At 48.0% G+C, this 57,671-nt stretch carries 44 protein-coding genes (2 of these 44 only partly in view); 16 read left to right on the forward strand and 28 right to left on the reverse strand.

Annotated features, from left to right (window positions below; genetic code table 11):
• From BQ9893_RS17445 to porW, 3 genes are all read left to right on the forward strand, one after another.
• Positions 1-240: the 3' portion of a phospholipase gene (locus BQ9893_RS17445; protein ID WP_075967098.1), read on the forward strand. It extends 183 nt beyond the left edge of the window; the window shows 240 of its 423 coding nt (coding positions 184-423); its start codon lies off the left edge, out of view; the stop codon is at positions 238-240.
• Between the two features lie 68 nt (positions 241-308).
• Positions 309-1,112: a metal ABC transporter permease gene (locus BQ9893_RS17450; RefSeq protein WP_075967099.1), complete on the forward strand. Its 804-nt coding sequence runs from the start codon at positions 309-311 to the stop codon at positions 1,110-1,112.
• A 71-nt stretch (positions 1,113-1,183) separates the two neighbouring features.
• Positions 1,184-4,783 carry a type IX secretion system periplasmic lipoprotein PorW/SprE gene (gene porW / locus BQ9893_RS17455; protein WP_075967100.1) on the forward strand — a complete coding sequence of 1,200 codons (3,600 nt, stop codon included), beginning with the start codon at positions 1,184-1,186 and terminating at the stop codon, positions 4,781-4,783.
• Positions 4,784-4,867: 84 nt separating this feature from the next.
• On the opposite strand, the gene uxaC is transcribed toward porW, so the two are convergent.
• The 9 genes from uxaC to BQ9893_RS17500 form a co-directional block, all read right to left on the reverse strand.
• Positions 4,868-6,271, reverse strand: a complete 1,404-nt coding sequence (uxaC, locus tag BQ9893_RS17460; RefSeq protein WP_075967101.1) for a glucuronate isomerase — start codon at positions 6,269-6,271, stop codon at positions 4,868-4,870.
• 89 nt (positions 6,272-6,360) lie between these two features.
• A complete protein-coding gene (locus BQ9893_RS17465; protein ID WP_075967102.1) occupies positions 6,361-7,029 on the reverse strand; it encodes a bifunctional 4-hydroxy-2-oxoglutarate aldolase/2-dehydro-3-deoxy-phosphogluconate aldolase in 669 nt (222 codons plus the stop codon).
• A gap of 47 nt (positions 7,030-7,076) precedes the next feature.
• Positions 7,077-8,120 (reverse strand): sugar kinase, encoded by a 1,044-nt coding sequence (locus tag BQ9893_RS17470; protein WP_075967103.1) that lies wholly within the window; start codon positions 8,118-8,120, stop codon positions 7,077-7,079.
• 80 nt (positions 8,121-8,200) lie between these two features.
• Positions 8,201-9,643, reverse strand: a complete 1,443-nt coding sequence (locus BQ9893_RS17475) for a sulfatase family protein (protein ID WP_075967104.1) — start codon at positions 9,641-9,643, stop codon at positions 8,201-8,203.
• Between the two features lie 10 nt (positions 9,644-9,653).
• Positions 9,654-12,188 (reverse strand): glycoside hydrolase family 95 protein, encoded by a 2,535-nt coding sequence (locus BQ9893_RS17480; protein ID WP_087880705.1) that lies wholly within the window; start codon positions 12,186-12,188, stop codon positions 9,654-9,656.
• Between the two features lie 88 nt (positions 12,189-12,276).
• Positions 12,277-13,980: a RagB/SusD family nutrient uptake outer membrane protein gene (locus BQ9893_RS17485; protein WP_075967448.1), complete on the reverse strand. Its 1,704-nt coding sequence runs from the start codon at positions 13,978-13,980 to the stop codon at positions 12,277-12,279.
• A 12-nt stretch (positions 13,981-13,992) separates the two neighbouring features.
• Positions 13,993-17,301, reverse strand: a complete 3,309-nt coding sequence (locus BQ9893_RS17490; protein ID WP_075967106.1) for a TonB-dependent receptor — start codon at positions 17,299-17,301, stop codon at positions 13,993-13,995.
• 156 nt (positions 17,302-17,457) lie between these two features.
• Positions 17,458-18,450: a FecR family protein gene (locus BQ9893_RS17495; RefSeq protein WP_075967107.1), complete on the reverse strand. Its 993-nt coding sequence runs from the start codon at positions 18,448-18,450 to the stop codon at positions 17,458-17,460.
• A gap of 66 nt (positions 18,451-18,516) precedes the next feature.
• On the reverse strand, positions 18,517-19,071 hold the full coding sequence (locus tag BQ9893_RS17500) for an RNA polymerase sigma-70 factor (protein ID WP_075967108.1): 555 nt from the start codon (positions 19,069-19,071) through the stop codon (positions 18,517-18,519).
• Between the two features lie 511 nt (positions 19,072-19,582).
• Between BQ9893_RS17500 and BQ9893_RS17510 the strand changes: the two genes are divergently transcribed.
• Together BQ9893_RS17510 and BQ9893_RS17515 are read left to right on the forward strand one after the other, a co-directional pair.
• Positions 19,583-20,917, forward strand: coding sequence for a sigma-54-dependent transcriptional regulator (locus BQ9893_RS17510; protein WP_075967110.1), 1,335 nt, complete (start codon positions 19,583-19,585; stop codon positions 20,915-20,917).
• 12 nt (positions 20,918-20,929) lie between these two features.
• A complete protein-coding gene (locus tag BQ9893_RS17515; RefSeq protein WP_075967111.1) occupies positions 20,930-21,982 on the forward strand; it encodes a sensor histidine kinase in 1,053 nt (350 codons plus the stop codon).
• A gap of 2 nt (positions 21,983-21,984) precedes the next feature.
• Here BQ9893_RS17515 and BQ9893_RS17520 read toward each other — a convergent pair whose 3' ends face one another.
• The 3 genes from BQ9893_RS17520 to BQ9893_RS17530 all read right to left on the reverse strand — a co-directional run bounded on the left by BQ9893_RS17520 (position 21,985) and on the right by BQ9893_RS17530 (position 26,106).
• Positions 21,985-22,872 carry a DUF3108 domain-containing protein gene (locus BQ9893_RS17520; protein WP_075967112.1) on the reverse strand — a complete coding sequence of 296 codons (888 nt, stop codon included), beginning with the start codon at positions 22,870-22,872 and terminating at the stop codon, positions 21,985-21,987.
• A complete protein-coding gene (locus tag BQ9893_RS17525) occupies positions 22,811-24,724 on the reverse strand; it encodes an Ig-like domain-containing protein (RefSeq protein WP_075967113.1) in 1,914 nt (637 codons plus the stop codon). Before BQ9893_RS17525 ends, BQ9893_RS17520 begins: the two co-directional genes overlap by 62 nt.
• 98 nt (positions 24,725-24,822) lie before the next feature.
• On the reverse strand, positions 24,823-26,106 hold the full coding sequence (locus tag BQ9893_RS17530; protein ID WP_075967114.1) for a DUF2851 family protein: 1,284 nt from the start codon (positions 26,104-26,106) through the stop codon (positions 24,823-24,825).
• A gap of 111 nt (positions 26,107-26,217) precedes the next feature.
• On the opposite strand from BQ9893_RS17530, the gene dapB reads away from it, so the two are divergent.
• From dapB to BQ9893_RS17550, 4 genes are read left to right on the forward strand one after another with little or no spacing between them, the layout of a single operon-like run.
• Entirely contained in the window at positions 26,218-26,934 is a 717-nt protein-coding gene (dapB, locus tag BQ9893_RS17535) for a 4-hydroxy-tetrahydrodipicolinate reductase (RefSeq protein WP_075967115.1), read from the forward strand.
• Between the two features lie 16 nt (positions 26,935-26,950).
• On the forward strand, positions 26,951-28,348 hold the full coding sequence (locus BQ9893_RS17540) for a S26 family signal peptidase (RefSeq protein ID WP_075967116.1): 1,398 nt from the start codon (positions 26,951-26,953) through the stop codon (positions 28,346-28,348).
• A 10-nt stretch (positions 28,349-28,358) separates the two neighbouring features.
• On the forward strand, positions 28,359-29,249 hold the full coding sequence (gene lepB / locus BQ9893_RS17545) for a signal peptidase I (RefSeq protein WP_075967117.1): 891 nt from the start codon (positions 28,359-28,361) through the stop codon (positions 29,247-29,249).
• A complete protein-coding gene (locus BQ9893_RS17550) occupies positions 29,249-29,884 on the forward strand; it encodes a WbqC family protein (RefSeq protein WP_075967118.1) in 636 nt (211 codons plus the stop codon). Before lepB ends, BQ9893_RS17550 begins: the two co-directional genes overlap by 1 nt.
• 11 nt (positions 29,885-29,895) lie before the next feature.
• Here BQ9893_RS17550 and BQ9893_RS17555 read toward each other — a convergent pair whose 3' ends face one another.
• Positions 29,896-31,413, reverse strand: coding sequence for a potassium/proton antiporter (locus tag BQ9893_RS17555; protein WP_075967119.1), 1,518 nt, complete (start codon positions 31,411-31,413; stop codon positions 29,896-29,898).
• A 145-nt stretch (positions 31,414-31,558) separates the two neighbouring features.
• Between BQ9893_RS17555 and BQ9893_RS17560 the strand changes: the two genes are divergently transcribed.
• Positions 31,559-34,216 carry a transglutaminase family protein gene (locus tag BQ9893_RS17560; protein WP_075967120.1) on the forward strand — a complete coding sequence of 886 codons (2,658 nt, stop codon included), beginning with the start codon at positions 31,559-31,561 and terminating at the stop codon, positions 34,214-34,216.
• A 103-nt stretch (positions 34,217-34,319) separates the two neighbouring features.
• Here BQ9893_RS17560 and porN read toward each other — a convergent pair whose 3' ends face one another.
• From porN to BQ9893_RS17600, 8 genes are all read right to left on the reverse strand, one after another.
• Positions 34,320-35,408, reverse strand: coding sequence for a type IX secretion system ring subunit PorN/GldN (gene porN / locus BQ9893_RS17565; RefSeq protein WP_075967121.1), 1,089 nt, complete (start codon positions 35,406-35,408; stop codon positions 34,320-34,322).
• A gap of 50 nt (positions 35,409-35,458) precedes the next feature.
• A complete protein-coding gene (porM, locus tag BQ9893_RS17570; protein WP_075967122.1) occupies positions 35,459-37,027 on the reverse strand; it encodes a type IX secretion system motor protein PorM/GldM in 1,569 nt (522 codons plus the stop codon).
• 6 nt (positions 37,028-37,033) lie between these two features.
• A complete protein-coding gene (gene porL / locus BQ9893_RS17575) occupies positions 37,034-38,098 on the reverse strand; it encodes a type IX secretion system motor protein PorL/GldL (protein WP_244155183.1) in 1,065 nt (354 codons plus the stop codon).
• Positions 38,099-38,115: 17 nt separating this feature from the next.
• On the reverse strand, positions 38,116-39,543 hold the full coding sequence (gene porK / locus BQ9893_RS17580; protein ID WP_075967124.1) for a T9SS ring complex lipoprotein PorK/GldK: 1,428 nt from the start codon (positions 39,541-39,543) through the stop codon (positions 38,116-38,118).
• A gap of 3 nt (positions 39,544-39,546) precedes the next feature.
• Positions 39,547-40,497 (reverse strand): PorP/SprF family type IX secretion system membrane protein, encoded by a 951-nt coding sequence (locus BQ9893_RS17585; RefSeq protein WP_075967125.1) that lies wholly within the window; start codon positions 40,495-40,497, stop codon positions 39,547-39,549.
• Positions 40,498-40,612: 115 nt separating this feature from the next.
• Complete coding sequence (locus BQ9893_RS17590; protein WP_075967126.1) at positions 40,613-40,816, reverse strand: hypothetical protein; 204 nt, start codon at positions 40,814-40,816, stop codon at positions 40,613-40,615.
• A 191-nt stretch (positions 40,817-41,007) separates the two neighbouring features.
• Positions 41,008-41,229 carry a DUF2795 domain-containing protein gene (locus BQ9893_RS17595; protein WP_005633363.1) on the reverse strand — a complete coding sequence of 74 codons (222 nt, stop codon included), beginning with the start codon at positions 41,227-41,229 and terminating at the stop codon, positions 41,008-41,010.
• A gap of 73 nt (positions 41,230-41,302) precedes the next feature.
• Positions 41,303-41,866 carry a cob(I)yrinic acid a,c-diamide adenosyltransferase gene (locus tag BQ9893_RS17600; protein ID WP_075967449.1) on the reverse strand — a complete coding sequence of 188 codons (564 nt, stop codon included), beginning with the start codon at positions 41,864-41,866 and terminating at the stop codon, positions 41,303-41,305.
• A gap of 537 nt (positions 41,867-42,403) precedes the next feature.
• Here BQ9893_RS17600 and BQ9893_RS21770 point away from each other — a divergent pair.
• Together BQ9893_RS21770 and BQ9893_RS17605 are read left to right on the forward strand one after the other, a co-directional pair.
• On the forward strand, positions 42,404-42,556 hold the full coding sequence (locus BQ9893_RS21770) for a hypothetical protein (protein ID WP_167369883.1): 153 nt from the start codon (positions 42,404-42,406) through the stop codon (positions 42,554-42,556).
• Complete coding sequence (locus tag BQ9893_RS17605) at positions 42,553-43,038, forward strand: outer membrane beta-barrel protein (RefSeq protein WP_075967127.1); 486 nt, start codon at positions 42,553-42,555, stop codon at positions 43,036-43,038. Before BQ9893_RS21770 ends, BQ9893_RS17605 begins: the two co-directional genes overlap by 4 nt.
• A 109-nt stretch (positions 43,039-43,147) precedes the next feature.
• Here the strand turns inward: BQ9893_RS17605 and BQ9893_RS17610 are convergent, their stop codons facing one another.
• The 6 genes from BQ9893_RS17610 to BQ9893_RS17635 form a co-directional block, all read right to left on the reverse strand.
• Entirely contained in the window at positions 43,148-43,936 is a 789-nt protein-coding gene (locus BQ9893_RS17610; protein ID WP_394333248.1) for an O-methyltransferase, read from the reverse strand.
• Between the two features lie 38 nt (positions 43,937-43,974).
• Positions 43,975-45,300: a TolC family protein gene (locus tag BQ9893_RS17615; RefSeq protein WP_075967129.1), complete on the reverse strand. Its 1,326-nt coding sequence runs from the start codon at positions 45,298-45,300 to the stop codon at positions 43,975-43,977.
• A gap of 25 nt (positions 45,301-45,325) precedes the next feature.
• On the reverse strand, positions 45,326-48,361 hold the full coding sequence (locus BQ9893_RS17620) for an efflux RND transporter permease subunit (RefSeq protein ID WP_075967130.1): 3,036 nt from the start codon (positions 48,359-48,361) through the stop codon (positions 45,326-45,328).
• Between the two features lie 8 nt (positions 48,362-48,369).
• A complete protein-coding gene (locus BQ9893_RS17625; protein WP_075967131.1) occupies positions 48,370-49,467 on the reverse strand; it encodes an efflux RND transporter periplasmic adaptor subunit in 1,098 nt (365 codons plus the stop codon).
• Between the two features lie 141 nt (positions 49,468-49,608).
• On the reverse strand, positions 49,609-50,565 hold the full coding sequence (locus BQ9893_RS17630) for an Rpn family recombination-promoting nuclease/putative transposase (RefSeq protein WP_075967132.1): 957 nt from the start codon (positions 50,563-50,565) through the stop codon (positions 49,609-49,611).
• 305 nt (positions 50,566-50,870) lie between these two features.
• Positions 50,871-51,827 (reverse strand): DUF6807 domain-containing protein, encoded by a 957-nt coding sequence (locus BQ9893_RS17635; RefSeq protein WP_075967133.1) that lies wholly within the window; start codon positions 51,825-51,827, stop codon positions 50,871-50,873.
• 268 nt (positions 51,828-52,095) lie between these two features.
• Between BQ9893_RS17635 and BQ9893_RS17640 the strand changes: the two genes are divergently transcribed.
• From BQ9893_RS17640 to BQ9893_RS17650, 3 genes are read left to right on the forward strand one after another with little or no spacing between them, the layout of a single operon-like run.
• Positions 52,096-52,770, forward strand: a complete 675-nt coding sequence (locus BQ9893_RS17640; RefSeq protein WP_075967134.1) for a succinate dehydrogenase/fumarate reductase cytochrome b subunit — start codon at positions 52,096-52,098, stop codon at positions 52,768-52,770.
• 35 nt (positions 52,771-52,805) lie between these two features.
• On the forward strand, positions 52,806-54,749 hold the full coding sequence (locus BQ9893_RS17645) for a fumarate reductase/succinate dehydrogenase flavoprotein subunit (protein ID WP_075967135.1): 1,944 nt from the start codon (positions 52,806-52,808) through the stop codon (positions 54,747-54,749).
• Between the two features lie 30 nt (positions 54,750-54,779).
• On the forward strand, positions 54,780-55,535 hold the full coding sequence (locus BQ9893_RS17650) for a succinate dehydrogenase/fumarate reductase iron-sulfur subunit (RefSeq protein ID WP_075967136.1): 756 nt from the start codon (positions 54,780-54,782) through the stop codon (positions 55,533-55,535).
• 321 nt (positions 55,536-55,856) lie between these two features.
• Here BQ9893_RS17650 and dusB read toward each other — a convergent pair whose 3' ends face one another.
• Complete coding sequence (gene dusB, locus BQ9893_RS17655; RefSeq protein ID WP_075967137.1) at positions 55,857-56,888, reverse strand: tRNA dihydrouridine synthase DusB; 1,032 nt, start codon at positions 56,886-56,888, stop codon at positions 55,857-55,859.
• A 213-nt stretch (positions 56,889-57,101) separates the two neighbouring features.
• Between dusB and BQ9893_RS17660 the strand changes: the two genes are divergently transcribed.
• Positions 57,102-57,671: the start of a peptidase U32 family protein gene (locus BQ9893_RS17660; protein ID WP_075967451.1), read on the forward strand. 690 nt of this gene lie beyond the right edge of the window; 570 of the gene's 1,260 nt are visible here — the first part of the coding sequence; the start codon lies at positions 57,102-57,104; the stop codon falls past the right edge of the window.

Below are 57,671 nucleotides of genomic sequence, written 5' to 3' on the forward strand. Positions count from 1 at the left end.
CTGGCGGCAGTCAGCAAACAGATCGAGTATTATGACGATGAAGAACTGGATCGTTTCCGGGGGATCGAATCTGATGCATATGATGAAGATGCTGTGAATGAGTTTAGTGATGTGCTTTATACGTTGCAAGAGATAGAGGTGGCCGGTTGGTTGCGCAGCCTGCAACTCCGTGGAATTAATTTGCCGGATGCGCTGAAGGACGAGGCGTTCCTGATTGTCGGCGAACGGCGTATACATTGAGTTCCCCCAATAATGAAACAAAAGTTTTCCACCGGGAAAACAGAAAAAAGAATATAAGAGGATAGAAAATGGATTTACTTCAATATGGCTTTTTCCAGCATGCCCTTTTGGGCAGCCTGCTGACTGCGATCGCTTGTGGTATCGTCGGGACGTATATCGTGTCGCGGCGGCTTGTTTTTATCAGCGGGGGTATCACGCATGCTTCTTTCGGTGGATTGGGATTGGGTTTTTATCTTGGGATGAATCCGATCCTGATGGCTATGCTGTTTTCCGTACTCTCCGCATTTGGGGTGGAGTGGGCAAGCAAGACACAGAATGTGCGTGAAGACTCTGCTATTGCCGGGATATGGTCGTTAGGGATGGCACTGGGTGTCATTTTCATTTTCCTCACACCCGGATATGCACCGAATCTTTCTGCTTACCTCTTTGGAAATATTCTGACCGTTTCGACGGGAGATATTATCTGGATTGCCGTTTTGTCGTTGTTGCTGATCGCCCTTTTTGGACTTTTCCTGCGGGAGATCGTTTATGTGGCGTTCGACAGGGATTTTGCCGTGACGCAAGGATTGCCGGTCAAGTGGATTGAATATGTGATGATGTTCTTTATTGCCGTGACGATTGTCCTTTCGATCCGTCTGGTCGGGATCATGCTTCTAATGAGTTTGCTGACATTGCCTCAGATCACTGTAAATCTTTTTACGTCAGACTTCAAAAAGATCATTTTCGGAAGTATTGCCATCGGTTTCTTGGGATGTGTGGCCGGGCTCGTTCTTTCTTATTTCCTGAATGTACCTTCCGGAGCGTTTATCATTCTTGTCCTTGTCCTTTTCTTTTTAGTAGTCAAGGCAATAAAAGCCCTTGGTAAACGTTAGAAATAATGTGTTGGTATGCCCATTAACACATTGGCGTATTGGCTCATTAACACATTGGCATATTATTCTCAATGAAGAAAGGTTTCTACTATATAATTGCATTATTGATTGTCTCTTTGTTTTGGTCATGTAGTACGAAAAAGAACACCAAGGCAAGCCGCTTCTATCACGCTTTTAATTCCCGCTATAATATCTATTTCAACGGAAAGACATCGTTTGACGAAGCGTTGCTTTCCATGCAGAACGGCTATAAGGAAAGTTATTCCGACATGATCCTGATGTATCCGGTCAGTGCGCAACCCAAAGACAAGGCTGAAACAGGAGGCCCTTTCGACCGGGCGATCGAGAAAAGCAATAAAGCGATCAAACTTCACTCCATCAAGGCAAAGCCGCCTAAGAAACCGGGATGGCGCAACGACCCCAAGCAACGCGCCTGGCAGGAACAGGAAGAATACAATCCGTTCCTCAAAAAGTGCTGGTTGATGATGGGGCAGGCGCAGTTCTATAACGCCGATTTCTTGCAGGCATCAGCCACCTTCTCCTACATAGCCCGTCATTATGCCCATGATGAAGAAGTGGCTTGCGAAGCCCGTCTCTGGCAGGCTCGTTGCTATTCTGAAATGGGATGGTTTTATGAAGCGGAAGATATCTTGGGGAAACTGAATACGAACGGTATTCCCCGTAAGAACCTGAACCAGTACGCAACGGTATATGCCGACTATTTGGTGAAGAATAAGCAATATGAAGAAGCGGTCTCTTACTTCAAGACGGCAATCAAGGCAGAGAAGAACCGGCGCCAGCGTACCCGGATGAAGTACCTGTTGGGACAGATTTATGCCGAACAGGATCAGAACGGGCTTGCCTACCAGATGTTCGGGCAGGTGATCAAGGCCAATCCTCCATACGAACTGGAGTTTGCCGCCCGTATCCGGCAGACCGAAGTATTTACCGGCGGCAATTACCAGAAAGTGATCAAGATGTTGCACCGGATGGCGAAAAACGAAAAGAACAAAGATTTGCTCGACCAGGTCTATTATGCGTTGGGCAACGTCTATATGAGCCGTGAAGATACAGTCAATGCCATCAAAAACTATGAGCTGGGCGTGGAGAAAAGCACCCAGAACGGCTTGGACAAGGCAATCTGCCAGATCAAGCTGGGCGATCTTTATTTCCAGAAGCGCGACTATGTCAAGGCTCAACCGAACTTCAGCGGTGCTTTGTCCGGTATCCAGAAAGAATATAAAGACTATGAACGTGTCTCCAAACTGTCCGCTATCCTGGATGAGTTGGTCGTGCATGTGGAGGCGGTTCATTTGCAGGATAGTTTGCAAACCCTTGCCAAAATGCCGGAAGCGGAACGGCTGGCCGTGATCGATAAGATTATCGAGAAGGTGAAGAAAGAAGAAAAGGAGGCCAAGGAACTTGCCGAGAAAGAGGCCTATCTGGCGGAACAGGAGGCTAAAGGAACCGGTATCGACCGTCCGGGAACAGAGACGGGCGGCATCACATTGCCGACGACATCCGGCGGAGCTGGTTTCTATTTTTATAACCCGCAAGCCGTATCGCAGGGAAAGGCCGCTTTCCAGCGTAAGTGGGGACGGCGAACGTTGGAAGATAACTGGCGTCGCCGCAAGAAAGAAATGTCTACTTTCAATGAGAATATGGCGGACGAGAATGAAAGTGTAACCGAAGGCGAAGTCGGCGAACCGAACGGTATGGCTGCAGATTCGCTCGAAGCCGGTCTGGAACCTGTCGCTTCCGACGATCCGAAAACACGCGAGTATTACATTCAGCAACTTCCGTTGACACCCGAAGATATTGAAGCTTCCAATATTATCATAGAGGATGGACTTTATAACATGGCTATGATCTATAAGGACAAGCTCGAAGACATCCCGTTGGCGACCGAAGCCTTTGAGGAATTGGAACGCCGTTTCCCGAAGCACAATCACCTTTTGGAAAGCTATTATCAGGTCTACCTGATGGCTCTTCGTTCAGGGAATCAGACGCTTGCTGCTGTTTATAAGAATAAGTTGACCACGACTTTCCCGGAATCGGATTATGCAATTGCGATAGCCGATCCGAATTATGAATATAATATCCGGATGATGGACAAGGTGCAGGATTCGATCTATCAGGCTACCTACGCAAGTTATTTGGCGGAAGATACGATCACCGTCCGTCGTAATTACCGTGATGTCAGTGCCAAATATCCGTTGGCGGACCTGCTGCCTAAGTTTATGTTTCTTGAAGCGCTGACATATGTGCAGGCCGGAGATGCCGAAGGTTTCAAGAATGCTTTGAAAGCATTGGTTGAGAAATATCCGACGGCTGATGTGACGGAACTGGCGGGTGAAATGCTGAAAGGTGTCCTGCGCGGGCGTATGATGGTTCAGGGTGGCATCAGGGGAATGAGCTGGAATCTGCGTTTCGGTGTCGGTGACGACGGTACGCTTTCGGCAGCCGATTCGGCACGTGTCTTTACGGCTGAACCCAACACGTCTTACCGGATGCTGTTGATGTTCCCCGCCGGGACATTGGACCGCAACCAGTTGCTTTTTGCCGTTGCCGCCTATAACTTTGCCAACTTTATGGTGAAAGAGTTCGACTTGAGCTTCGAAGAGGCTGGTCCGATGAGCATATTGACGATCCACGGTTTCTTCAATCTGGATGAAATCCTACATTATTATAAGATGATCTACGGAGCGGACGGTTATGCAACCGCACTGGATAAGAACGTGGCCATTCTTCCGATCTCCGACGACAACTATGAAACGTTGATGCGAGGAAAAACTCTTGAAGAATATGTCGAATTTTTCCAGGAAAACTTCGGTGAGGCTGCTCCGGAACTGGCAACCCGTTGGAAAGCACGTATGACTGCCGAACAGATCAAAGAAGAAGAGGCAAAAGCCGAAGAGGCCGAAGCGCAGGATTCTGAAAACATTCCGGAAGAAAAGCCGGAGCCTGTCAAGAAGACCGTCCGTCCGGAAGAACAACACCAGCAGCAGGCTGTAGAAGAAGTTATTGTATCGCCTACCGTAAAAGATACGGTTCAGGTTGAACTTCCGTCGGTCGACACGACGACTGTCAGCAAAACAGAAACGCTCCTTCCGGTAGATGCAGATACCGTTTCCGTACAGCCGGCTGCAAAAGATACAGTAGCTTCGGCATCGTCCGACACTGTTTCCACCGTTGTCGCTCCTGTCGAACAACCGAAGGAACTCACGTTGAAAGAGATCGAAGAACTTCGCAAACGCGAAGCCGCCGAAGAGGAAGCCCGTAAGGAAGAAGCCCGTAAAGCTTTTGAAGCTCAACAGAAAGCCGAGAAGGAATTGCAGGAAAAGAAGGCAAAAGAAAACGAGGAACTTCTGAAGAAGCAAAAAGCTGAAGAAGAAGCCTTGCTGAAAGCGAAAGCCGAACGCGAAAAACAGCTTGAACGCGACCGTAAAGCCAAACTGCAACAAGTTGAAACCGACCGTAAGGCCAAACTAAAAGCCCGTGAAGAATTGCGCAAGCAGAAAGAACGCGAGTACAAGGAACGCTTGAAACAAAAGGAAAAAGAACGTAAGCAGAAGGAACGCGAATACAAAGAAAAGCTGAAAGCCAAAGAAAAAGCCCGTCGCGAAGCTCAAAAGGCCAAAGAGGCAGTAGCCAAGGCAAAAAGAAAGTAGGTTGAAATAGTTGTATTATAAATAAAGAAACGGACTGTGTCAATAGGAAATTGACACAGTCCGTTTTTCTCAAGAAAGGATTTCTTAGAATCCGAAATATCCTTTTGCGTTATTGTAGCTGATGTCTTCGACCATCTTGCCGATGAACGGCAGTTCGGATGCCGGAAGTAGACCGTCTTCCACTTCACGACCCAGGATGTTACACAGGATACGACGGAAGTACTCGTGACGCGGGTAGGACAGGAAACTGCGGGAGTCTGTCAGCATTCCAACGAAACGGCTCAGCAACCCTAAGTCGGACAATGCGTTCATCTGTTTTTCCATCCCGTGAATCTGATCCAGGAACCACCAACCGGAACCATACTGCATCTTGCCCGGAACCGTACCGTCGTTGAAGCTGTAGATCGTTGTCATCAGCAGTTCGTTGTCGCGCGGGTTCAAGTTGTAGAAGATGGATTTAGCCAGTACGCCTTCTTCGTCCAAACGGCTCAGGAAGCGGGCCAATGGAGTAGCGACTTCAGCATCTCCAATTGCATCGTAGCCGGTGTCAGGACCTAACTTCTTGAACATACGGGCGTTGTTGTTGCGGGTTGCACCATAGTGGAACTGTTGTACCCAGTTGCTCTTGGCATCCATGACTGCAAATTCGTACAACATGGCAGAACGGAATTTGTCGATCTCCTCGGCTGTCAGTTCTTTCTTCATACGTGCCTTCAGGAAGATTGCTTCGATTTCCGCATCTGTGTAAGGTTCTGCATAGAAAGTGGTCAGACCGTGGTCGGACAGGCTGCAACCTTGTGATGCGAAGAAGTCATGGCGTTTCTGCAAAGCGTCGATCAAGTTCTTGAAGTTGAGGATCGACATGTCGGCAGCAGCTTCCAACTTGGTCAGATATTCATTATATGTATCGACATTCTCGATGGCCATAGCCTTGTCCGGACGCCAGGCAGGAAGGACTTTGGTCTTCAGGGCGCTTTGGCGGATCTGGGTGTGATACTTCAAATCATCGATCGGATCGTCGGTCGTACATACGACTTCCACATTCATGCGCTCCATGATTGCTTGGGCGCGGAATTCGGGGGTTTGCAATTTGGCAGTACATTCGTCGTATATTTCGCGGGCGGTAGATGGATTTAACACCTTGTCTATGCCGAAGATACGGCTCAGTTCAAGATGGGTCCAATGATATAGCGGGTTGCGCATGGCATACTGCATGGTTTCGGCCCATTTTTCAAATTTCTCGTACGCCGGTTTGTCTCCCGTGATATATTCTTCGGGCACGCCGTTGGCACGCATTGCACGCCATTTATAATGGTCGCCACCCAACCATATTTCCGTCAGGTCGGCAAACTGGTAGTTGTCGGCTATCTGTTGCGGGATCAGGTGACAGTGGTAATCGATGATTGGCATTTTGGCTGCATGTTCGTGATACAGCTTTTGAGCTGTCTCGGACTGGAGCAGGAAATTGGAATCGAGAAAGGATTTCATGATTTATGATTTTAGATTTATGATTTATAGATTTATGAATTATGAATTATGATTTATCATCGGTGCATAAATCATAATTCATAAATCATTTAACGATATTTTTTGATGACAGCCAGTGCATCACGACAAAGTGTGGAGATTGCCTCCCAATTGCCGGCTGCAATCATTTCTTTCGGGAACAGTTTGGAGCCCATGCCTACGCAAGTCACACCTGCCTTGAACCAAGCAGCCAGGTTCTCTTCCGTCGGCTCTACGGCACCTGTAGCCATGATCATGGACCAAGGCATCGGAGCTTTGATGTTCTTCACGAATGAAGGTCCGCCAACGTTTCCGGCAGGGAAAATCTTGCACAGGTCGCAACCTACTTCCTGGGCGAAACCGATTTCCGAAACGGAACCGCAACCTGGTGTATACGGAACTAAGCGACGGTTGCAAACCTTCGCAATCTCCGGGTTGAACAACGGGCCGACGATGAAGTTCGCACCCAATTGCAAATACAGGGAAGCTGTTCCGGCATCTACGATAGAGCCGACGCCTAATACCAGTTCGGGACATTCTTTTGTGGCGAACTTGATCAGTTCGGCAAATACTTCGTGGGCAAAGTCACCGCGATTGGTGAATTCGAATGCACGGACACCGCCTTCGTAGCAGGCTTTGACTACCTGTTTGGCGATTTCTACATCTTTATTGTAGTATACAGGTACCATTCCTGTGCTGACGATCGCGTCGAGTACCTGCATTTTATTGAATCTTGCCATGATAAGATTTATGAATTATGATTTATGAATTATGCTTGAATGGTCAATTATCTCGACACTCGTCCGGATGCGTCGCCACTCATCAGTTTTTCAACTTCTTCGACTGTCACCTGGTTGAAGTCACCGTAGATCGTGTGTTTCAGGCAAGAAGCTGCAACAGCGAAATCGAGCGCTTTCTGGTCGTCTGTCGTATAAGTCAGCAGGCCGTAGATCAAACCTCCCATGAAAGAGTCGCCGCCGCCAACACGGTCAACGATATGCGTAATATCGTAACGACGAGACTGGTACAGTTTACCGTCGGCATAAAGAACGCCGCCCCACGTATTGTGGTTGGCATTGATGGCACCACGCAATGTGATGATCACTTTCTTTGCACGCGGGAATTTTGCCATCAGCTGTGTACATACGGATTCGAATTCGGCAGCATTCACTTCGCCGTTCGTAGCTGTCACGTCGAAACCTTCCGGTTTGATACCGAATACCTTTTCCGCATCTTCTTCGTTACCTAAGATTACATCGCAACCGGCAACCAGTTCCGGCATCACTTCTGAGGCTGTTTTACCATATTTCCACAGATTCTTACGGTAATTAAGGTCGCATGAAACAGGGATACCCATACGGTTTGCCACTTGGATGGCTTCGAGGCAAGCATCTGCCGCACCTTGTGAAATAGCCGGTGTAATGCCTGTCCAGTGGAACCAAGAAGCATCTTTGAATACTTCTTCCCAGTTGACCATTCCCGGCTGGATTTCTGAGATAGCCGAATGAGCGCGGTCGTAGACAACTTTACTGGCACGGGCTACAGCACCTGTTTCCAGAAAATAGATACCCAAGCGATCGCCACCGTAAACAATGTGAGAAGTCCCTACACCATATTTACGCAAGTCCATTACGCAAGCACGCGCAATGTCGTTTTTAGGCAAACGGGTTACAAACTCGGTAGCAATACCATAGTTAGCCAGTGATACCGCAACGTTTGCTTCACCGCCACCAAAGGTGGCATTCAATTTATCACTCTGACAAAAACGGAGATAGTCTGGAGTGGCCAGTCTAAGCATGATTTCTCCAAAGGTTATTACTTTCTTATCCATATCTATGGTTTATAATGTGTTCAGACCACAAAAGTAGAAGTTTATTTTTAAATAAGCATGGAGTGTGCGCGAAAACATAATTAATAACTGAAATTATTCCAGAAAACAGATGTGTCATTTGTCCTCTTCTGCTTTTCGGTCATCTTTTCGCGAAGATGCAGGATTGTTTTTCTGTATTTCTTTTGTCCGCTGAGATCGTTCATTTCCCAAGGATCGTTTTTCAGATTGAATAACTGGGTCGTGCGTTTCCCATTCACATGATATTCGATCAGTTTCCAGGTTCCATCGGAAATGCTGCGTTGATTATCCATATAGCTGTAATAGAGGTAGTCACGGACAGGTCCTTTCCCGTCTAAGGAGGGGAGTAGACTGACGCCGTCTACCGATTGGGGAACAGGCAGTTGGAGCATGTCGCAAAGGGTTGGGAATACGTCTATCAAGTAGCATAGGTCTGCAGTCTTTTTACCGGTATGCTGTGCTGCAGCTTTGATCATCAAAGGGACTCCGACACTATGTTCGTATACGTTCTGTTTCCCCATCAGACCGTGTTGTCCGACTGCCAACCCGTTATCTCCTGCAAATATGATGATTGTGTTTTCGTATAACCCGTTATCTTTCAGAGTTTGTATAATGTCGCCTACGCGTTTGTCCACATGGGAGACCATGGCATAGTATTCCCTGATATGCTTTTTAATCTCATCCGGACGGCGGGGAATGGCAGCCAATACCTCGTCACGTATTTCCAATTCTCCGTTATCGAACGGGTGCTTTTCCATAAAATTGGGCGGAAGTTGTATTAGGCTTTGGTCGTAAAGTTGCATATATTCATCCGGCATGCTCCGAGGGTCATGAGGAGACATATAGGCTACCGACAGGAAGAACGGCTGGTTTTTATCTTTTTGTTGTTGAATATATTCGACGGCTTCATGGGTGAAAATATCTACGGAATGCTTTCCCGAATATATATACTCTCCTTTCTCATATTCGACCTTGTTCGATTTTGCCTGATTACGGATGACCGGGCGGCGTTTTCCGTAATTCATATCTGCGTGATAATCGTACAAAGGGACATTCCAATGATCCCACATGCCTCCGAAAAAGATCGCTTTCCCGTCTTTGAAGCAACGGTTCAAGGCTTCATGGCTACTGTGCCATTTACCGGTATGGAAAGTATTGTAGCCGGCTTCCTGGAGGGTTTCACCTATCATTGTGTGCGAATTCGGGATTGTTGCTCCCTGTTTTTCGAGGTTATAAAGATATTTCCCGGTCATTAGCATGGCTCGGCTTGGCATACTGACGGCTCCGGATGTGCCACCCATGATGTGGGCGTTGGTGAAGACTGTACTTTCTTCTGCCAACTTATCCAGGTAGGGCGTTTGGACTTGTTCTTTTTCTAAAAAGTTCATTCCTGAAGCCCGCATGTCGTCGGCAAGAATCAGGATGATATTGGGCTTTTTATCTGCTGCCAGTGAACTGACAACAGATAAAAAGGAAACTCCGATCAAAGATAGTGCTTGTTTCATTTCTCCGTGTTTATTGTGTGATTAGATAAGTTCCATCTTTTTGCGTGTCGAATGTCGCTTGGAAATATTCTTTACCGTTTGACCGGACCGGAATGGATGTAGCTATGGCTTTACCGTCCGATTTAACTGTGAAAGCTTGCCCGGCACGAAGCGTGCAGCTTTTTCCTGACAGCGAACGGATATTGGCCTCCGTCAATTTTCCTTCTTTCCAATTCATGGCGATTTCGAAGTTTCCCCGGGCTTTCAAGCCGGAAACAGCACCCTCTACCCATACGTCGGGCAAAGCAGGCAACAGATGAATGTATCCGGCATGGCTTTGCAATAACATTTCAACGACACCTGCCGTATAGCCGAAATTGCCGTCGATCTGGAAAGGTGGGTGTGCACACAGTAAGTTCCGGAAGAGCCCTCCTCCTTTATGAGCACTGTTTCCGAATCCGACAGGATTGAACAAGTTGGCGATGATCTTGTAAGCATGATTACCGTCCAACAGACGCGCCCAACAGTTGATTTTCCAGCCCATCGACCATCCGGAAGCCAGGTCGCCCCGCAGTTCGAGCGTTTTGCGGACTGCATTGAACAACTCCGGCGTTTTGTCCGGTGTGATCTGATCGCTCGGATGGAAACCGTACAGGTGGGAGAAATGGCGATGTTGAGGTTCCCGTTCCTTGAAGTCATACATCCATTCCTGCAACTGCCCGCGTTCTCCGATTTGATAGGGTAGCAAACGTGCTAATTTATCTTTCAATTCATTGCGTAATGGTTCGTCCAGATTGAACATTTCCGAAGCTTCGATCGTGCGGGTAAAAGTTTCACGGATGATTGCCATGTCCATCGTCGGTCCCATGCTCATAGCGGCCGTTTGCCCGTCGTCTGTAACGAAACTATTTTCCGGAGAGACACCGACAGGAGTCACCAAATGCCCGTTTCCGTCTTCTATCAGCCAGTCGGCAAAGAACTCGGCGGCTCCTTTCATCAGGGGATAGGCTTCATTTTTGAGGAATGCTTCGTCTTGTGTGAATTGGTAGTGCTCCCATAAATGGCTGCATAGCCAGCCCTGCACCATCGGCCAGAAAGAGGCTGTCGGCACATTGTCGTTCGGCAGGGATTCCCGCCAGATAGAAGTGTTATGATGGGCCACCCAACCCCGGCGGTTGTACATGTTACGGGCTGTTTCAGCTCCGGATACTGCCAGTTCCCCGATCATCCGGAACAGAGGTTGCTGGCATTCCGACAGGTTTGTCAGCTCGGCAGGCCAGTAGTTCATCTCCGTGTTGATGTTGATCGTGTAACCGCAATTCCAGGCCGGGATCGTATCTTTGTTCCACATCCCTTGCAGGTTCAGTGGTTGTCCGCCGGGGCGCGACCCGCTGATCATCAGGTAGCGGCCGAATTGGAACAGGAGGGCTGCCAGGTCAGGATCGGCTGTCTGGGCGAATTGTTCGAGCCGTTTGTCGGTCGGCATCGCTTTTTGTTCGGGGGAGGAAAACAGTTTGAAATCGACGCGGTCAAACAGGGAATGGTAGTCCTCTGTATGGCGTTGTTTCAGTGTCTGATAGTCATAAGACAGAGCTTTATCCAAGATACCGGCGGCTTTGGCCGAAGGATCGATACCTTCCCGGCTCGGACTCTTGTCGAAACCATTGAAGCTGGTTGCCATACTGAGTACGAAATAGACTTCATCCGTGTCGTATACATGGATACCGGAGTCAGTGATCTCACATTTTCCGTCTTTAGGAAGAACCGGTTTCAACTGGGCTTCGAAGAACATTCCTTTCCCGTCGATCTCGTCGCCGTAAAGTATCCGCTTGTCAAACTTGCGTTTGCCGTTTGCATCGTAGAGTTCGGGATGTTTGTACTGGTCGCCCCATTGTTCGATTTGCTTGAATGTACGCCGTTCCACATAACCGGGAGCCTGTCCGTGAAGGATCAGACGGTCTTCTGTCCCTTTTTGCAAGGCTGTGGGGTGTGGAGAAGTGAAATCGAGTGAGATGTCGATACCGTCCGGAGTGTTGCTTTTCAGCCGTACGACGATCACGTCATCCGGATGGGAGGCAAACACTTCCCGCTCGTAATACGTTCCGTCCTGTTGGTAGATGGTTGTGGCGATGGCATCCGAGATATTCAGTGTACGTTTATATTGCTCGGCCTCTCCTTGTTTGTTGTTTTGGATATGCAAGTCCCCGAATGGCTGGTAATACTGGTGCAGGCGTCCGAGCCAGTTCTTACAGACCAGGTCGGAAACTTCCGTATATTTTCCGGCTTTCATCAGCCCGACTGCTTTGTCGAACATTTCCGGCGTGATTTTTACGTCTTTGAAAACGACCGACGGTTCCCCGCTGTATAATGTGTTTTCGTTCAGTTGGAGTTGCTCTTTGGCGATTCCTCCGAAAACCATCGCTCCACTTCGCCCGTTACCGACGGGTAGGGCCTCGTCCCAGTTCCGGGCCGGTTCGTCGTACCATAAGGCAAGCGGTTCTTTTTGCGATGTTTTCGCACACGCAACCAGCAACAATAGTGAAATCAGATAAGTGATAATGCGCATATACATGGTATTTTTAGGATTATACAAAAAAAGTGTCCGGATGCAAAGATATGCAATTCATCCGGACACTTAACCGATTTAGAATGAATTAATATCCCGGATTCTGTTCGAGCGTAGCATATACATTTCGTTCGATCTCAGAGTAGGGAATAGGCCATAGATTATGATAATCCTCGATTGTCAAGCCTGTTTTAGGGTTATACTTGCGGTTTCTCTCTGCCAGTTTACCCATACGGCACAGTGTAAGCATTCGCAATTCTTCACCGTATAGTTCGCGCATACGTTCATCAAGCAGGAAGTCTATGTCCACATCGGACGGTTGAATCGGATTGGCATTCGCCCTTGCCCGGATCGTATTGATATCTGCCGCAGCATTAGCCAAATCCCCTTTTCTTATATAGGCTTCAGCTCGGAGAAGGTAGGTTTCTGCCAAACGGAACATATATTCGTCTTTGTAGTTGCTGTTGGCACTATTGATCAGAAGATGTTCCCCAAATGGAGTCATCAAAGGATTACCGGTTGCATCTACCTGATATAATTCTTCAGGAAAATTTCCGACCCGGGAGAATTTGGTTATTAACGGGAACCATTGCCGTATAGAATCGACTTGTTTATAGTAGCCGTCTTTTACCATCCATTGCCCAAAAGCGGGAGATGCCGGATTATCGATTTGTAGATCTCTTATTATATTGAACTTCGAGTTTCGAATGTCCTGATCCGAACCTTTGGACCACAAAGTATTGAAGAAATAGCTCGTCGGTTGTATCCAGCCAACTCCACGTCCGCCTTTCGCATCTGTTACTCCCATAAAAGCTGTTGTTTTCACATCGGCTCCGGCCTCGTTTTTAGCCGTAATCTGTATGTTCTGGTAGTAAGGAATGATAGCCCAAGGCATGTTATAGGCTGTTTTTGAGCCTGCGTTCAGGTAATCATATTGTAAAACCCATAAACTTTCCTTATTTCCGCTGCTACGGTTCTGATTGTTCAATCGGAACAGATCCCAGTATACGTCTCCTTCCTCATTAGCCCTCGAACCGAAGCGGTTTGTCATCAGAGCCATTGCCGGGTGGTTTATGACGGCTGTTGCCGTTTGAATCGCTTCGTCATTTCTATTAAGGCAAATGTAAATTTCGGAAAGCAAGTGTTGGGCTACTTGTTTGCTGATTTTTCCGTCTTTTACAGCATCAATATCCGGTAATAATGTGACGGCTTCTTCCAGGTCTTTTCTGATTTGTTCATACACTTCTTCTCTGGAAGCTCTGACATAATCCCGGCGAGGAGCTGGAACTTCTTCAAGAATCAGAGGAACTCCTCCAAACAGATTCGCAAGCATTCGATATGAGAATCCTCTGAAGAATAGCGCTTCGCCACGGATAACTTTAGCCTCCTCTTCAGGGACTGAGCCGGCGTTCGGAAGGCGGCTCAGTATTACATTCGCATTCGAAATGACGATATAGACTTGTTTCCATACATTCGCCGGAACGTTGAATGTCGGAACCATTACATTTTTATAATCATTCAATTTGGCTGCCTTGTAATAGTCTGTGGCATTGAATGCGAAATCTGTTGCATAGTGGAATGCAAAACGTGTATCGGGATCTAATTCCCATTGTTGGTATCTTATCCGGTTATACAGATAATTCAAGGAAGACTGGAAATGAGCGCTTGTTTCCATCGAGTTTTCCGGAGAGTAAAAATCTTTCGGTTCCTCTTTCAGAAAATCGTTTTCGTTACAAGATGATAAGGTGGCCAATGCTGCTAAAACCGCAATGCCGTATTTAATTGATTTCATGTTCATTCGTTATTAAAATTCAAGATTAAGACCTACGGAATAACTTCTCATGACCGGATATTGATTGGAAACCAAGCCTGTACCGGTTTCCGGATCCCAACCGTCCCAATCAGTAAAGGTAAGCAGGTTCTTTCCTGTTACATACAGTTTGAGCCGGTTTACTTTGAACTTGTTCAGGAATGCAGACGGCACGTTGTAAGAAATTGTTACATCCTGCAGACGGACGAAGCTGCGTTGTACATACGGAGAAAATCCGGAACCTCCCAATGCTTGCGTGTAATAGCCTAACTGGCGATAGCGGGCATTCGGGTTTTCCGGTGTCCAGTAATCAAAGTTAAACAGATTATTTTGATAGATGTTATCCGGGTTAGGCAAGCTGCTGCCCGGCTGTCCGTAATAATAGTTCTTGCCGCCTTGGATCGAGTTAATCAAGAACTTTAACTCCCAATTTTTATAACGGAATGAGTTTTGGATACTGAAACGGTATGCCGGATCTGTATATCCAAGGATTATGCGGTCTTGATCTGCTGTATATTTTCCATCATTATTCACATCCTGTACCTTATACGTACCGTATTCGAAACCATCAGGGATCAAACCGGCTTGTTTATCTGCAATTTGCCACATTCCGATGATGTTGTAATCATAACAAACTCCGTAAGGATGATTGATAAAGATCTTATTGGTTACCAGGTCGTCTTCTTTTCCGTCTCCATCGGCGTCGATGCCTAAAATGCTGACAACCTTATTTCGGTTGCGGGAAAAATTGAAAGTAATATCCCAGCTAAAATCTTTTGTCTCGATAGGCACACCTGTTACGGACATTTCAAAACCACGATTCCTCATTTTACCGATGTTCGATGATATTTTGTCTAATCCATTGATTCTCGGTATGTCGATGTCATACAACAGATTATTTGTCTGCGATAGGTAATATTCTATATTACCGAAGATACGTCCGTTTAAGGCACCGAAATCAAAACCGATGTTGAATGTGTTGGTCGTCTCCCATTGCAGATCTGCATTGGCAAGAGATTTGATCCATTGCATTTGTTCTGCGCTGGAACCATCTCCAAACAGATATCCGGTTTGAGCTCCCATCTGTGCTAATGTCTGATAGCGACCGACCGTACGGTTACCGTTTTGTCCGTAAGACAAACGCAACTTCAAATTCTCCATCCAGTTGATGTTGTTTTTAAAGAAATCTTCTTCGCTGATGCGCCAAGCCAAAGCGGCAGAAGGAAAAACTCCGAACTTATGGTTTTTACCGAACCCAGAGAATCCGTCGCGGCGAACGGTTCCTGTCAGGATATACTTGTCATTATACGTATAAATGGCACGCAGCATGGTATACAAACTCGATTCCTCCCAAGCTCCGGATGTCGCTGTCTGTAAGTCGGCTTGTCCTGCATCCAGTTTGTTGAAGCCTAAAATGTCATTGGAGAAGTTGGTTGCCCCTGCTTTTGTCATTTCGTACTGTCTCTTTTCGATACCGTAAACGAAAGTGGCATTAATAGCGTGTTTCCCGAATGTATTTTTGTAAGACAATATATTGTCGACCGTATAGTTGTATTGGCTGTTGTTTTCCTTTGAACCGGAACCCGTGAAGTTCGCTCCCCATTTGTTGAAATTGTAGATTTTGTTTTCAATCAGGTTTTGCGAGAAATTCATACGATAGTTCAAGCCTTTCAGGAATGGAAAATCGATATCGGCGTAGAAGTTCCCGAACAGATTATAGCGCTTGTTCACATCGTCTTGCTGGATAGTCAGCATTGGATTCAATGTGTTTTTGTAAGGTTCCCGGATATAATCACCGTTCTCGTCTGTTACGGCAACAATGGGAGGTAAGCCTGTCACGGTTCCCAGATCAGGAGACTGGCCGGAGTAGTCGCTGATCGTAAAGAAGGATTGCACGCCGACTTTCAGGAAGTCTGTGATTTTCGTGTCCAAATTGACACGTACGTTATAACGTTTGTATGTATCGTTGATGATCAGGTTCTTCTGATCCGTATAACCCATAGAGAAGAAATAGCTGCTCAACTCGCTTTTGCCTCTGACGCTCAGATTGTGATTTTGTATGTAAGGAGTTTTGTTTGTCAACATTCCCCACCAATCAGTATCGGTTCCGTTTTCATATCCGTTCAAAGCATTCCGATCCATCAAGTGGGATGTCGGATCCCAATTCGGATTCATTTGCAGCATGTCATCCCCTGTGCGGCTTTCTTCCAGATAACGATCTGCTATTTTGCGAAGAAATCCGTCACGGCCTTCCGGATACATATCTTTGTTGGTCGGTTCCTGATAAGAGAATGAACCGCTGTATTCAATTACCGGTTTACTCATCACTTTACCTGTTTTAGAGGTGATCAAAATAACACCGTTGCTGGCTTCCGAGCCATAGATAGCAGCTGCACTTGCATCTTTCAGGATATCGATCGATTCTACGTCGTTCATATTGATATCGACCATGTTGCCACGGAAAATGATACCGTCCAATACGATCAACGGACTGTTACCGCCACTGATAGACGTACGGCCGCGAATCGACATTTCCGGATCTTTACCTGCTTCGGATACGGCTCCTACATTCAGTCCGGGGACCGTTCCCTGCAAGGCTGATCCTAAACTGACATTCGGAGATTCCTGCAAAGTCTCCAGATCGGCACGGACAACAGCTCCTGCCAGGTCGCTCTTCTTGGCCGTACCGTAACCGACAACGACTACTTCATCCAGTTTTTGCGCATCTTCCGACAGCTGTACGTTGATGCTTTTCTGGTTGCCGACTGTAACCTCTTTGGTCATGTAGCCGATATAGGAAAACTGGATAATCGCTCCTTGAGGAACCGAGAGGGTATAGTTTCCGTCCATATCCGTGATGATTCCATTGGTTGTGCCTTTTTCTACTACGTTTGCACCGGCAATCGGGCCTAAATTATCACTTACCGTACCGGAAATCGTCACTTGCTTTTGCTGCTGTTGAATTGCTTGTGCAGAGATGATGATGTGATTGTTCCGGATTACGAATGTACATCCGCTCCCTTTCAGGATCAAGGCGAGTGTTTCATTCAACGACTTATTGTTGACAGAGGCGTTTATCTGTTTATTCAGATTAATGACCGACTCGTCATAGTCGACCGACATACCTGTTTGTTTCTCTATTTCGGAGAAAGCTTCCTTGATTGTGATGTTGTTGGAAGGCAGCGTGATTGACGACTGGCTACTGGCAACTGTCTGTTGTGTGAAAAAGAAAAGAAAAAACATTAATGAAACGCGGAATAAACTAATTAGCTTATTCTGTTGTGTTTTCAGGTTTAATTCCATATTTTTGTAAAATTAGATATGTAAGTAAATACTATGCATGATTTTTTATCCTGCCGGATACTTAGAAATGAATAGTGTTGCTCGATTTCAAGCCGGGAAGATCTGATTGGCGTCATCTTCCCGGTTCTTTTTTTCATATTAGTATCTCCTCTTTGTTTAGCTTATATACACTTTGTTGTCTTTTATTTTGTAGTTCAATCCTTTTATCATTTCTTTCATGACCTCCATAACCTGTTCCAGACCCTCGTCAGGATTGAATTTCATAGTAAAACTTCTGCCGGCGAAACGTTCCGTCTCATAATTGATCGTTACGTCGAATTTACGTTCGATAGTCTTTACGATCTGGTCGAACGAGGCTGTCTGGAATATCAGATACCCGTCGGTCCATTGCATCACACGTCCTGCGTCGACGGTGTTGAGTGCCAGTGTTTCCAAGCGGTGATTATAGATGATTTGCTCGTTTGGCAATAAAATCAGGCTCGTGTCTTTTTTCAAACAGGGATCGACTTGGATTTTTCCTTCTTCCAACGTGGCGATCGTAACATCCTGGTTTGAATAAGCGTTCAGATTGAATACAGTGCCGAGTGCTTTGACTGTCATGTGGGAGGTTTTGACCAAAAATGGTTTTGTCGGATCTTTGGCAACTTGGAAACGAGCTTCCCCGTTGAGGAACAGGAGACGTTTTTTTCCTCTGAACTGTTTGTCATAGACCAATAAGGAACCGGAGTTTAACCAAACTTTCGTTCCATCGGGCAGTTCTATCTGTTTCCGTTCTCCATTTGCGACGAAACATTCTTTCAACTGGGCCTCTTCCACGATCGGATTTACTTTTGTCAGATAATAGTAGGTTCCGAAAGCTCCTAACAACGGCAAAAGTAAGATGGCGGCAATTCTCCTGATATACAAAACGATGGATTTGTGAAGCGTCCGGTTAGAGGTCTCGATCTGCTTATGCAGCCGGGATAATTCCCGGAAAGTGGATTCGTCCGCCACGGCTGATTCATTTTCCCATAAAGTACTCATTGCCTTTTCCTTCTCTTCCAGAAAGTTTCGGTCGAGCAGCCAAGCATGGAACTTCTTCTGAATTTCCGGAGACAGGTCGTTCCCGAAAAATTTCTCTATTAATATATGTATATTGTTTTTGCCCATTTTTCGTCTTTATATGATAGCTGACGGATAAGTGGGAAAGCACACACAGTCGGAAATGTATTTTTTTTACAAAAAAAACAGCAAAAGAGAATACACGATTTTCCGAAGTTCGGCAAGGGCTTGTGTCATGTGGTTTTCTACCGTCCGTTTGCTGATGTTCAGCCGTTGGGCAATTTCTTCGTTGCTCAATCCGTCTTTCCGACTCATAATGAAGATGTTCCGGTGTTGAGCCGGCATTTTCTCCACAGCGATGTCAATGAGCAGCGATAGTTCTTTGGCGTAGAGTTCTTCCTCTATCAGATCACCGTAGGCCGGCTTGTTTTGTTCTTTTTGCTGGTAGTTTTCTTCGATCAGGCTGTGTTCGTAATAATCATAGATCATGTTACGGGCCATACGGAAGAGATAGGCTTTAAAAGAATCTACTTTCGAAATCGTTTCCCGATTTGTCCAGATTTTGTAAAAGATATCCTGAGTCATGTCGCTCGCTTCATCCTGGTTTTTTATGAAGCCGGTCAAGAAGTGCTTCAGTCTTGGGCTGTATTGAATATAAAGCATGTCGAAAGCTTTATGATCCCCATTCCCAAGTTTCTTCAGGTATTTTGCCTCAAGATTGATATCCATTTTGTTTATAAATTGAATTCTTTTCTCTTTATTTAAGTATGAAAAACGAAAGATATGAAAAATAATCTGAAGAGACAACTATTTTTTGAAAGAAATATTGAACTGAACCACGGCTTTTGACATATGCGAGGAGAAGAGCAACGAGATAAAATCAAAGGAACTGCCGAATTTACCAGAGAATTATCGCGAAACTAAAGTTTCAAACAGTTTCACTCTCTGGAACTTTAGTTTCATCGGTTGAAACTTTTGTTTCCTCGGTTGAAACTTTAGTTTCGACCGCAGACACTTTGGTTTCGACCGCAGACACTTTGGTTTCGACCGCAGAGACTTTAGTTTCGACCGCAGACATTTTAGTTTCTGCAAATGAAAATAAGATCCGTGAAAAGCAAAAGATATTCATTTCCAGGTTTTGGTGGAGATGTCGTGGAATAATCATACAAAAGTGTCAAATATTTAGACACTTGCTTGCAAGGTATCAGGGAAGCGGGTAACTTTACAGGAAAAAGATCCTATGCAAGCCGGAACTATCCTGATCGTCGATGACAACAAAAGCGTGCTGACCTCTCTCGAACTGCTTCTGGAAGATGAGTTCGAAAAGGTGGAGACAGCTTCGAACCCAAACAGCATCCTTTCGGTCTTGGATAGCCGGGCGGTCGATCTGGTTCTGTTGGATATGAATTTCTCCGCCGGTGTCAATACCGGTAATGAAGGGCTTTTCTGGCTTCGCCGTATACAGGAGATCGTGCCGGGATTGCCTGTTATCATGCTGACGGCCTATGGGGATGTCGAACTGGCAGTCAAAGCATTGAAGAGCGGGGCTGCCGATTTTGTATTGAAACCTTGGGACAATGATAACTTGATCGAGAAGATACGCACCGCCCTGCATGAACGGAAATCCCGACAATCGCTGCACCCGATACCGAAAGTGAGCGAACCGGCCATGATTATCGGGCATTCTCCCGTGATGATGAAACTGATCAAAGTGGTGACGAAAGTAGCCAAGACGGATGCCAACGTCCTGATCACCGGCGAGAATGGTACGGGCAAAGAGATGCTGGCCCGCGAGATGCATCGTCTTTCGCTTCGTAGCCGTCGTGAGATGGTCAACGTGGACATGGGAGCCGTCAGCGAGTCGCTGTTCGAAAGCGAGTTGTTCGGGCATGAACGAGGTGCTTTTACGGATGCACGCGAGAGCCGTCCGGGAAAGTTCGAGGCGGCACATGGGAGTACGTTGTTTCTCGACGAGATCGGAAACCTGCCGTTAGGATTGCAAGCCAAACTGCTGGCCGCTTTGCAGAACCGCGAGATCACCCGTCTCGGAAGTAACCGGAAGATTCCGGTCGACATACGCCTGATTGCCGCCACGAACCGCAACTTGCCGGAGATGGTAGCGCAGTCGCTTTTCCGCGAAGACCTGTTTTACCGCATCAACACAATCCAGATCGAAATTCCGCCCTTGCGGAACCGACGGGAAGATATCGCTCTGTTTGTCGATTATTTCCTGAAAAAATATACGGACCTTTACAAGCGGATGGGGCTCACTCTGCACCCACAGGCATTGGAGAAACTCACGAACTACGACTGGCCCGGCAATATCCGGGAGTTGCAACATACGATCGAGAAGGCGGTGATACTGGCGGAAAAGAATGTGATCCGTGCCTCCGATCTCTTTATCCGTCCGGGAAAAGCGCTCTCTTTTAGCGAGGTTCCCAATCTGGAAGAGGTGGAACGGCAGGCGATCCTGGCGGCTATCACCCAGAATGAAGGAAACCTGACGGCTGCGGCGGAGCAGTTGGGCGTGAGCCGGCAGACTTTGTATAATAAGATGAAGCGCTTTAACCTCTGAGCTCTCGCCGATATGTTCAGTGTCCGTCTATACATACGTATTCTTTTGCAAGTGTCCGCCATCGTGCTGGTGGCGAGCCTGAGTGTGGCCGGTATCGTGACGGGGAGGGCGGTCATATTGGGGCTCGTGGGGCTCTTTATCACTGCGTGGCTGATCGGTCTCCTCGTCTATTATCTCAATGCTTCGAACCGGAGGATACAGCTTTTCCTGGATGCCATCGAGGACAATGAATCGATGCTCTACTTCCCTGAGGACATCGGTAGCCGTGAACAGCGCCGCCTGCATGCCGCCTTCAACCGCATACACATGCTGATGACCGAAAACAAACGGAAAGCATTCGATCGCGAGCTGCATCGCAAGGAATATGAATCATGGGATAAACTGATGCATGTCCTGACACACGAAATCATGAATTCCATCGCTCCGGTCGTCTCCCTTTCCGGTACGCTTCTTTCTTATTTCCGGACGAAGGACGGGCCTAAAAGCTGCAGGGAAATCTCCGATACCACCATTCGCAAAACGATACGTGGGTTGGACACCATCAAAGGCCAGGGGCAAGCCCTGATGCATTTCACCGAATCATACCGGGAGTTTGCCCACCTGAAGCAACCGGATCCTAAGACATTTTCGCTCACGCATCTGTTACAAAACCTACAGACCTTGCACCAGCCGGATATGCAACGGCAACACATTGATTTCTTTCTCGTCTTTTCCCGGCCGGAGATAATGGTCTGTGCAGACGAGATACTTTTGTCGCAAGTTTTGATCAACCTGCTGAAGAACGCCATGCAAGCACTTGAAGGACAGAAGGACAGGAAGATATGCATGAATGTTGATGCGGAGAAAAATCAATTGCTTATCCGGGTGACAGACAACGGTCCCGGCATCCCTTCCGAGCTGGCGGAAGATGTTTTTGTGCCCTTCTTTACCACTAAGGCTACGGGTAGCGGCATCGGGTTGAGCCTTTCCCGGCAGATCATACGGATGCACGGCGGCGAATTGTCGGTTGTTTCACAACCTTACCGGAAAACCGTCTTCACGATATCCTTGCCTGTAAAAGTTTGAAATTAACGTTTCCTGATCTCTACCCGCGAAGTGAGCGGATAACGCAAGCCTTTGGATGATTTGTAATAAACTTCGGCAGCGCCGATTTTCAGTTTGGCACGTATCTTGATCGGGATATGATTCTCGTCATCACCGATCCAGATTTCGGCGGCCTCCTTGCTTTGGGTAAAGGCATCGTCGTAGATGTCGATATAGAAATGGCGGGTCCTGTACTTCAATGTCTCGTTCCGTTCCACGATCTGCTGTCCGGTATAACGGAAGCTGATGTTGACGCATTCACGCCCGATTGCAACCTGGAAAGGAAAGCTCTCGCCACTCTTCATCTTATCCCAGTCCAAAGAGCGCAAATACATCGTCGCTCCCAACATGTCGAACATATAAGGATCTTCCGTCACGAGCATCGTGTCGATTTTCGTACGGGTAGGCGTGTAACGATGAGAATGGGCGAGTATCTTTTTCTGTTCGTAGGAGAAACGGATATCATCTATCAGATAATAGTCATTCTCATTTGCCCGTTTTTCGCTTCTCAAAAGCAGCATGTCGGGGGTGAAATGGCAGTCGATCGTATCCCGCATCTTATAGACCTTCTCGATAATACCGGAAGTCCGGAAAACCAGCCGGTAGTGACAGGATGGTTCGCCTTCGTATTCCGCGTCGCAGATGGACAGGACGGCTTGGCCTGCACGGGGCATCAAAAGTCCCCATTTGAAATACAACTCATATTGTACTTCCTCGCCGGGGTTGAACCTATGCCGGACCGGAATTTCCTGCGCTTTTGCACACACGGCCGGCAGCAAAAGTAAAAATGCCAGCCACAGACGGACAATGTCAGAACGGCATTCCGATATTGCCGCCACTGCTATTCCTTGATGAAGATTGTTGACTTTCATCTTTGTAGTTCCTTTTCTTCTTGGTCGCTTCTTTCGGTTTATTCTTCGTTATCTCAAGCGGTTTCTGCTTGGCAAGCGGAGTGGAGTTGACATCCCATGTCTCTTCGACCTGCCAGTTCTGCATGACCTCGTACATCTTGGGAGAATAATAAACTTCTTCGGGTTGCCGCTTTTCGGCATAGTTCCCCGTATCCCACACTCCGTTGTCGTTTGTGTCGATCACGATGCGGGCATAATACTTATCGGGCTTCAAGTCCATGAAGAGCACTCCGCCGTTTTTTACTTTCGCTTTGCGGACAGGTGCATCTCCGGAGTTTAGCAATTCGACGAAAGCAGTCGTGTCCACACCGTTGATGTTGAGATAGAGGTGGCCGTATTCATCTTCCTTTTTGATCTTGAACTCACCGGTAAAAAAGGCGTTCCATTTCCCGTAAAGACTGTGGATAGCGGCAGAATCAACCTCGATGCGGTATTCTTCCCCATACTTCCACGGGCGTTTGATGAAATAGTTCAAGCTGTTGGTCGAATCGGGGAAGAAGTCGAAATCGACCGTGTTCCAAATGGTGTCGACCTTCTGATCGAGGAAAAACATCTCTTTGTTGACATCCGATACCGGTTCGTTGAAGGTGACGGATATCGTGTCGAACAGATCCATCGAGGCGGGAGCATCTATCTGCATTCCTAAGAATACGATCGGATCGGGTTCATCCTTCTTTTTTTTCTTCTTTTCTGCCGGACGGCGGCGCAATACCAACTGGACCGTGTCGGTTTGCGGGCGCAGGATGTTCAGTGAGTCGCTCTTCGGATAGGAAACCTGCACTTGCAAGGTGTCTTGCTTCCAAACGGTCGAATCAGTAAACCAGTAGTTAACGGCCGCGCCGCCTTCCGTCTGCTGAACGAAATACCAGATGCTGTCTTCCGGAGTGAAATTGAGAGGAACAGGCACAGGGACGGTGTCCAGTTTTGCGTTGAAACGCAGTGTGAAGTATTTTTCGTCCGGACGTTCGGGTTTCACCATATACTGGCGTTCGAACTTTTCCTTGAACAGGCGGAGTTCGATGTTGTCCGGGAAGAAACGGGTATAACCGACTGTCCGGATCGTATCGATTGTGAGGCTGTCCTTCCAGGTTGTATCTTGCCGGGTCGTCAGTTCGAAAGATGGAACGATGACGGAATCTAAGAAAGCGATATCTTCGCCCGGCTGGTCGAACCGATAGTCGCGGTTCACATCGTTCAGGGCGAAAATGTGATAACTTCCGGGTGCGATATTACGGATCGTGAACTCTCCTTTGTCATTCGTCCGGGAAGTACGGGTGAAAGGGAGCTTTACAAATGCGGAATCTTCCAGGTTGTTGTGCAGGCCTATCGTGATGCCGGGCATCGGTTCGAGGTTTTCGGCGTTCAGTAAAACCCCCGATACTTCGAGCGTGTCGATAATGTCTCCGGTAGAGAAAGCGAAAGAGAAGTTCTCGAATACGTTTTTCTCATTATTGTCGGAGATGGAATTGGTGAAGTCGATCGTATAGGTCGTGTTGGGTTTCAGCGAATCTTTCAGTTCGATCACTGCTTTCTTCCCGGCAGAACGGATAATCGGCAGTTCCATTTGAGGTGGAGTAATGATCACATTCTCCGAAGGTTTTTCGATCTGGATCAGCTCATCGAACAGAATTTCGATCTTTTTGCCTGTGTAATTAATTTGGTTCGGGACCGGTGTGCTGCTTACGAATTTAGGCGGTGTCTCGTCATAAGGCCCTCCGTTCGGACTTCCGATGTTGGCACATGAATAAATGACGGCCAACAACAGCATTCCATACAACAGGCGGAATGAATTTCGTATATATTTATTATCCATTTATGTCTATTTCAAATACATTTGACAAACACGCGCAAAAATAGGGAAAAATCCGGTGAAAATTAGTAGGAGATTCTGCCATTAATCAATCTTTGCATTTAAACGCTCTTTTGTCCGATTGTCGTTTTCAACATCCTGAACCCGATCCTGCAATACAAACATTTCTTCTTTTCACAATATTCGCGTTTTAATTGGATCAAGGCCTGGCTGTCGCCGGCATGGTGGACGGCGATACCGGCGTTGCAGAAGGTAGAGACGATGGAGTTCTTTTCAGGAGGAATGCTTTCTAAAAGGCGGGTAGCACGTTCGCAATATTCGGGTCGTTTGTTGTACAGGCCGTAGGCAAAGAACATCGGGACGACCGTGTTTATCAGCAGGATGTTCAGGGCGTTTTCACCTATGGTCTTTTCCTTTTGGGGAGAAGCATACCGGAAATGATAGTGTGTTTCCCAGTAATCGGAGGGAGGAATCCTGAAATACTTTTTGATATCTCCTGTACTCCTGGCTTCAAGGATGGCGGAGAACAAGGTGTCGTGCTGTACCCAAAGTGCGGCTAACTGTGCGACTTTCAGATACGGGAAGTTGACAGGCCGTGTCCGAAGATTCTTAAACACGAAATCTTCCATTGGCGAAAGGGCAAACTTGTGGCGGAGAAAATCGTACTCACGTTGTAACAGACGGTAATAATGATCGTCATTCTCTTCCACTAACATCCCGGCTTGCCCGAAAATCATCGCTTCTATCTGTGAATGGCTGCTCCGTTGCTTTTGAATGCAACGGAGTGGCAGGCTCTTCGCCAGCCTTTCAAAGGCATCGTTATTCACGCCAAAGCCGAAATTGCGGGTTAAAGTAATATAAAAAACTTCATTCCAGTCTGCCTGATACGTATCCAAAAGGAGGAAAATATCATGTGTTTTCCGTTCCAATCGTTCACTCAGCAAGGCTTCCATCCAGCAAGCTATGTGCAAAGGATCGATTCCGGCTATATGGGCGAGGCACGGAAGAGGCACATCCCGATAGAGCAACCAGTCTATACTGCGGATAATATTTTCCGGAACAGATAGGATCATTTGTGGAATCGGTTCTCCGTTCGTTCGGACCGGCTGAAAGTCGTCAACGCCTGTAATATGAAGGATTACACTGTCATAGGCCTTGTTTGCCTCATGATGATGAAGCCTCCAGTTGGATGATTTATCATGAATTTCGACACTTCCCGCCCATAACGTTCCGTCTATTTTTATTTTTGCGTTGAAGAAGTCGGGACCAGCATCCGTGTTCTGTATTCCGGGGTCGATTACTTGGACGGGACGTCCGTCTGTGGTTTCCAATGATGTGGTTACGTAAAGTTTGTATTTCCAAACATAATGTAATAAACGTTCCATCTTTTTTCAGAGTTGAGATTTATGTCCCAAATCTAAGCATTATTCTTTATATTTGCAGCATGTTACCAGTTGAAAAATGAAAGTTTAAAATTGAAAGTAAAATATATAAGTATGAAGATTGCACTTATCGGTTACGGAAAGATGGGAAAGACTATCGAGCAGATAGCACTTGGCAGAGGACATCAGATCGTCTCTGTCGTAGATATCAATAACCCCGAAGAAATACACTCCGACAATTTCAAAAGTGCTGATGTCGCGATCGAGTTTACGACTCCGGCAACAGCATTCAACAATTATATGCAATGTTTTGCGGCGGATGTTCCGGTCGTTTCCGGTACGACAGGTTGGCTCGACAAGATAGGGCAGGTCAAGGAAATGTGCGAAAAAGAGGGGAAAACTTTCTTTTACGCATCCAACTTCAGCATCGGTGTAAACATATTCTTCGCCCTCAACAAATACTTGGCAAAGATTATGAATAATTTCCCCGCCTACGATATCAAGATGATGGAAACCCATCATATCCATAAATTGGATGCTCCCAGCGGAACCGCTATCACGTTGGCGGAAGGAATCCTTGAAAACGTGGATCGTAAAGATCGCTGGACTTTGGAAACGGCTGAGAAAGCAACCGATATTCCTATTCATGCCATTCGCGAAGGAGAAGTTCCGGGCATCCACGAAATCACATACGAATCTGATGTCGACACGATCAGCATCAAGCACGACGCGAAGAGCCGTGCCGGATTTGCTTTGGGGGCCGTTATTGCCGCCGAATTTACCGCCGGGAAAAAAGGTTTTCTCGGAATGGACGATATGCTTAAATTTTAATTAATAACAGAAACAAATGAAGAAGTTTTCCAAGAAACAATGGATTAAATTCAGCATTGCAGCCGTTCTTTATCTGCTTTTCACGCTTTGGATGCAGAATGCCTGGTTGTTGTTGGGCCTGATCGTCCTTGTCGATATTTTCCTGACCGAGTATATTCCCTGGGGAGCTTGGAAACGCACCAAGAACCCGCAAATACGCAATGTGTTGGAATGGGTGGATGACATCCTGTTTGCACTGGTTGCCGTCTATTTCATCAATATCTTTATTTTCCAGAACTACCAGATCCCCAGTTCATCCCTGGAAAAGTCTTTGTTAGTGGGCGACTATCTGTTTGTCAGCAAACTTAGCTATGGCCCGCGTGTGCCGAACACGCCGGTTGCTTTCCCGCTGGTACAAAACACATTGCCGTTCTTTGACAGCAAATCCTATCTGGATTGGCCGGAGTGGGACTACAAGCGGGTGAAAGGTTTCGGTCATGTGAAACGAAATGATATTGTCGTGTTCAACTTTCCCGCCGGCGATACGGTCGCGCTGAAGGTTCAGAACCCGGATTATTACCATTTGGTGGAACAGCACGGACGGGAAGCTATCCTGTTGGATAAAGCATATTTCGGAGAAGTGATCTACCGCCCTGTCGACAAACGCGAGAATTATGTCAAACGGTGTATCGGCATGCCGGGCGATACGATCGAAATCCGTAATAACCAGGTTTACATTGATGGTGTTGCTGCCAAGAACCCTGAAAAAATGCAGTTTAACTACTTCATCGAGACAGATGGTTCCATGTTGAGCGAAGAGCAGTTCCGTTTGCTGGATGTCAGCAAAGCCGATCGTGTATTGATCGACGGGAACTTCAATTCAAAAACGATGGCATTCTTAGGCATACAACCGAATGAAAGCGGGCAATACAATCCGATTTATCATTTTCCGCTGACACAAAAGGCTTTGGAAATAGCAAAAAAACTTCCGGTCGTGAAAAAGGTGGTAATCGAGCCGGATATCGTAGGAGCCGATTCTTATTATCCGGTAGACTATCAGACCGGATGGGACCGTGACAATTACGGACCGTTATGGATTCCGAAGAAAGGAGCTACGATCCCGTTGACGGAACGCAATATCGCTCTTTATAAACGTTGTATCGTCAATTACGAACATAATAAGCTGGAAGTAAAGGATGGCAAGGTCTATATCAACGGCAAGCCGGAAACGACCTATACGTTCAAATACGATTATTACTGGATGATGGGTGACAATCGCCACAACAGCGCCGACAGCCGTTCTTGGGGTTTCGTGCCGGAAGACCATATCGTAGGCAAGCCGATCATGATCTGGTTGTCACTGGACAAGGATCGTAGCCTGTTCGACGGCGGTATCCGCTGGAACCGGATGTTCCGTTGGGTGCATCCTGACTGAACTGATTGCTATGAGGGAAAAAGTGAATGATAATATGAACGGGACGGGCGACCGTGAAGGTCGCCCCTACGTGGGCTGGGTGGTAACGATCGTTATCGCCTTTCTCATTGTTATACCCGCCCGCCGTTTCTGTATCGAATCTTACCGGATATCAACGAATGCAATGGAAGATGCGCTACATCAGGGCGATTATATTCTGGTGAATAAATTGCCGCTTGAAGGAAATCCGGGACGGAACAAGGTCGTGCTGTTTACCAGTCCGCTTCTGAAAGATACGGCGAGCAACCCATTGTTCCTGAGCCGTTGTATCGGTATGCCCGGAGACACAATTCTGGTGAGCGGCGGCGGATACGAAGTGAATGGAAAACTGTTGCCTCACTCTCCTCGTTCGCTTAACACATGCTTCATCACTCAGAAGGGCGCCGCCGATTTCCGGAAAGCCTTGCAAAAGCTGAATATACCGCTACGGAACTGGAAGAGCGAAACGTTCGGCATCTCTTTTTCCCTGACAACCTTCGAAGAATATCAATTGCGTGAAGAACTGACGGAAGAGATGAACATTCATTTTATCCGGAGCCAGGCTGTCCCTTATAAACTGGTCGTTCCCCGTAAGGGGCGGGCGTATCGCCTGGATGAGGCAGCCCTCACCGCCTGCAAGGAGGCGATAGTAGCCGAAGCGGGAGAAAAGGCTGTTTTTCGTGACGGAAAGCTGTATTTGGATGGAAGAGAAACTGTGTTTTTCTTCTTCCAACAGGATTATTACTGGATGCTCTCCGATAATGTGGACGAATCGGTCGATTCCCGCCATTTAGGTTTTATCCCGCGTGACCGTATTATCGGAAATGCCTGGTTCTGCTGGTTCAGCCGTGACAAACAACGAATCTTTAAACCTGTAAACTGATGCAACCTGTCTATATTTCTACAACATACCTGGGCCCTGTCCAGCAATATTGCAAACTGTTCCAATATCCGGAAGTATACCTCGAAACTGCCGAAAACTACCTGAAACAAACCTATCGGAACCGTTGTACCATTGCCGCTGCCAATGGCCCGTTAGCCCTGTCGGTTCCCATTGTAAAACCGGACACATTGAAGTGCCCGACCAAAGATATCCGTATCTCCGATCACGGAAACTGGCGCCACCTGCATTGGAACGCTTTGGTTTCAGCTTATAATATGAGTCCGTTTTTCGAATACTATGAAGAGGATTTCGTGCCTTTTTACGAGAAGAAGTATGAGTTCCTATTCGATTACAATGAGGAATTGCGCCAGTTGATCTGTCGCCTGCTCGACCTGCATCCGAAGATTATCCATACGGAAGAGTACCGGCCTGAAGTTCCGAACGATTTCCGCGAGATCATCCGTCCGAAACATGAAGGAAAGGATCCGTCCTTCTCCCCGAAACCCTATTACCAGGTTTTTCAGGACAAGCACGGATTCCTCCCGAATATGAGTATTGTGGATTTACTCTTCAATATGGGCCCAGAAGGACTGTTGGTGTTGCGTGATTCCATTGTGGCGCCGGAACAGCCCTGATCGAGGCTATGTCAGTTCTTTTTCATCGTATAATCTTTTACTCCTAATGAATCGTATGCTTGTAACAGGGCTTCGTCGTTGTCGGAAATCATCAGGAGCTTGTCGTTTTCTTTTAGTTCCGTATTGCCTTTCGGAATGAAATAATGCCCGTCGCGTTTCACCATAACGGCAAGGGTATGATCGGGCAAGGTGAGTTGCATCAACTTGTTCCCATGGGAAAGAACAGCCGGGGTGATGTCTATTTCACTCATGGCACTTTTGATATCTTCCGGCAATTCGATGCCGAACACGTCTTTTCGTTCCGGTTCGTCGACAAGTCCAAGCCATTTGGCAGCCTGCGTTACAGTCGTTCCTTGTATCAAGAGGGAAAGGATCGTGATGAAAAATACGATATTGAAGATCATGCCTCCATGATCGACCCCGGCAATCCAGGGATAGGTGGCGAAGATGATCGGAACAGCTCCGCGAAGTCCCACCCATGAGATATACAACTTCCCTTTTGTCGTAAAGCTTTTAAACGGAAGCAAACACAGGAATATCGTAGCAGGGCGGGCTATCAGTATCATAAATATCCCCACCAACAGACCTACCGGAGCGACAGGCAGCAATTCGTGCGGGTTTACTAACAGGCCCAACGTAAGGAACATGACGATCTGCCACAGCCAGGCAAAACCATCGAAGAAAGTCCCCATGCTCTTTTTATGTACGATTTTGGCATTCCCCACGACCAATCCGGCGATATACACGGCCAAATAGCCGTTCCCCTTGCATAAAGTGGTTGCCGAGAAAGTGAAGAAAGCAGTCGTCAACAATAAGATCGGATATAAAGACTCGTTGTCCATATTGATTTTGTTAATCAGCAGAACAGCCAGCTTGCCCAATAGGAAACCGGCTACCGCACCGACAGACAGTTGGATAAGCAATTGCAGGACGGCCTCCTGCAAGTTCATTCCTCCGACTTGTATATAAGCGATAATGAGCAAAGTCAGCATATACGCCATCGGGTCGTTGCTACCGCTCTCCAGTTCCAGTGTCGGGCGTAGGCGTTGTTTCAGGTAAACGCCCTTGCTCCTTAGAATGGAAAACACGGAAGCAGAGTCGGTAGATGACATTACTGCCGCCATCAACATCGATTCCGCTATCGAGAGAGTCTCGTAGCCGGTAGACCATAAAAATACATAATAAATGAAACCTCCCGTTATAAGAGTCGTCAGCAGGACGCCTACTGTCGCAAGTATAACACCTTCCGTCGCGATCGGCTTGATCTCGGATACTTTCGTATCCATACCTCCGGAGAACAGGATGATACTCAATGCCAACATGCCTATAAACTGTGCCGCCCTGGGATTACTGAATTGAATGCCCAAACCATCGCTGCCGAACAGCATTCCGACACCTAAAAAGAGGAGCAAGGCGGGAAGGCCGAAGCGGAAACCGGCTTTGCCGGCAATAATACTAAAGAAAAAGATAATCGAAGCAACCAACAAGATCGCTTCCGGATTCTCGAAAATTTGTAATTCGTGGAACATAGGCTAATAACGGTTTACACTATAAATTTGTCACTTCAAAGTAAAGAAAAAATAACGATATGCACAATAGCTTAACACTTAAAAGACAGGTGTATTCACTATTAATAAATATATTCCGTATATTTGTGCAAATAATATTAACGCTATGATTAAAACAAATCTATTCTTGCTATTGTTCGTTCTCTTCGCGGGAATATCGTGCAATAAGCAACAGCATTTCATATCGGACGATGCATTTCGTGCCGAAGTTGAAAATGACTTCCAGGCAAAGCAGGCCGCTCTGCCGAACGGGAATCTTTTTCCTGTCTTTGACCAGCAGATGACACCTGACGAAAGAGAGGCGCTTACATTCTTGTATGCCTATATGCCGATCGGGGATATCACGGATTATGACGGGCAACTGTATCTCGACAATATCCGTAGTTCGTTTCGTGCACGGGTGGAAATGCCTTGGGGAGACAGCATTCCGGAAGACATCTTCCGCCATTTTGTTCTTCCCGTACGTGTCAACAACGAAAATCTGGACGAAAGCCGCATGGTCTTTTACGAAGAGCTGAAAGATCGGGTGAAAGGCCTGTCCTTGTATGAGGCCGTGCTGGAAGTGAACCACTGGTGTCACGAGAAAGTGATCTATACGCCCTCCGATGCCCGGACAAGTTCTCCGTTGGCCTCCGTGAAGACAGCTTACGGGCGTTGCGGCGAAGAATCGACATTTGCCGTGGCTGCTCTCCGGTCGGTCGGCATACCGGCCCGCCAGGTCTATACGCCGCGTTGGGCGCATACCGATGACAACCATGCTTGGGTAGAAGCATGGGTAAACGGGAAATGGTATTTCCTCGGAGCTTGCGAACCTGAGCCGGTCCTCAATTTAGGATGGTTCAACGGACCGGCTTACCGCGGTATGTTGATGCACACGAAAGTATTCGGCAAATACAACGGACCGGAAGAGGTCATGGACGTGACCGACGGTTATACCGAGATCAACGTGATCGACAATTATGCCCCGACAGCCAAAGCGACGATCACCGTTGTGGATGAAAACGGCCAGCCGGTTGCCGGAGCCGATGTCGAATTCAAGATATACAACTATGCCGAGTTCTATTCCGTAGCTAATAAGAAAACAGATGCCGCAGGGAAGACTTTCCTCTCCGCAGGTAAAGGCGATATGTTGGCATGGGCGACCAAAGACGGCAAGTTCGGATACAGCAAAGTGTCGTTCGGCAAAGATAATGACCTGACGATCACTCTCGACAAGAAACCGGGTGACATCGAAACCGTCACGCTCGACATTATCCCTCCGGTAGACGGTTCCATAGCCGCCGAAGTAACGGACGAACAGAAAGAGGCGAACGCCAAACGCTTGCACGAAGAAGATGTGATCAGAGGAAAATATGTCGCTACCTTCTATACGGAAGAGAAAGCGGAAGCACTTGCCAAAGAATTAGGTATCGACCCGCTGAAAACAGCCGATTTTATGATTGGTAGCCGGGGAAATTGGCGTGAGATCGAGAAGTTTCTTCGCGTTACTCCGGCCGACAAACGCTCGATGGCGATGGATTTGCTGAATGTCATCTCCGCTAAGGATTTGCGCGATACTCCGGCTTCCGTATTGATAGACCATCTGGACAATGTTCAGGTTGTACAAAGCTCATTGTTCACCGAATATATCCTCAATCCGCGTGTGGCAAACGAATTCCTGACACCGTACAGGAAGTTCTTCGTCGCCAATGTCGATCCCGCATGGGTGGAGAAAGCCAAGGCGGATCCGCAATTAATAGTAGACTGGGTGAAGGAAAATATCAGTATCAATGACAAGCTGAATCCGCAACGCATACCGGTTATGCCGATGGGCGTATGGAACTCGCGTGTGGCAGACAAAGGTTCCCGTAACATATTCTTTGTCGCCTTATGCCGTAGTTTGGGTATTCCGGCACGCATCGAACCGGTAGCGAGAAAAGTGCAGTATGCAAAAGGCCTGAACTGGGTGGATGTGGACTTCGATGCTGCCGAGCAGACGGTTGCCAAGCAAGGCAAAGTCGTTGCTTCCTACCAACCGATCAAGGCTTTGCAAGACCCGAAATACTACAGCCATTTCACGATCGCGAAAGTGCTTCCGACCGGCAAGTTGCAGACGCTTAACTTTGAAGCGGGCGATGTGGATATGGGTGGTGGCGATACTTGGAGTGCCTTGTTGAAAAAGCCGCTTTCCATGGATGAGGGCCATTATATGTTGGTCACCGGAACGCGCATGGCAAACGGCAGTGTGCTGGCCGAAATATCCTTCTTCAACATAGAACCGGGCAAGACAAGCAATATCAAACTGGAGATGCGCGAGAGCCAGGATGATGTACAAGTCATCGGCAACTTCAATTCCGAAAACAAGTTCAAACGGGCTGATAACGGCGAGGAAACGAGCCTGTTGGCTACTACCGGACGCGGTTATTACATTGTCGCTGTTCTCGGGGCACGCCAGGAACCGACCAACCACGCCATGCGTGATATCGCCGCCGTAAAGAAGGACCTCGAAGAATGGGGCCGTGGCATGGTCTTGCTGTTCCCAGATGAAAAGGGCTTCCAGAACTTCGACCCGAAAGAGTTCGGAGAGTTGCCAAGCACCATCACATACGGTATAGATATCGACAAGACGATCCAGAAAGAAATCGCCGCAGCCATGAAGTTGCAGAACGCCAACACGCTGCCTATCTTCATCATTGCCGACACTTTCAACCGCGTAGTATTCGTTTCACAAGGCTACACAATCGGCTTGGGAGACCAGTTGATGAAGGTGATACATAAGTTGTAATCCTTTCGACGGAATATAAAAGAAGCGTAGATTAGCAGATGCCATTCAAGCCATCACTAATCTACGCTTCTTTTGTGTTTTAGATATTGTAGAGGCAAAGCCTTTACCGGCGGCGTACGCTGCGGACCGGAGCGCTTTTCTGAGCTTTAGGAGCTTTGGTTTTAACCTCTTTCTGTTTGCTTTCTTTTACGGCTTCCGTCTTTTTGCCACGGGCGGCGACGGTTGCACTTTTGGTTTTCTTGCCTTTTGTGTCAACTGCCAACTGGGCTGTATCCGGTTGCAGATAGAGGGATTTCTCGAAGGTGACCAGTTGGTTCTCGATACGTTCCTGCTCGCGTTTCATCGAATCGGGTGTCGGACAGTAGGCTTGCAGGGGTTGGTTCATCAGATTCTGCGTCTTGAAGATATCGCCCTGGAACATCCGGCGACGGAAATAGTCGTCGAGCGTGAAAGTCATGGCGTTGTTGATGTTGGACGTCATGATATAGGCTGTATTGATATAAGGACGCAGGTTTTCATAAGGAATCCAGAACATCGGCATGGTATTCTGTCCCATATCGTCCACGATCGTCAGGATCGGGCAGACCGCCAATGTCTTGACATCGAATACGGAGTTGTTCTGGTCGAAATACCAGGCTTCCTTTATATAATAGGAGCGGACATCACCGGAAGGAATGTCGCTTTCATTCACGACAAAACCGGCGGGTTCGTTGTTCTTTCCCGGCGTCTCTTCGTAGAAGATGCGACAGCGGTCCAGCATAACTTTCAAGTCGAGCTTGCGGTCATCGCTGAAATCCTCATAACCGTCCAGATATTCATAGGCAGACAACTTGCCTTCGCATATGAGCTGGAAGATGATCGAGAACAGGTTCATCTGTCCGTTCATCGGTTGAGTCGGGTAATATAGAGGGGCATTCTGCTCTTTCGTCAGGTCTATCTGCCGATAGATGACACGCATCCAGCGAGCATTGCCGATATTCTGTGTCATCCGCTCGTTCATATCCTGTGCCCGGACGGTCAGTTCAGGCATGCCGTTCTCTTTCTTATCATCTTCACGGGCACCACGGCTCGAGGCCGGACCGCGGCGTCTCTGTTGCTGTTGCTGCGCGTTGCCAGCCTCTTCCTGTGCCTGCATAGGAAAGGCAGCGAACAGGGCGAAGGCGAGGGTTGCTATGTAATATAAACGTTTCATATATCTTTTATACATTACGGGACGTGGGCAGACCTCGTCCCTATGTTATGTTAATTGACGATTACTTCGACAGTCGGAATGATACGTTCCTTGTTGTCCGGACCTAAAACTTTCACATGGGTGATGTAGAAGCGCTTGCCTCTTGCCAGGCGGCGGATATAATCTTTCTGGCGCTGCGAGAACTGGTTGCCTTGCGTGACTTCCGGAATGATGTTGCCCATCGAATCGTAGAATGTCAACTCGAAACTCAGCACCTTGAACGGGACGTTCAGCAGGTCGTCGTCGATAGCCGCCTGGATACCGTCGGCTTCCACCAAATTGCGTTTGGAGAACTGGCCGCCACGAAACTTGCGCATATTGCCGTTCTGGTCCTTATATTCGATAAAAGGCATCGGGTCGGGCAGGGCACGCACGCGGAAAGTCGTTTTCGCCATCTCTACACTGCGGCCATCCGCCATTTTAGCATGGACGGAAACGATGGCATCCGTCCCGACCGTTGCAGGGCGGGCTTCCCACTGGTCGCCCTTGCGGACCAATGTCCCGTTTGTCATGGTCGCCGTCACGTTGCCGCTCGGCACACCCGGCACGGCGATGCGGATCGGGTTGGCGATTCCGGCATACAGCACGTTCATCAGCATCGGCGCTACCGTCGCACTCGGCTCCGTCACGAAATATTCGCTTTCGAACTCGCGGCGCATCACGCTGCCGTCGCTCCCCGGCGTTTCTATATATCCTTTGACCGGATAAGTGCCCGGCGCACCGGCTACAGCCGTAAACATTCCGTTTGCATCATAAGGCAACTCCTTGCCGTTCACATAGACGGTCGGGCGTTTCGTCGAGTCGACAGCCGATAAGACGATATTGGCCTTGTACTGGCTGCCCCGCATGACGATCTGGCTTTCCGGGATCACCTGAGCCGTGATCTGGTTCACACGGTAGTCCCGTACGTCGACACTGCTCAGCAGGTTCGACAACACTTCGCCTTCGGCATAGCGGATATCGCTCTGCAATTTCGTCAGCAAAGTGACGGCTGCCGCCACCGGCATATTCTCGAACAATGCCTCTTCCCAAGTGCGGGTGTTGATACCGGCCTTGTGAGGCGGTGTCGTCGACAGGCTGGCTTCGATGATGCGTGTCTTGGCCGAATCTTCCACCATCTCGCCCATCAGCGTCCGGTATTTTTCGATGCTCTGGCGCAATTTCTTGCCTTCGCCCGAAACGGGAGACAACATTATGCGGGAAGCCGCTTCGAGGTCGTCCTTATGATCGATATTATTGACATCGGCATCTTTGCCGTCGGCAATCTGGGCGATACGCACTTTCAGATCCTGCACATAATTGTACAGGCTGTCGGAAGCCTGCTTCACCTTGTTCCCCTTTTCGTACCATTCACGTACTTTTTCGGGATTTGTCTGATAATAAGCCTTCAATTCCTCCGTAACGATCTCATTACGGGTCGAAGTGTTATCGATAGAAGTCCGCAAGCTGCCTTCCACCAGTTCGAAACCGTCAAGTACCTCCGACGACACGTTGAGTGCCATCATGGCGATGAACACCAGATACATCAGGTTGATCATCTTCTGACGGGGCGAATTGGGATTATTTGCTATTCCTGCCATATCCGATTACTTCATTGGGTTGTTTGTATACGGAGCCTGCTGCTGATATCCGTACGGTTGCTGATAGGCCTGCTGTTGGTAATTCTGCTGCTGTGCGGGCTGCTGTTGGTAAGCAGGCTGCTGAGGCTGTGCAGGTTGTTGATACCCCATGTTGACTGTCATGGCCTGCAACAGGCGGCTGTAGACCTGGTTCAATTCGGCCAACTGGCGCGTCATCTTTTCCGTTTCGTTGCGGAACACGGAACTGTCGACCACGGAGCCGTCATACATTTCGCGGATGCGGCTCAAGCCGCCGTTGATATGTTCGATCGATTCGATCTGCGAACTGATGCTCTTCAACTGTATTTCGTAGATCGTGTTCAAGCCCGATATGTTGCGGTTCAGCATTTCCATCTGCTGCACGTAACCGCGCGAATTCTGGTTGATGCCATCCGAATTGTCCGTAATGCTCTTATACGAGTTCAAGAGTGTGTCGGAAACATCGGTCAGCGAATGGGTCACCTGGCTGAAACGTTCCATATTCTCGGACATGCCCGAAAGTTGCTCCAGATACTTCTGGGTGGCTTCCGTCAGTTCCGCCATCTTGGAAATCTGTTCGGCTGCACCGCTCAGCTTCTTGATACTGTCGGAAAGGTTTTTCGTGTCTTCTTCGCTCACATCCAAGCCGAGACTGCCTAATCCGGAGGCTTGTTTGCCTCCTAAGTTGATGTCCAGCCTGCCGGAAACTTCGTCGTTGGTCGTGTTTTCCGGCGAATTGACCAGATTGGACATGGGCGTATTGGCAAAATCCGGACGGTCGAGCGGATTCTTCGATTTCAAGACCGGAAAGACTTCTTCCCAGTGATATTCGTTGAATGGCTTTTCAAATGCAGAGATAAAGAATACCAATGCTTCTACCGTCATGGCCACAAATAGTATCTGGTTTCCATACGGTAAGTGCAACAACTTGAACAGGGCGCCGATAATAACGATGGAGGCGCCCCAGCTATAACAGAAATTCAGCACTCGCTTTCCTCTTTCGCTGGCGAGATACATTTCCACTCTGTTTTTATATCTTCTATATTTTCCCATGATGTGATGTGTATTCGTTATTTTTTACCTTTTGCTCTTGAAAAACCGATTTGTGTACGGGCGCAACGGAAACCGATGTATGAACGCGTTTCGTTCTGGTATTCGAAGGTGCGCATATCCGAACGGATAAACTGTGCCACGTCTTTCCATGAACCGCCTCGAACAACTTTCTTTTTCATTGCGTACGGGTCTTCCTTGGCTGCGTTGTAGCGCAGGTCGGGGTTCATGTCGCTCATCTGGCTCGGCCCGGATTCGGAATAAGAGGTCGATGTCCATTCCGCCACGTTTCCGGCCATGTCGTAGAGGCCGAATTCGTTTGGTGCGAAAGAGCCGACGCGCGACGTGATCAGGTGCCCGTCTTCCGTATAGTTGCCTTTGCCCGGCTTGAAGTTTCCTAAGAAGCAACCTTTACCGCTCACCAGCTCGTCGCCGGCCCACGGATACTTGTTTTCGTTCTTGCCTGTACGGGCCGCATATTCCCATTCGCCTTCGGTCGGCAGGCGGAACGGTTCGATGGCCTGTCCGCTGGGGAAGTTCAAAGACTCCTTGAACAGGTTGGTGCGCCATACGCAAAAAGCGGTCGCCTGTTCCCAGGAAACACCAACCACGGGGTACTCGTCGTAGCCCGGATGCGAGAAGTACATGCGCATATAAGGTTCGTTATAAGCATTGTTGAAATCGTTCACCCAGCAACTCTCGTCCGGATAGACATTCACGATACGGGTATGGAGGAAATCCCACGGGCCGCTAAGCTGGCGCGTGATGGTTTCGTTCACGATCTCGCCTTCTTCGGTGATGTAGGCCGTATCTTTGGAGATCATGACCACCTCGTTCGGGTCGACCTGGATATCGGTGTTACGCACACGGGCTGCCGGGTCCAGGTTGTGTTTGCGAAGGGCAGCCGACGTATAGTCGTACCATTCGTAACGATAGACCATCTGTTTCGGGTCCAGGGTCTTTTCGCCGGTCACCGGATTTACGGTATAGACGCTTTCGATCGCCCGCATCTCGTCTTCATTGGCGCGTTTCCAAGGAATCGGGCGGCTCCAGTCCAGATGCGGAGTCACCGGTTCGCCATATTTGTCTTCGGTAATCTTAAACAGGTCGTTGCCGCCGTAAGCCGGATCGGCCAGGCGTTCACGGATAATGGAATCGCGCACCCAATAGACGAACTGGCGGTATTTGGCATTCGTCACCTCTGTCTCGTCCATCCAGAAAGCATCGAAAGAGACGCCTTTCGTTTCCGGATTGATCCCCCACAAGGAATCCTTATCTGCGGGTCCCATCTCGAATGAGCCTCTTTTGATCAGAACCATCCCGTAAGGGGCCGGTTCGTTAAACGCAACCGATCGTACCCCCGTCACTTCGCCCCCGCCGCCGGAAAGGGTTTTGCCACATGAGGAAAACAGGGCTACCGCCGCAAGTACTAACAATACTTTTTTCATATACTATAATATACGTACACTTTTATGTTTATTCTTCCCTGACTTCGATTTTTTCAACTTCAACTTGTAGCTCACTACCAATTCGTGGCTTCCACTCGTGGCTTTCAAGATGGGTATGGTAGAGATTGGAAAATCATACGCATATCCAACCTGAAAACTCCCGATCTTGGCTCCTAACAACAGGATCACCGACTCATTCACACGCCAGGAAAGACCTCCGTTAAACATCTTATTATAAAACAACCGTGCGGTTATGTCCGCCTGAAAACTCTGCATGTCTGTTTTCAAGAATACAGACGGTTGTAATTCATACAACGGGTTTCGAAACTGAATATTGTATCCGGCGATCAAATTATATGTGCTGGCAAGATACATGGAAGAATAATCGTCCAACGATATCTCCGTCTTGTTTAAGTGTGTGACACCTAAGCCGGCATAAAGATTCTTGCGGTGATAGTAAAGTCCGACATTCATGTCGAAACCCATTCCGCTTGCCTGCGTCTGTGGGATCGCCTGGTCTTCCTGTTGATGGAACTGGCTGGTCGGGTAAAAGACCTTTTCTCCGTCAAACGACTGGTTTACGACTCCGAATTGCATGCCAATGCTGAGTGTGCCGCCAAACAGTTTCTGTTTATAAGCATACTGCAAATTGACATGTGTATTGACGAAAAGCCCGATTCCTTCGGTAAAGACGACCATCCCGACGCCGTGATTGGTTTTGCCGATCTTCAGCGGCATATCCGCATTGATGAAGAAAGAAGTCGGCGCCCCGTCGATCCCGACATATTGCAAGCGAGACAGCGCCAGCATATTCAAATCTCCCGCAACCCCCGCATACGCCGGGTTGTAGTATCCCAACGCCATGAAATACTGGCTTAGCTGCGAGTCGTATTGCGCCCGTGCTCCCGTGAGCCCGGTTACCAAAAGGATGATAAGCAGGAGATATTTGTTCATTCGATTTTCTATAACAACTACAAAAAGCAAGCAAATTTACTCACCTTTATGGAAAAATAAACGAAAAAGAATGAGATAAATTGCATATCAGGTCATTCTTCCTAAATAAAAAGTCTTATATCTTTAACAATCTTTCGGTCCAGTCCGCAAGAAATATGGGGAGATTAGGAATCGTACCATCTCGTTTCAGGTTATTCATGGAAAAACGCAAAGCCAATCCGGCAGTGAAACGATCAATATATATCCCAAGGCTTTTACCACCCAAACGAATACCGGCTTTAACCTCTACAGGAAGCAGCGAAGTCTTGTTTTTGTCCACAAATCACATTTTACCAACATGATTTGTGCAAATATACACATTTATCCAACATAGAACGCAGAGCTGCTATCTTTTCTCGACTTTAATCTCTTTATAAATCAGGCAAATTTTATTGCTATAAAACACCAGCGCGATAAACAAGTTTGATTTGTTTATCGCGCTGATATTTAATTTAATCTATTTGAGCGAGATTAATATTCTTCTTCGTTGAAGAAAAAGTCTTCTTTACTTGGATAGTCGGGCCAGATATCTTCCATACATTCATAAATCTCACCTTCATCTTCCATTTCCTGCAAATTCTCAATCACTTCCAGTGGCGCACCAGAACGTTGTGCATAGTCAATCAATTCATCCTTGGTTGCAGGCCAGGGTGCGTCTTCCAGTTTTGAAGCTAACTCTAATGTCCAATACATAGCTGTCAAGTATTAATAACCACCTTTCGGCGGTCAGGTTCTCAAATTTTCCGCAAAAATAAAACAATATTCTTTAGATACAAGTATAATCCCAGATAATTTCTTTGCCATTATTCCGTATGCATTCTTTACGTGCCAGAACAAACAGATAATCAGACAGTCTGTTCATAAAAACCAGGACCGGTTCTTCAACAGGGATTGTCTCCGCCAAGCGGTATATCTGGCGTTCGGCACGTCGGCAGACTGTCCGGCACACATGCGCCAAAGAAGCCGAACGGCTTCCTCCCGGCAAAACGAAGTTGCGCATCTTGGGCAATTCGTTATCCAGGCGGTCTATTTCCCGTTCGATACGGGTGATTGTTTCCGGCGTCACCTTGCTTTCTATTTTCAGTTCCGTGTTTTCCTGGTCGGTTGCCAGATAGGAACCGATCGTGAACAGCTTGTGTTGTATAAACAGCAGGAAATCCTGATCCGCTTTTTCTTCCAGCGAAGTGATCAGCAACCCGATAAACGAGTTCAGTTCGTCGACCGTGCCATAACTCTCGATACGTTGGTGCGCTTTCGACACCCGTTCGCCGCCAACCAAGGAGGTGGTTCCCTTGTCACCGGTCCCTGTGTATATAATGCTCTTTTTCATATGACAATAACTTATCGTTCTTTTATTATATAATCTCACATCCTTGCCGGATGTTGCAAAAAGAAATACAATATTCGTCAGATTCTGGGATTTGTGCAAGGATTCGGATTGTTTATTTATTATCATAATCCGAAAATCATCGTCACTTTTGCGTATAGTAATTTGATTATAAGATTATTATCGGATAAACCCAAGGGGGTAAAGATGCCTTCGCCTGTTCCGGTTACAAAACGGGTTGACCATGTTCTATATTGTTCCTGGACGAGGCTGTCCTGACAAAATTAAGCAAAAATTTTGTTCTCCTCCAAAAAGACAATGAAAAGCACTACGGAGGTTTGCCATGTGGCGGGAGAGGGGCATTGTCTACCTAAACCAGGACGAGACACTGGGTGAAGCCAGCGCGCATATCCTTGCACATGAAAAGTTTGGTAGAGATAATTTTTATTTCAAATAAACAACAATTATTAAATTTAGACAATTTGTATTATCGCGTCAATAATATCCTTACATTTGGGAGAATCAAAAAAAGAGAGTGATATGAAAAAGACATTTATTTTGTTTGCATGTTTATTATTGTTTCCTGTGTTGTCACAATCACAGATCAAATCGGGTATTGTAGTCGGTGGAGGTGATAGCTGGATGCACAAGTCGAAAATCAATAACATGTTATTATCAGGGGAAAAGACTTGAAGTGGGACCATTGTTTTAGCTTTAATGCCGGATATCAATTCCAGTATGAATCTAAAAATCATTTTTTAATTGATGCAGCTTTGTTGTATCAAGCAAGGAGAGTGAACATCGCTTTTCAGGAACAAGGATTAGCCCCTGATGTTGATTATGGCGAACAACAGCCGGGTGGCGCCATTTATGATGGTATAAAATTATTTAATGGATTGTCGTTGAATGTTGTCGCCGGATATAAATTATGGAAAGGATTAAAGGCCGGAGTCGGAGTGGAACCGACTATCTATTTTAATACGACAGCCAAAGCTAATTTGGAGGATAATAAATTCGATATTCCGCTTGTTGTGAAAGTCGGCTATGACTTCAATTGGTTTCAGGTCGATTTGTCTTATAAAAATGGATTTAACAGGATTTATCGGAATTATGTAGTCGGTAGTACGGAAACAAGGGATCTGCAATTATCTATTTTTGTCCCGATTTTCAAATAGCAGTATCATCTCGTGGTCCGGTAAGGGAAAAAAGGAAGCTGATAAGCGGAATCGAAAAAATCCGCTTACCAGCTTCCTTTTTTAGCATGTATCCGTTAACGGCAGAAAGTCAGAAATAAACGATATAATCCTTCTTATGCAACTTCTTGTTGAAAAACGCGATTCCCATTGAGTACAGATCGATCGTCACCGTTACTTCGGGATGGCTGCATACTTCCTGCCAGAACTCGCGCATTTTGCGGCTGGCTTTGATGCCTTCGAAGACAAAGATCGTATTGGCATGCACATGTTTCAGGCATTTTTCAAACAGCCAACCGTTGTTTTGCTGCTCATACAGGGTGTTGAAAAAGACGAAATCGAGTTGCCCCATATCATCCAGGGCTTTTGGGAGCAAATCCTTATATCTTCCGACGCGCAGGTCGACCGGGTTGCGGGCAGCCTTGTCGAAAGCGATGCGGGCGATGGTGGCAAACTCAGGCACGTTTTCCAGAGCGATACATTTCAGATCGGATGCGTATGAAGTCAGGTACAAAGTGGACAAGCCCATGGAGGGGCCGAGCTGAAGGATATGTTTCGACCTGAAATAGTTGGCGAGGCGGAAGAGCAGGGCGCCGTGTTTGGGACGTATCGCTTCGCGTTCGACAATCCGGCCGATCGGGCGGCTGCGCATTTTCCCCTTTTGGCGGCGGTCGGGATAGGTGATCTCGCCTTTTTGGAAAAGCAGCTGCCTGCGGATCAGTTCGATGTCGTGGAAGCTATAGTATTGGCAACGCTCCTCGATCACTTTCGTGATCAGGTTGAAGACGAAGGGCGAATGGACTCCGAAGCCTCTGCGGTAGCGGATGCTTCTGTACAAAAGTACGCCTTTTTTTAGTATATTAGCATTGGGGATAATCATGATTTAATCTAAAACCATAAGTCGTTAACTTTGCAAAGTTAATCATTTTCATGGAACATGTCCATGATCTTCCCGCTGAGCTGCAAAAGGGAGATTTCGCATATCTTAGTGGAATATTCGGCGATAGACTGGCGCTCTTCCGCTTCGAGCAGGCTGTTTTGGGCTTCACGCAGTTCGATGCCGGACAGGTCGCCCAGTTTATAGCGGTCGATCGCAATCCGGTAGTTCTCCTGTGCCGCGACTAAATTCTCTTTTTCCAGGCTCCACAAGTCCAGGTTATTGCGGTAGGCCATCCAGAAATTGCTCATATCGGCCCGTAGCCCCAGTTCCAGTTCCTGTGTACGCAATTCCTGGTTCTGGATCTGTATCCGGGCATTCCGTTGTTCGCGTTTCCGGTTGAAACCGTCGAACACGTTGATGCCGACCGTCACTCCGTAGTTGAGCCCGAGACGGCGTTGGAGGTCGGTCGTTCCCACTTCGTACCAGTTCGCCGTATAGCCATATCCGGCATTCAGCTTGACATACGGATAGTTGCGGCTTTTTATCTTTTTGTAGTCCAGCTCGGAGATCACCCGGTTCTTCTTGGCGATCAGCAGGGCGGAGTTGGCGGCAAGCGTGCTTTTCCAGAGTTCCACCTCGTCGAGAAACGGGTTGGGGGCAATCAGGGAGTCCTTGATCTGCAGTTGTTCCTCCACATCCTCCAAAGCCATCAGGCGGTTCAGGCGGATACGGGAAGTATGCACTTGTTCCAACTGGTTCAGGACATTGGAACTGTCGGCATTGAAGTCGACTTGTGCTTGTTGGAGATCCAGGCGGGACATCGAGCCGATGTAATACCGTTCTTCCACGATGCGCAAGCGTTCGCGGGACAGATCGAGCGTGGAACGGAGGTTGCGGAGGCGTATCTTCTGGCGGATCAGGTTGTAGTATTCGCCCGAAAGATCGGCGACGAAGTCTTCGATCGTCATCCGGGTGTTCAGTTCGCCTAAGCTCTGCAACTCCTTCAGTTTGTCGTAGGTGGCCTGTATGCCTAATCCGTCGAAGACGGTCCAGTTGACATTCAGGCCGACGTCTGCCGTCTCGTTGTGGATGCCGTTTGTTTTTTCCGTCGTCCCGTCGGAGAGCTTGTTGCTGTTGTTGTTGAGCGTGCCGCTGAAGCCGCTGCTCAGGTCGACGGTCGGCAGGTAGCCGGCATTGCCGGGTGTCGCGTTGTTGTCGCTTATCTGCTGTTCGTTGCGGACGATGCGGATGGAGTAATTACGTTCCAGCCCGGTCCGGATGCAGTCGTCCAGGCTGAACACCTGTTGCGCCCCGGCCGGAACGGCTGCAAATGCTATACATATCAGTAAAAGAAATCTCTTCATTCTCAATTCCTTTATTTCTTGATTTTTAATTCTTGGTTCTTGATCTCCTGTCCGTAGAAATGAAGCTGTACATTGCCGGGACGATGAACAACGTCAGGAATGTCGAAACGATCATGCCGCCCACTACGGCGATACCCATCGCGATACGTCCCTGCGCCCCTTCGCCCGATGCGTATACCAGCGGGACCAATCCTAAGATTGTCGAAATACTGGTCATCAGGATCGGGCGCAGGCGCTGCGTGGAAGCCGAACGGATCGCTTCCGCCATGCTCAACCCCGCTTCCTGGCGCTGGTTGGCAAACTCCACGATGAGGATACCGTTTTTCGCCACCAGGCCGATCAGCATGATGATACCGATCTGGCTGAATATATTCATGGTCACGCCCGAATAGCTCATAAATATCAGCGCTCCCGCAATAGCCAACGGGACTGTGAACATCACGACCAGCGGGTCCTTGAAGCTCTCGAACTGCGCGGCCAGGACCAGATAGATCATAAGCAGCGCCAGGATCATGGCAAACATCAGGCTGGATGAACTTTCGCGAAATTCTTTCGACTCGCCCGACAGAGCCGTGCGGAAACTGTTGTCCAGTGTTTCCGAGGCGATGCGGTCCATCTCGTCCAGGCCGTCGCCGATCGTGTAGCCTTTGTTGAGGCCGCTGGAAACGGTTGCCGCCACAAAGCGGTTGTAACGGTAGAGTTGGGGAGGGGCAACGTCTTCTTTCAGCGTGACGAGGTTATCCAATTGGATCATTTCTCCGGCATCGCTGCGGACATAAATGGATTTCAGGTCCAACGGCGTGTTGCGCTGCTGGCGGTTGATCTCGCCCAATATCTGATACTGTTTCCCGTTCATATAGAAATATCCCATGCGCTGTCCGCTCAATGCGTATTGCAGTGTCTGGGCGATCGTGCGGGTGCTGACGCCCAGCGAAGAGGCCTTGTCGCGGTTGATCTCTATGCGGGCTTCGGGTTTCGTAAACTTCAGGTTCACGTCTGCCATCTGGAACACCGGGCTTTCGTTCACCTTCTGCATGAAAGCAGGCAAGAACTCCTGCAGTTTCTCCAGGCTTGTTGCTTGCAATACATACTGTACAGGCATTCCTCCCCGGCGTCCGCCGAAGGTCGATTGTTGCTGGACGAAAGCACGCGCCTCCGTCTTGCCGCGTACATGCTTGGAGAGGACGTCGGCGATCTCCATTTGCGAACGTTCGCGTTCTTTGATGTCGGGGAGCAGGACGGTGATGAAGCCCATGCTGTTATTCGCACGAACCGTCAGGGATTTACGTTCCGGCGCCAGCGTGTCGGCCATGGCGGCCACCTGGTCTGTGAAGTCGCGGATAAATTCGAAAGTAGCTCCTTCTTGCGCACGTATGTTGATCGAGATGGATGAGCGGTCCTCCAATGGCGAAAGTTCGGAACGGATGGTGCGCCAGAAATAACCGATGGAGCCGAAGAGGATCACGACAATCGGTATGGACCACCACTTGCGGTTCAGGAATGCGTTCAGCGATTTTGCATAGATGTTGTTCATGCCTTCGAAGAAAGGTTCCGTCTTCGTGTACAGCCAGCCTTTGTTCTCGCGTTTCCTCAACAGCTTGGTCGCCAACATCGGCGTAAAGGTCAAAGCCACGAAGGACGAAATCGTTACGGAGCCGGCGATCACGATGCTGAACTCCTTGAACAGGCGTCCGGTCATGCCTTCCATAAAGACAATCGGGAGGAACACGGAGACGAGCGTTACCGTCGTCGACACGACGGCAAAGAATATCTCTTTCGCCCCGTCTATGCCGGCCTCTTTCGGCTCCATTCCCTGCTCGATGCGGACGTAGATGTTTTCTGCCATCACGATCGCATCGTCCACCACCAGCCCGACCGAGAGCACCACCGCCAGCATCGTCAAAACATTGATGGAGAAGCCGGAAACATACATCACGAAGAAGGCCCCGACCAATGAAACGGGGATGACGACCACCGGGACCAACGTCACGCGCCAGTCGCGCAGGAACAGGAAGATAATCAGCACCACGAGCAGAAAGGCCACATAGATGGTTTCTTCCACCTCTGCGATGGAAGCACGGATGAAGCGGGTATTGTCGTACACCATTTCGACCGTTACGTCTTCTGGCAGGTCTTTCTTCAACTGCTCGATACGTTTGTATGCCTCATCGGCAATCTCGATCTGGTTGGCGCCCGGTTGCGGGATGATAACGTCGATAACCATCGGTTCGCCGTTCTTGCGCATCATGCTTCGCAAATCTTCCGGGCTCACTTCGGCTCGCCCTATGTCTTGGAAGCGGATGATATTGTCGCCGTCACGTTTGATGATCAAATCATTGAATTCCGTTGCCGTATGCATCAGCCCTAACGTGCGGATAGACAGGTCGATTGTGTTCCCTTCAATGCTGCCGGAGGGAAGCTCGACGTTTTCGGCATCTACTGCGTTCTTCACATCCAGGGGAGTAACTCCGTAGCCGGCCATTTTGATCGGATCCAGCCACAGGCGCATGGAGTAGCGCTTCTGTCCCCAGATGTCCACGCCGCTCACGTTCGGAATGGTCTGAAGCCGCTCTTTCACCGTCAGTTCGGCTATCTCGCTCAGCTCCATCAATGATCGCTTGCTGCTTCGGATTCCGATCTGCATGATCGGGGTCGCGTCGGCATCTGCTTTCGATACCGTCGGAGGGTCACAGTCGCGGGGCAGGTAGCGTTGGGCACGCGAAACCTTGTCGCGTACGTCGTTTGCCGCTGTTTCCAGATCGACAGACAGTTCAAACTCTACCGTGATGCGGCAGCTCCCTTGGCTGCTGACACTGCTCAGCGAGCGAATGCCCGGAATACCGTTGATGTTCTGTTCGAGCGGTTCCGTGATCTGGTTCATGATCACTTCGGCATTGGCTCCCGGATAGGTCACGTTGACCGAAATAATCGGGTTGTCCACACTCGGAAATTCACGAACTCCCAAGAACTTATAACCGATCATCCCGAACAACAGGAGGATAATCGTCATCACGGTCGAAAGAACCGGCCTTTTTATGCTGATTTCAGAAATATTCGCCATGCTGCCTTCTACTTCAGGTTATCAATCGAAACTTTCATCCCCGTACGAAGCTGCATCACGCCGGAAGTAATCACCGTATCGCCCACGCTCAACCCTTTCAGTACCTGGACCTGGCTTTCCGTGCGGAGCCCTAAGATGATCTCGGCCGGTTCGGCCACACCGCTCTTATACAGATAGACGATGTTCTTTCCCATTTCCGGGATCAGCGCCTCGCTGGGAATCGCCAGTGCGTCTTTTATGTCGCGGCGGGTGATTTCGACGGAGGTATAACGTCCCGGCACGATCGATTCGTCCCGGTTCGGATAGGTCGCACGCACTTTCAATGAGCGGGTCGCCTCGTCGATTTTGCTCTCTACGGCGTAGACGGTCGCTTTGTAGTCCTGCATCATACCGACAGACGAGTTCATCCTGAACACGATCGGCGTACCGTCCTTGATGTCGGCAGAGTAGCGTTCGGGAACGGAGAACTCTATTTTCAAGGGAGATATTTTTGTTAGCTTGGTGATAACGGTCGAAGGGGAAGCGTAGGCTCCTTCGCTGACATTGCGGAGGCCGATAATCCCGTCGAACGGCGCCCGGAGTTCGGTCTGGGCGATATGGGCTTTTACCAGTTCTATGTCTGCCATCAGCTTTTCATATTCGGTCTCCACCTGTTCATACGCTTCCTGGCTGACTGCGTCTTTTTCCAAAAGCGTATGCTGGCGGTAGACACGGTCTTTCGCCAGTGGTATCTGAGCTGCCAGCTTCTTCAGTTCCGCCTGCAACGGCTTGTCGTTGATCTTGGCAAGCAGGTCGCCGGCTTTCACGTGCGTGCCTTCCGTAAAATAGATGGCCACGATCTTGCCCGACGACTCAAACGAGAGGTCTACCTCCTCATCCGGAATCGTACTGCCGGTCACGATAGTCTTATCGGTAAGCGACTGGTATTTCAGCACTTCTGCATTGATATTCAAAACTTGTTTCCGAACTTGGCTTCCGGCAGGCGGAACCACTTCGGCAGCATCTTTGGATGCTTTCATACGGCTTTTAATCTGCGGGTAAACAATCATCCCTGCAATCATCAAAACAATTGCAGCCGTCACGCTCCACTTCACTCTCTTCGTCATATTTTTCAGGTATTCTGCTTAAAAAACACTTATCACCACGTAAATATACATAAACACGTAGAATTGTAGACGAATCAAACGCAAAAAGGTTTAATGGGAAACAAACTTTAATAATATTTCCCTTTATATGGATATTTTCCCTTATAAAGACAAGATTGTTTCTTCACTTAAGCCAGTACACGTGGCTATGGTGGCAATATCTACCCCTGCCTTTTTCATCTTGGAAGCGACTTGGCACAAGCCTTCTGCAAGACCTTCTGCTTTTCCTTCTGCGATTCCTTCAGCTTTTCCTTCAGCAAGGCCTTCTATTCTTCCTTCCAGTTTGGAGGTGTGGATCGCGTCGTTTTGGATGTTGATGTCTTCGAGGTGGCGGATGTAGACAAGGCGTTCGCCGGGCGACATGGAGTAGTATTTCAGCTTCTCGCGTGCTTCCTTCAGTCCGGGGACAGTCGTGTCGGGGCGGATCGTGCCGTCTTTCAGGTATTCGATCCATTCGTCCAGTGGCGTGAGGGCTGTTTTGTCGAACTCGTTCACGCGGATCAGGATGTATTCAGGGAAGATTTCGGCGGGGAGGCGGGAGACGAGGACGTCGCGTTCGCACGTGTTGACACGCAACTGGTCGCCCGTATGCACGCCGATGAACTGGTTCTGCCCGTGGTAGATGTAGTCCGTTCCCGTGCCGAGGTCGAAATAGAGGATGCTGATGGAGTAGACTTTCCTGATTTTTTCGTAGTCTTCTCCCAAGGAAATATGTTCGGTGATGGCTTTGGCTACGCCGTATAGGATACGTTCGAGGTAGTGTATTTCGCGCGTGTTCTGTATCTCGACGAGGATGATTTCGCCTTTGCTGTTTAGCGCCTTGATGTCGACGCGGTTGAACTTGTCGTCGGCTCTTTCCTGGTTGCCTTCGCTTTCGAGTATCTCGACGATCTTGATCTTTTCGTTCAGCATGACGGTCAGGAAGCCGTCGAGCACGTCGAAGTTGGCCTTCTGTCGCAGCAATCGCTTGATAGCCCAATCGAAGCGAATATACCGATCTTGTAATTCTTTTCTTTCCATTTCTTCCATAATTTTCAGATCCGACTTTTCTTTTTCCATAGTTATTGTTTTATTTGTTTGTAATTCACAAATATACATGATTATTCGTGAACGGGCAACATCCTTGTCTTTTAAAAGAGAAAAAATACAAGAACCTCCCTAAAAAGGTGCTTTTTGCATAATGCTGACAGTCAGTGTTATAGTATATGTAAGATTATTAAAAAATATTACCCTATATGGAAAATCGAAAAATATGGGGTAAAAATCCCATTTTTATGGGGTAGTATTTCGATTTAGACCAATAGCTATTTGGGAAAAATAGACAATAAGGCATGCGAAAACGGAAAAGCCGGTTGTCTTTGAAATCAATCGCGTTTGAAATCAGACAATACTTCTGCTGTGGTTGCGTTGATTTTTTGGTCCAATACATAAATGCGATAAGACAGGCTTAGTTCCTTGCCGGGTTCCAAGGTGAAGGCTTGCTGCTTGGTCGGCGAGAAATTCCACATGACATCGCCGGCAGGCTTGTTGACGGTCTTGTCCCATACACGCAAGGGTTCCGGGTAGTTCAAGTTGGACGGGTCGGCAACGATCAAGATGCAGGCTTTTTCGTCTCCCGCTTTTCCTTGGAAATAGCACCAACGGGCTCTCGAACCGTCAGCCTCGTCGCGGGAAAGGCCTTCCGAGGTGAGCATTTGGGCTGTCTGGTCGTTCCAGTCTTCGCGCGTACGAATACATATACCGCCATAGCGGTGAACCTCCATGGTGATCGGGCTGGAGGTGGCGGGGCGGACAGTGGTGTGGTAGTCGATATAATAGCCCGGCAAGGAAGATATCGTCCCGATGGTGATTTCCAGACGTTCGTTCATCGCCACCTTTTCTGCAGGAGAGTCAGGGTAGGCAACATGATCCAGCATCGCGACAAAGCCGTTGTCGGATATGCGCTCGAAGTTTCGGAAGCGGACCGTCCCTTGCTTTTTGTTGAGATTCCAGAAGTCTATCTCATTCCCTTCGAACGTGGTTTTCGTCCAAGCGTACCACAAGCCGAAGTGATGGTAGTGGTCGGCGGGAGAACAATTGGTCATCACTTCGCCTCCCAGAGTTTTCAGAGGATGGATGAAACCGCTGCGTTTATAGACCGAATCGACGCCCGGAGCCGGGTAGACCGTGGCATAGTTGTAAGAGAACAACAGTTTATCCCCTATCTTATAATCCAAGGCTTTCCCCGTGTCGACGACGGAGCTGGATGGTTGGGAAGGCTGGCAAGAACCCAAGAACAGAGAAAACAAAAAAACACCAATAGAAAAAATATCAGTTTTCATAATATATATGACAATTAAATAATGATCAGTTATCCTGTATCCGGCAAACGATTGCCTGTATCGGCTACAAAAAAACGAAATTTTTTCATTTCATACAATCCGATGTGATATTCGGTGAAAATAAAACCTGCGGCAAGCTGTATTCTAATTGGCGAAATATTTCTTTAATCTTTTGCGTGATATGAGGATTTAGCATACCTTTGCATAATAATAACCATAGATTGGAGGAAATTTCTAAAAACAATTAAATAACTTAAATTATTATCTTATGTGGTTACTTAATTCTTCTATCGGGAAGAAGCTGATAATGAGTATATCGGGCCTCTTTCTAATTTTGTTTTTACTGTTCCACCTGTGTATGAACATAGCGGCGGTATTCTCTGGTGAAGCGTATAATGTGATTTGCGGTTTGCTGGGATCCAACTGGTATGCTTTGGTCGGTACATTGGTGTTGGCGGTTGGTGTGGTGGTGCACTTTGTGTATGCTATCATTTTGACTCTGCAAAACCGTAAAGCACGCGGTAATGACCGTTATGCGATCAATGCCCGTCCGAAAGGTGTTGAATGGGCTTCACAGAACATGTTTGTTTTGGGCCTGATCGTCATCCTGTTTATGATTTTGCACTTTACCCAGTTCTGGTATAACATGATGTTTGCCGAATTGGCCGGTATTCACGGAGATATCCATCCGCAAGACGGTGCAGCATTCATTAACTTCTATTTCCAGGGCAATGTCGTCAATACGATTTTGTATCTGGTATGGTTCGTTGCACTGTGGTTCCACCTGACTCATGGTTTCTGGTCTGCTATTCACACTATCGGTTGGAACAACACGATCTGGTTAAACCGTTGGGAATGCATTTCCAAATGGGTAGCTACTATCATTTGTGGCTTGTTCGCTGTTATCACAATTATTTTCTACCTGAATGGTGTAGGTGCTTAATTTAGGTTTAAATCTTCAATTGAAAATAAATCATTATGACTCAAATAGATTCTAAAATCCCTCAGGGCCCGTTGGCTGAGAAGTGGACAAATTATAAAAATCACCAGAAATTGGTGAATCCCGCAAACAAACGTCGTTTGGACGTAATTGTAGTAGGTACGGGCTTGGCTGGAGCATCTGCTGCTGCTTCCTTGGCCGAAATGGGATTCAACGTGCTGAACTTCTGTATTCAGGACTCTCCCCGTCGTGCACACTCTATCGCTGCACAGGGTGGTATTAATGCTGCAAAGAATTATCAGAATGATGGTGACTCCGTTTACCGTCTGTTCTACGATACGATCAAAGGTGGTGACTATCGTGCCCGCGAAGCGAATGTTTATCGTCTGGCTGAAGTCTCCAACAATATTATCGACCAGTGTGTCGCACAAGGCGTGCCTTTCGCTCGTGAATACGGTGGCTTGCTGGACAACCGTTCGTTCGGTGGTGCTCAGGTATCGCGTACGTTCTATGCCCGTGGCCAGACCGGACAGCAGTTGTTATTGGGTGCTTACTCTGCCTTGAGCCGTCAGATCGGTTTGGGCAAGGTGAAGATGTACACTCGTCACGAAATGCTGGATGTCGTTAAGGTAGATGGCCGCGCTCGCGGTATCATTGCCCGTAACTTGATTACCGGCCAGATCGAACGTTTCTCGGCTCATGCCGTAGTCGTTGCTACAGGTGGTTATGTCAATACATTCTTCCTGTCTACCAATGCAATGGCTTCCAACGGTTCGGCTGCATGGCAGTGCTACAAGAAAGGCGCTTACTTCGCTAATCCTTGTATGGTGCAGATCCACCCGACTTGTATTCCGGTGAAAGGTGACTTCCAGTCCAAATTGACTTTGATGTCCGAATCTCTGCGTAACGACGGCCGTATCTGGGTTCCGAAGAAACTGGAAGACGCAAAGGCTTTGCAGGCAGGAACCAAGAAAGGTAAGGATATCCCTGAAGCTGATCGTGACTACTATTTGGAACGCCGTTATCCGGCCTTCGGAAACTTGGTTCCTCGTGACGTGGCTTCACGTGCGGCCAAAGAACGTTGTGATGCCGGTTTCGGTGTAAACAACACAGGTCTGGCTGTATTCCTGGATTTCTCCGAAGCAATCAACCGTCTGGGTAAGGAAGTCGTTAAGCAGAAATATGGCAACCTGTTCGATATGTACGAAGAGATCACTGATGATGATCCGTATGAAACGCCGATGATGATCTATCCGGCCCTGCACTACTCAATGGGCGGTTTGTGGGTAGACTATGAATTGATGACTTCTATTCCGGGCTTGTTCGCTATCGGTGAAGCTAACTTCTCCGATCATGGGGCAAACCGTCTGGGTGCTTCCGCTTTGATGCAGGGATTGGCTGACGGTTACTTCGTATTGCCTTATACGATCCAGAACTATCTGTCCGACCAGATCCAGGTTCCGCGTTTCAGCACCGATCTTCCTGAATTTGTCGAGGCTGAAAAGGCTATCAAGGCTCGTATCGAAAAATTGATGAATATCAAAGGTAAGGAAACTGTCGATACCATCCATCGCAAATTAGGCCATATCATGTGGGAACATGTAGGCATGGCACGTGATGCAGAAGGATTGAAAGAGGGTATCCAGATGTTGAAAGACTTGAAGAAAGAATTCTGGAGCAACGTCAAGATCCCTGGAACAGCCGGTGATTTGAACACGGAGCTGGAAAAGGCTTTGCGTGTTGCCGACTTTATCGAGATCGGAACTTTGATGGCGCACGATGCTTTGGACCGTGCAGAGTCTTGTGGCGGTCACTTCCGTACGGAACACCAGACGGAAGAGGGCGAGGCTTTGCGTCATGACGACAAGTTCATGTATGTATCTTGTTGGGAATACCAGGGCGAGGACAAGGATCCTGTCATGTTAAAGGAAGATTTGAACTATCAGTTCGTTGTTCCTCAAACACGTAACTACAAGAAGTAATAATCATCAATTTCAGAAAAAATTAGAATCATGGATAAAGATATAAGTGTAACACTTAAGGTTTGGCGTCAGAGAGGTCCGAAGGAGAAAGGACAGTTCGAGACATACAAGATCGAGAAGATCAATCAGAGTGTATCTTTCTTGGAAATGTTGGATATCTTGAATGAACAGTTGGTCAACGAAGGGAAGGAACCGATCGTTTTCGACCATGACTGCCGCGAAGGTATCTGCGGTATGTGTTCATTGTATGTAAACGGACATCCGCACGGACCGGCTACAGGTGCAACAACCTGCCAGCTTTATATGCGCCGTTTCCACGATGGCGAGACGATCACGATCGAACCGTGGCGTTCTGCCGGTTTCCCGGTAATCCGCGACTTGATGGTTGATCGCTATGCTTACGATAAAATCATTCAGGCAGGAGGTTTTGTATCTGTCAATACTGGTGGTGTGCCAGATGCCAATGCGATACCTATTCCTAAGAAGGATGCGGATTTGGCTATGGATGCTGCTGCTTGTATCGGATGTGGAGCTTGTGCTGCTGCTTGTAAGAACGGTTCGGCTATGCTGTTCGTTTCTGCCAAGGTCAGCCAGTTGGCTCTGTTGCCTCAGGGTAGAGTGGAAGCTGCACGCCGTGCAAAGGCTATGGTCGCTAAAATGGATGAACTGGGCTTCGGTAACTGTACGAACACCCGTGCTTGCGAAATGGAATGCCCGAAGAACATCTCCGTTAGCAATATCGCCCGCTTGAACCGCGAGTTCATCTCTGCTAAATTGCAAGACTAATACATTATATATGTATATACGAAAAAAGCCTGTTGCCAATGGCAACAGGCTTTTTTTATTTCGTTCAAGTCCACAAAAAAGCCGCACTCCCTATAATAAAAACGGATGCGGCTTTTTTGTTGCTTTCCAGTGAAACAATCTCTCGACTCCTTCTCTGCAAAGACTTTGTTAACCTTAGATCTAAAATACTATGAAAAAAACTCACTGCAAATGTAAAGGTTATTTACTGAATATGCAAGAGTTTGTAGTTTCATTTTGTTGCAAATCTGTCACTTTTTGTTTAAAAAGTGACACTGTGCGCGGATTCATTCTGTTATAATATCAATAATCTGTGGATTTTGATACTTGAGGGTCGCATTGAAATACATTGTCTGTATGAAATCTGCCGGGTATGGAATCCAGGATGTCGAATAGTGTTTCAACCGTTTCCGCACGCAACATGGCGATACGTGTCTGTTTGAAGTCGGCAATACCTTTAAACAACGGGGTTGCAGCCAAATGGCGGCGGATATGGAGAATTCCCCGGCGCTCATCCAAACGTTCCACACTCTGTTCTACTTGCTTTTTCAGTATATCCAGATACCAGGAAAAAGATTCGGTTGGCAATAGTTCGCCAGTATTCAAGAAATGTTTCACTTCCCTAAAAATCCAGGGACGGCCTATGCTGCCCCGGCCGATCATAACGGCATCCACACCATATTGTTCGAAACGTTGCTTGCAGATTTCAGCAGAAGTAACATCGCCGTTACCGATGATGGGAATTTGCATGCGGGGGTTCTTTTTTACTTCGCCGATCAGCGTCCAGTCAGCCTCTCCCGTGTACATTTGTGCCCGTGTACGTCCGTGGATGGAAAGGGCGGCGATACCGCAATCCTGCAGCTGTTCGGCCAGATCCACGATGATCCGGTTGTCGGCATCCCAACCCAGGCGGGTCTTGACGGTGACAGGGATGTTCACCGCTTTGACGACTTCGCGGGTGATGTCCAGCATCAGCGGAATATTGCGCAGCATGCCGGCGCCGGCTCCTTTGCCTGCCACCCGTTTGACCGGGCAACCGAAATTGATGTCGAGAATGTCCGGATGAGCGGCTTCGCAAATCTGTGCGGCTTCGACCATTGTCGGAACATCGCGGCCATATATCTGGATGGCGACCGGACGTTCTTCATCTGCCACGTTCAGCTTTTGCTGTGTTTTATTTACACTGCGGATCAGGGCGTCTGCCGAAACGAATTCGGTATAAACCATATCGGCGCCAAAACGTTTGCACATCAACCGGAAAGAAATATCTGTAACATCTTCCATCGGAGCCAGGAAGACGGGACGTTCCCCTAAATCAATTGTTCCTATTTTCATATTATATCATCAATAACAGCTGCAAAGGTACTGATTTCCTGCTAAAAAAAACAGGGACAAAAGATACTCTGTTCGTTTGTGGCATTGTTCCACAAACATTCTGCGGTTGTGCTATAGCCGTTCCATGCCGGGAAAGACGTAAACGGATGCTCATGCCATTCTTCTCGGATATTATTCCTACCTTTGCGGACGAATCAGTAAATGTATAAGGACTTGAACGAGAAAGATTTTGAAATAATGGCGCCTGTCGGTTCGTACGAATCACTGATGGCGGCTATCCAGGGAGGAGCCGATTCTATCTATTTCGGTATCGAAGGGTTGAATATGCGTTCGCGCTCTTCCAATAATTTTACGACAGACGACTTGCGTAAGATCGTTGCAATCTGCCGTGAGCATGGTCTTAAGAGTTACTTGACCGTCAATACGGTTATTTACGGGGAAGACTTGCCACTGATGCGTGAGATTATCGACGCGGCGAAGGCGGCGGAGGTCTCGGCGATCATTGCGGCAGATGTGGCGGCCATGAGCTATGCCAACAGCATCGGGCAAGAGGTGCATCTCTCCACACAGCTCAACATCTCCAATGCGGAAGCGCTGAAATTCTATGCCCGTTTTGCCGATGTCGTCGTCTTAGCACGCGAACTGAACCTGAAGCAGGTACATGAAATCTACCGGCAGATCGTCGATGAACAGATCACGGGGCCGAAAGGAGAACTGATCCGCATCGAAATGTTTGCCCACGGGGCTCTCTGTATGGCCGTTTCCGGTAAATGCTACCTGAGC

The sequence above is a fragment of the Parabacteroides massiliensis genome (genome assembly GCF_900155425.1).
GTDB classification, from domain to species: domain Bacteria; phylum Bacteroidota; class Bacteroidia; order Bacteroidales; family Tannerellaceae; genus Parabacteroides; species Parabacteroides massiliensis.

Coding starts and splice junctions, on each gene's coding strand:
- BQ9893_RS17560 (WP_075967120.1), top strand. CDS start 31,559: ATGATTAAAACAAATCTATTCTTGCTATTGTTCGTTCTCTTCGCGGGA.
- porW (WP_075967100.1), top strand. CDS start 1,184: ATGAAGAAAGGTTTCTACTATATAATTGCATTATTGATTGTCTCTTTG.
- porK (WP_075967124.1), bottom strand. CDS start 39,543: ATGAAAAAAGTATTGTTAGTACTTGCGGCGGTAGCCCTGTTTTCCTCA.
- BQ9893_RS17615 (WP_075967129.1), bottom strand. CDS start 45,300: ATGAAGAGATTTCTTTTACTGATATGTATAGCATTTGCAGCCGTTCCG.
- BQ9893_RS17650 (WP_075967136.1), top strand. CDS start 54,780: ATGGATAAAGATATAAGTGTAACACTTAAGGTTTGGCGTCAGAGAGGT.
- BQ9893_RS17610 (WP_394333248.1), bottom strand. CDS start 43,936: ATGATTATCCCCAATGCTAATATACTAAAAAAAGGCGTACTTTTGTAC.
- BQ9893_RS17635 (WP_075967133.1), bottom strand. CDS start 51,827: ATGAAAACTGATATTTTTTCTATTGGTGTTTTTTTGTTTTCTCTGTTC.
- BQ9893_RS17480 (WP_087880705.1), bottom strand. CDS start 12,188: ATGCGCATTATCACTTATCTGATTTCACTATTGTTGCTGGTTGCGTGT.
- dusB (WP_075967137.1), bottom strand. CDS start 56,888: ATGAAAATAGGAACAATTGATTTAGGGGAACGTCCCGTCTTCCTGGCT.
- BQ9893_RS17525 (WP_075967113.1), bottom strand. CDS start 24,724: ATGGATAATAAATATATACGAAATTCATTCCGCCTGTTGTATGGAATG.
- BQ9893_RS17490 (WP_075967106.1), bottom strand. CDS start 17,301: ATGGAATTAAACCTGAAAACACAACAGAATAAGCTAATTAGTTTATTC.
- dapB (WP_075967115.1), top strand. CDS start 26,218: ATGAAGATTGCACTTATCGGTTACGGAAAGATGGGAAAGACTATCGAG.
- BQ9893_RS17620 (WP_075967130.1), bottom strand. CDS start 48,361: ATGGCGAATATTTCTGAAATCAGCATAAAAAGGCCGGTTCTTTCGACC.
- BQ9893_RS17530 (WP_075967114.1), bottom strand. CDS start 26,106: ATGGAACGTTTATTACATTATGTTTGGAAATACAAACTTTACGTAACC.
- porL (WP_244155183.1), bottom strand. CDS start 38,098: ATGGGAAAATATAGAAGATATAAAAACAGAGTGGAAATGTATCTCGCC.
- BQ9893_RS17470 (WP_075967103.1), bottom strand. CDS start 8,120: ATGGATAAGAAAGTAATAACCTTTGGAGAAATCATGCTTAGACTGGCC.
- BQ9893_RS17640 (WP_075967134.1), top strand. CDS start 52,096: ATGTGGTTACTTAATTCTTCTATCGGGAAGAAGCTGATAATGAGTATA.
- BQ9893_RS17515 (WP_075967111.1), top strand. CDS start 20,930: ATGTTCAGTGTCCGTCTATACATACGTATTCTTTTGCAAGTGTCCGCC.
- BQ9893_RS17450 (WP_075967099.1), top strand. CDS start 309: ATGGATTTACTTCAATATGGCTTTTTCCAGCATGCCCTTTTGGGCAGC.
- BQ9893_RS17625 (WP_075967131.1), bottom strand. CDS start 49,467: ATGACGAAGAGAGTGAAGTGGAGCGTGACGGCTGCAATTGTTTTGATG.
- lepB (WP_075967117.1), top strand. CDS start 28,359: ATGAGGGAAAAAGTGAATGATAATATGAACGGGACGGGCGACCGTGAA.
- BQ9893_RS21770 (WP_167369883.1), top strand. CDS start 42,404: ATGAAAAAGACATTTATTTTGTTTGCATGTTTATTATTGTTTCCTGTG.
- BQ9893_RS17465 (WP_075967102.1), bottom strand. CDS start 7,029: ATGGCAAGATTCAATAAAATGCAGGTACTCGACGCGATCGTCAGCACA.
- BQ9893_RS17550 (WP_075967118.1), top strand. CDS start 29,249: ATGCAACCTGTCTATATTTCTACAACATACCTGGGCCCTGTCCAGCAA.
- BQ9893_RS17500 (WP_075967108.1), bottom strand. CDS start 19,071: ATGGATATCAATCTTGAGGCAAAATACCTGAAGAAACTTGGGAATGGG.
- BQ9893_RS17540 (WP_075967116.1), top strand. CDS start 26,951: ATGAAGAAGTTTTCCAAGAAACAATGGATTAAATTCAGCATTGCAGCC.
- BQ9893_RS17510 (WP_075967110.1), top strand. CDS start 19,583: ATGCAAGCCGGAACTATCCTGATCGTCGATGACAACAAAAGCGTGCTG.
- BQ9893_RS17520 (WP_075967112.1), bottom strand. CDS start 22,872: ATGAAAGTCAACAATCTTCATCAAGGAATAGCAGTGGCGGCAATATCG.
- BQ9893_RS17600 (WP_075967449.1), bottom strand. CDS start 41,866: ATGAAAAAGAGCATTATATACACAGGGACCGGTGACAAGGGAACCACC.
- porM (WP_075967122.1), bottom strand. CDS start 37,027: ATGGCAGGAATAGCAAATAATCCCAATTCGCCCCGTCAGAAGATGATC.
- porN (WP_075967121.1), bottom strand. CDS start 35,408: ATGAAACGTTTATATTACATAGCAACCCTCGCCTTCGCCCTGTTCGCT.
- BQ9893_RS17485 (WP_075967448.1), bottom strand. CDS start 13,980: ATGAAATCAATTAAATACGGCATTGCGGTTTTAGCAGCATTGGCCACC.
- BQ9893_RS17585 (WP_075967125.1), bottom strand. CDS start 40,497: ATGAACAAATATCTCCTGCTTATCATCCTTTTGGTAACCGGGCTCACG.
- BQ9893_RS17475 (WP_075967104.1), bottom strand. CDS start 9,643: ATGAAACAAGCACTATCTTTGATCGGAGTTTCCTTTTTATCTGTTGTC.
- BQ9893_RS17495 (WP_075967107.1), bottom strand. CDS start 18,450: ATGGGCAAAAACAATATACATATATTAATAGAGAAATTTTTCGGGAAC.
- BQ9893_RS17630 (WP_075967132.1), bottom strand. CDS start 50,565: ATGGAAAAAGAAAAGTCGGATCTGAAAATTATGGAAGAAATGGAAAGA.
- BQ9893_RS17555 (WP_075967119.1), bottom strand. CDS start 31,413: ATGTTCCACGAATTACAAATTTTCGAGAATCCGGAAGCGATCTTGTTG.
- BQ9893_RS17595 (WP_005633363.1), bottom strand. CDS start 41,229: ATGTATTGGACATTAGAGTTAGCTTCAAAACTGGAAGACGCACCCTGG.
- uxaC (WP_075967101.1), bottom strand. CDS start 6,271: ATGAAATCCTTTCTCGATTCCAATTTCCTGCTCCAGTCCGAGACAGCT.
- BQ9893_RS17645 (WP_075967135.1), top strand. CDS start 52,806: ATGACTCAAATAGATTCTAAAATCCCTCAGGGCCCGTTGGCTGAGAAG.